Source organism: Streptomyces yangpuensis, assembly GCF_001005295.1.
In the GTDB taxonomy this organism is placed as follows: domain Bacteria; phylum Actinomycetota; class Actinomycetes; order Streptomycetales; family Streptomycetaceae; genus Streptomyces; species Streptomyces yangpuensis.
Genome location: NZ_LBMK01000005.1, coordinates 299,084 through 353,434 on the forward strand (window position 1 = coordinate 299,084; position 54,351 = coordinate 353,434).

Below are 54,351 nucleotides of genomic sequence, written 5' to 3' on the forward strand. Positions count from 1 at the left end.
GGCGGGGCTGGCCGGCCCGAAGCGTCGGGCCCGAAGCGTCGGGCCGGCCGCCCGCCGGAAGCCGCTCCGGCTGATCCCCGCCCGCGGCTCCGTCGGCTACGCCCCGTCGGTCTCCACCGACTCGAACCGCCAGCGGTGCACCGCCCGCGTGATCAGGTCGGCGGCCGGTTCGGGCAGTTCGGGCAGGTCGGCCGCGATGCCCTCGGCCGTCTCCCACCAGGTGATAACGAGGACCCGGTCCTGTGGAGCCCGCAGCACCTCGCGGCGCACCGGTTCCCGGGCCAGGATCTGGGCCCGGGCCCACTCCAGCAGTTCGTTGCCCCGGCCGTCGGCGGCCCGGGCCTCCCACATCAGCGCGACGGTGCTCACGAGTACAGGTTGTCCTTGCTCAGCTCGTGCACGTGGTCGTGGTCGTGACCGTGCGAGTGACCGTGACCGTGGCCGTGGCCGTGCGCGTGGCTATGGCCCTCACCCTGCTCGTGCGACGTGCCCGGCACGTGCGGGTCCGTGACCGGCAGCGAGGAGTCCGCCGACAGGTCCCAGTCGGAGGCCGGACGGTTCCGCCTGACCATCTCCGCGCCGAGGGCCGCCACCATCGCGCCGTTGTCCGTGCACAGCTTCGGCCGCGGCACGCGCAGGGTGATCCCCGCGGCGTCGCAGCGCTCCTGGGCGAGCGAACGCAGCCGGGAGTTGGCGGCGACACCGCCGCCGATCATCAGGTGGTCGACGCCCTCGTCCTTGCACGCGCGGATCGCCTTGCGCGTCAGCACGTCCACGACGGCCTCCTGGAAGGACGCCGCCACGTCGCGCACCGGCACCTCCTCGCCCGCGTTCCGCTTCGCCTCGATCCAGCGGGCGACGGCCGTCTTCAGCCCGGAGAAGGAGAAGTCGTACGCGGGGTCGCGCGAGCCCGTCAGGCCGCGCGGAAAGTTGATCGCCTTGGGGTCGCCCTCCTTCGCGAGCCGGTCGATGACCGGGCCGCCGGGGAAGCCCAGCTGCAGCACGCGCGCGATCTTGTCGAAGGCCTCGCCCGCGGCGTCGTCGATGGTCGCGCCGAGCGGCCGTACGTCGGAGGTGATGTCGGGGGCCAGCAGCAGCGAGGAGTGGCCGCCGGACACCAGGAGCGCCATGGTCGGCTCGGGCAGCGGCCCGTGCTCCAGCTGGTCCACGCAGATGTGCGAGGCCAGGTGGTTGACGCCGTAAAGGGGCTTGCCGAGGGCGTAGGCGTAGGCCTTGGCGGCGGAGGTTCCCACCAGCAGCGCCCCGGCGAGGCCGGGTCCGGCCGTGACGGCGATGCCGTCGAGGTCGCGGGCGCTGACGCCGGCCTCCTTCAGGGCGCGTTCGATGGTGGGGACCATCGCCTCCAGGTGAGCCCGCGAGGCCACCTCGGGCACGACGCCGCCGAAGCGGGCGTGCTCGTCGACGCTCGACGCGATGGCGTCCGCGAGGAGGGTGGTGCCGCGGACGACGCCGACGCCGGTCTCGTCGCAGGACGTCTCGATGCCGAGGACGAGCGGTTCGTCAGCCATTGCTCTCACTGCTCTCAGTTCGTGCTTGTGCGGGGTCGGTCAGGCGCATGACGAGCGCGTCGACGTTGCCCGGCTGGTAGTAGCCGCGCCGGAAGCCGATGGGCTCGAAGCCGAAGCGCTCGTAGAGCTTCTGGGCGCGGGTGTTGTCCACGCGCACCTCCAGCAGCACCTCGGCGCACTCGAACGCGGTGGCTGCGCGCAGCAGGTCGGTCAGGAGCCGGGCGCCGAGCCCGGTCCCCCACTGGTCGCGGGCGGCCGCGATGGTCTGTACGTCGGCCAGATCGCCGGCGGCGGCCAGCCCGGCGTAGCCGACGAGGCGGCCGTCGGCCGTCTCGGCGACGACGTAGCGGCGGGTGGCCTGCGGGCCGCGCGCGTGGGCCAGTTCGGACCAGAACATCCCGGCGGACCAGGCGTCCTCGGGGAAGAGGTCGTGTTCCAGTTCCAGCACGGGTGCGATGTCCCACCAGCGCATCTCGCGCAGAACCGTCTCGGCCGTGGTCACTGCGGGGTGACCACCTTGTAGTTCTTGGGGACCTGCGCGTCGGGGCGGCGCAGGTAGAGCGGGGTCGGCGGGAGGAACTCCGCGCCGGCGGCGAGTCGTTCCGCCGCGAGGGAGGCCAGTGCGGCGGCCGACTGGTGCTCGGGGGCCCGGGCGTCGGGGAACACCTCGGGGTAGAGGAGCGCGCCCTGGCCGACCGCGGGCAGGCCGGCGACCTGTTCGGCGATCTCCGCCGGGCGGTCCACGGCGGGCTCCCCGACACGGGTGCGCGGGTCCTCGTAGCGGGCCCAGTAGACCTCCTTGCGCCGCGCGTCGGTGGCGACGGTGAAGGGGCCCTCGATCCCGGCGGTTCCCGCGGCGTAGGCGAGGCCGTCGAGTGTGCACAGGCCGTGGACGGGCACGCCCAGCACGGCGGCGAAGGTGGAAGCGGTGACGAGGCCGACGCGCAGCCCGGTGTAGGGGCCGGGGCCGACGCCGACGACGATGCCGGTGACGGCGTCGAGCTTCAGTCCGGCCTCGGCGAGGACGCGGTCCACGGAGGGGATGAGCAGCTCCCCGTGGCGGCGGGCGTCGACCTGGCCGGACTCGGCGAGGACGGCCTCGCCGTCGTGCAGGGCGACGGTGACGGCGGGCGTGGCGGTATCTACAGCGAGCAAGAGCACGCGAACAGCCTACGACTCCGGCGGCCGCACCCCTTGCGCCCGGTCGTGGAGCGGGGCGGCTGCTACCTTTCGACGGAGAGATCACGAGGGATCACGTCAGCGCGGAGAGGTGGAGCAAGGTGGCACGCAGCAGCTCGGGAATCGTGGCCGGGCTCACCGCCGCGGCGATCGCCGCCGTCGGCTTCCTCGGCTACCAGGCATCCGCGACGGCGCCGACGCATCCCCCGAAGGCGGCCGCGCCGGAGCCGGCTCCGGCGGCGAGCCCGGCGGCCGCGGGCAAGCAGGACCCGGCGAAGCCGGTGCCCGTTCCGGAGGGTTCCGGCACGGGTGTGCGCGTCGTGTACTCGGTGGGCCAGAAGCGGGTGTGGCTGGTGGGGGACGCCGCGCAGCAGCAGCAGCCGAGGTCGTTCCCGGTGGTGCCGAGCACGGTGCACCCGAAGCCGGGCACCTACCTCGTCGGTTCGCGTTCGGGCTCGGTGACGGGCTCCGACGGGGTGCCGATCGAGCACGTGGTCCGGTTCGCCACCCAGGAGGGCGTGGCGGTCGGATTCAGTGCCCGGGTGGACGGCACGACCCCGGAGCCCGACCCGAGCAAGAAGACCGGCGGCATCCGTATGGCGCGCGCCGACGGCGATGCGATGTGGGCCTTCGCAACGATCAGTTCCAAGGTCGTCGTCATTCCCTGACGGGACGCCCTTGCTTCACCCGAACGGGCGACCGGCCGAGGCCGGACGTGTGCGACGGGTCCGTCAGGCCGCTTCGGACTCCGGAGCGGCCTGTTCGCGTACGCCCCCGTCGGGCTCGCCCTCGTGCGGTGTGCGCTGTTCGCGCGAGGGCGGCGTGGAGACGGCGTTGGCGGCGATACCGGCGGCCAGCAGGGCGTGCATGGAGACGGCGGACGGGCGGGGGTGGCGCTGTGCTCCTGCTGGTGCCGACATGGCTGCCTCCTGGACCCCGGGACGCCGTACTTAGGCATACCTAAGAAACTCTCGGTACCATGTCATCACGAGGGCTGCCGCCAACGCAATATCTTGCCGACGAGTTGTCGGTACGTTTACCGCGAGACCGCCCCGGCCAGGGCGTCCAGCCCCGCTCCGGCGTTCCAGCGCGCTCCCACACCGTGCACCGAAACCTCGCGTACGTCGTCCAGGACCTCCTCGTGGCCGACTGCCCGCGCGATCACCACGTGCAGCCTGTCGTCGGAAAGCTCCTCGACCTTGCCGTCGCCCCACTCGACGACGACCACGGACTCGGGCAGCGAAACATCGAGGTCGAGGTCCTCCATCTCCTCCAGCCCACCGCCCAGACGGTACGCGTCCACGTGCACCAGCGCCGGACCGCCGGTCAGCGAGGGGTGCACGCGGGCGATCACGAAGGTCGGCGAGGTCACGGCCCCGCGCACGCCCAGGCCCTCGCCGAGGCCGCGGGTCAGGGTGGTCTTGCCCGCGCCCAGTTCGCCGGTCAGCAGAACGAGGTCGCCGGGGCGGAGCAGGCCGGCGATCCGGCGGCCCAGCTGCTGCATCGCCTGGGGGGAGTCAACGGTGATCCGGGTCTGTGTGCCGTGCCCGGACTCAGCTGCCGGTGCCTGGCTGCGCTGTGCTTCCAGCGGTACTTCTTCCATGCACGCCAACGTTAGTCGCTACCGGGACCGCCACCGCCCCGGTGCGGGCCAGCAGCTCTGTGAGCAGCCGGGTCACGGTCTCGGGGCGCTCCAGCATCATCAGGTGCCCGGTGGACTCCAGGACGACGAGCTCGGCGGCGGGCAGCAGGTCCTTGATGGCCTCGCTGTGCCCGGGCGGGGTGATCATGTCCTTGTCCCCGGCGACGACGGTGACCGGGATGCCGGCGAACTGCTGGAGCGCGGCGCTCTTGTCGTGCGTCTGGAAGGCCGGATAGAACTCGGCGACGACGTCGATCGGGGTGGCCTCGATGAGCCGTTCCGCGAAGCGGGCGACGCCCGGGTCCACGTCGCGCGAGCCGAACGAGTACATCTTGATCATGCCGGCGAAGAGGTCGGCGGTGGCCCGGCGGCCCTTCTCGACCAGCTCCACCTGCGATCCGAGCGCCTTCAGCACGCCCGGCAGGATCCTGCGCACGGCGCCCATGCCCACTGCGGGGAGCCCGTAGGTCACCTCGTCGAGCCGGCCGCCGGAGGTACCGACCAGGGCGACGCCGACGACGCGGTCGCGCACGAGGTCGGGGTACTGCTCGGCGAATCCCATGATGGTCATTCCGCCCATCGAGTGACCCACGAGGATCAGCGGGCCCTCGGGGGCGGTCGCGTCGACGACGGCCTTCAGGTCCCGGCCGAGCTGCTCGATGGTCAGCGGTTCGCCGTCCGCCTGGGCCAGGCCGCGCGCGCTGCGCCCGTGGCTGCGCTGGTCCCAGTAGACGGCGCGGACCACGCCGCGCAGGGCCGCCCGCTGGAAGTGCCAGGAGTCCTGGGACAGGCAGTAGCCGTGGCAGAAGACGACGGTGGCCCGGGGCTCGGGCTTGCGCCGCAGCCGGCGCCGCTTGCCGTCCTCGACCAGCTCGTCGACCTCGTAGTGGAGCTCGGTGGCGTCCTCCGCCCGGCAGGTCCCCTCGGTGCCGCGCAGGGAGCCGTAGTCCCCGGCGGCGTCGAGGGCCAGGCGGGCCTTCCTGCGCATGCCGCGCCCGACGGTGATCCGCTCGACCGCGACACCGGCCGCCGCGCCTGCGGCTATCACGCCGATCGCGGCGCCGGCCCAGCCGGCCCTGCGCCAGTTCTCGCTCACGCCGCCGCCCTCACTCCGCTCAGCCGCCCAGGTACACCCGGGGCACACGTCCACCGATACGGGTGACGATCTCATACGCGATCGTGTGCGCGGCCTGTGCCCAGTCCTCGGCGGAGGGTTCACCGCGCTCCGGGTCCCCGAAGATGACGACCTCGTCGCCGACGCGGGCCGGGTCTCCCTCCAGGTCGACCACGAACTGGTCCATGGCGACGCGTCCGGCGACGTGGCGCATCCTGCCGCCGACGAGCACCGGGCCGGCGCCCGACGCGTGGCGGGGGATGCCGTCGGCGTAGCCGGCCGGGACCAGCGCGAGGGTGGTCTCTTCGCCGGTGACGTAGTGGTGGCCGTAGCTGACGCCGTGCCCGGCGGGGACGGTCTTGACCAGCGCGAGGGAGGCCCTGAGCGTCATGGCGGGCCGCAGGCCGAGCTGGGCGGGGGTGCCGAGCTCGGGGGCGGGCGAGACCCCGTAGACGGCGAGGCCGGGGCGCACCAGGTCGAAGTGCGACTCGGGGAGGGTGAGGGTGGCGGGCGAGTTGGCCATGTGCCGGACCTCGGGGTCGATCCCCTCCTTCTCCGCGTAGGCGAGCATCTCGCGGAAGGCGTCGAGCTGGAGCCGGATCGAGGGGTGGCCGGGTTCGTCGGCGCAGGCGAAGTGCGACCAGACGCCGGTGACCTTGACGGTGCCCTCGGCCTGGGCGGCGACGGCCGCGCCGACGAGGGCCTCCCAGTCGGCGGGCTGACAGCCGCCCCGGCCGAGACCGGTGTCGGCCTTGAGCTGGATGCGTGCGGTGCGGCCGGCCGCGCGGGCGGCCTCGCGCACCTCGTCCAGGGCCCACATCCCGCTGACGGAGACGTCCAGGTCGGCCTCGACGGCCTCCCGCCAGGGCCCACCGGGGGTCCAGAGCCAGCACAGGATGCGGCCTTCGATGCCGGCGGCGCGCAGCGCGAGGGCCTCGTCGGGGGTGGCGGTGCCGAGCCAGGCGGCGCCGGCCTCCTGGGCGGCCCTGGCGCACTCCACTGCCCCGTGCCCGTAGGCGTTCGCCTTGACGACGGCCATCAGCTCGGACCGGGGCGCCCGCTCGCGCAGTGCGCGCACGTTCTCCCGTACGGCGTCAAGATCGATCTCGGCGTACACGCGCGTCGGTGTCTCGTTCATCGCCCACAGTCTCTCAGAATCCCCCGCCGGTCCCTGGTGCGGGCGCCCGAAGAGGCGGACCTTTCTCCGTTTCCCGGGGTCCGCCCGGACCCGCAGGTCAGGGGTGGGTGGTGTCCTGCCAGGCGGCGGGCAGGGCCTCGGCGACCTGGTGGGCCAGCAGGGGGCCGCCGGTGCGGCGGGCCGCCAGGCCGTGCAGGTACGCGCCCACCGAGCCGGCGTCCGCCCCGGACAGCCCGCCCGCCAGGAGGGACCCGGCCAGCCCGGACAGCACGTCCCCGCTGCCCGCGGTCGCCAGCCACGGCGTGCCCGTCGGGTTCACGCGGACCGCGCGGACGCCGCCCGAGGCGACCAGCGTCGTCGACCCCTTCAGCAGGACCGCGGCCCCGTACCGCTCCGCCAGCCGCCGTACGGCCGCCAGCCGGCCCGCCTCCACCGACTCCCGCGACACCCCGAGCAGCGCCGCCGCCTCGCCCGCGTGCGGGGTCAGCAGGGTGGGGGAGGTGCGTGCGCGCAGCACCGCCGGGTCCAGGCCGCGCAGCCCGTCCGCGTCGACCAGCACCGCCGCGTCGCCCGCCAGGACGTCGGCGACCTCACCGGCGCGCCCCTCCCCCAGCCCCGGGCCGATCACCCACGCCTGGACCCGGCCGGGCCCGATCAGTGTCTCGGGGTAGCGCGCCAGGACGGAGTCCGCGGCCGGGCCGACGTAGCGGACCGCGCCCGCGCCGCCGCGAAGGGCCCCGGCGACGGCCAGCACGGCCGCTCCCGGGTACTGCGCCGATCCGGCGACGATCCCGACGACGCCGCGCCGGTACTTGTCGCTCGACGCCGTCGGCTCCGGCAGCAGCCCCGCCACGTCCGCGTGCTGGAGGGCCTCCACCTCGGGCTCCGGCAGTTCCAGCCCGATGTCCACGAGGTGCACCGCGCCCGCCCGGGAGGCCCCGGGGTCGATCAGCAGACCCGGCTTGTACGCGCCGAAGGTCACCGTCACATCGGCGGTGACGGCCGGGCCCGCCACCTCCCCGGTGTCGGCGTCCACACCGCTGGGCAGGTCCACGGCGACCACGGGGACCCCCGGCGGGATCCGCTCCGCGAGCGCGGCGCCCGCGGGCCGCAGCCCGCCCCGCCCGCCGATCCCGAGCAGGCCGTCCACCACCAGGTCCGCCCGCTGCGGTACGGCCTGCGCCACCCGCCCGCCGGCGGCCCGCAGCGCCACCAGCCCGCCCGCGTGCATCCGTCCGGGGTCCATCGGCACGGCCGTCACCGCGGCCCCGCGCCGGGCCAGCCGCGCGCCGGCGTACAGGGCGTCGCCGCCGTTGTCGCCGGGGCCGACGAGCAGCACGACCCGGGACCCGTAGGCCCGGCCGCGGCGCCGTGCCAGCAGGCCGGCGCACACGGCGGCCAGACCGGCCGCCGCCCGCAGCATCAGGGCGCCCTCCGGCAGGCGGGCCATCAGCTCCCGCTCGGCGGCCCGTACGGTCTCCACGCTGTAAGCAGTACGCATGGGTCAACCCTCCGCGATCACCACCGCGGAGGCCACACCGGCGTCGTGGCTCAGCGAGATGTGCCAGGACTTCACGCCCAGTTCCAGCGCCCGTGCCTGCACCGTCCCCGACACGCGCAGCCGCGGCTGCCCGGTGTCCTCCACGTAGACCTCGGCATCGGTCCACAGCAGACCGGCGGGCGCGCCGAGCGCCTTGGCCAGTGCCTCCTTGGCGGCGAACCGGGCGGCGAGCGAGGCGACACCGCGCCGCTCGCCGCTCGGCAGCGTCAGCTCGGCCTCGACGAACAGCCGTCCGGCGAGGTTCGGCGTGCGCTCCAGGGCCGCGCCGAACCGCTCGATCTCCGCCACATCGATCCCGACGCCGACAATCACAAGGACTTCCCCACTACCCGGCTACTCCACGGTCACGGACTTAGCGAGGTTACGCGGCTGGTCCACCTCGTTGCCGCGGGCCGTGGCCAGCTCGCAGGCGAACACCTGCAACGGCACCGTCGCCACCAGCGGCTGGAGCAGCGTCGGCGTCGCCGGGATGCGGATCAGGTGGTCGGCGTACGGTACGACCGCCTCGTCGCCCTCCTCCGCGATCACGATGGTCCGCGCCCCCCGGGCCCTGATCTCCTGGATGTTCGACACGATCTTGTCGTGGAGCACGGAGCGGCCGCGCGGCGAGGGGACGACCACGACCACCGGCAGGTCCTTCTCGATGAGGGCGATCGGCCCGTGCTTGAGCTCGCCCGCCGCGAAGCCCTCGGCGTGCATGTACGCCAGCTCCTTGAGCTTGAGCGCACCCTCCAGGGCCACCGGGTAGCCGACGTGCCGCCCGAGGAAGAGGACGGTGTTCTTGTCGGCGAGGGACCGGGCGAGTTCCCGTACCGGCTCCATGGTCTCCAGGACGGTGTCGACGGCGGCGGCGATGTCGGACAGCTCGCGGACCACCGCCTCGATCTCGTCGCCCCACTTGGTGCCGCGGACCTGTCCGAGGTACAGCGCGACCAGGTAGCAGGCCACCAGCTGGGTCAGGAAGGCCTTGGTCGAGGCGACGGCGACCTCGGGGCCGGCGTGCGTGTAGAGCACGGCGTCCGACTCGCGCGGGATCGTCGAGCCGTTCGTGTTGCAGATGGCCAGCACCCTGGCGCCCTGCTCGCGTGCGTGGCGCAGCGCCATCAGGGTGTCCATGGTCTCGCCGGACTGCGAGATCGCGACCACCAGCGTCCGCTGGTCCAGGATCGGGTCGCGGTAGCGGAACTCGCTCGCCAGCTCCGTCTCGCACGGGATGCGGGTCCAGTGTTCGATGGCCAGCTTCGCGATCATGCCGGCGTGGTAGGCCGTCCCGCACGCCACGATGACGACCTTGTCGACCTCCCTGAGCACCGAGGCGGGGATGCGCACCTCGTCCAGGGTCAGCGAGCCGCTCGCGTCGATCCTGCCCAGGAGGGTGTCGGCGACGGCCTTCGGCTGCTCGGCGATCTCCTTGAGCATGAAGTAGTCGTATCCCCCCTTCTCGGCCGCGGAGGCGTCCCAGTCCACGTGGTAGGCGCGGACGGAGGCGACCGAACCGTCGAAGTTGGTCACGGTGACGCCCTCGCGGCGGAGTTCGACGACCTGGTCCTGGCCCAGCTCGATCGCGGACCGCGTGTGGGCGATGAAGGCGGCCACGTCCGAGGCGAGGAAGTTCTCCCCCTCGCCGACGCCCACCACGAGGGGGGAGTTGCGGCGCGCGCCGACCACCACGTCCGGTTCGTCGGCGTGCGCGGCGACCAGGGTGAACGCGCCTTCGAGGCGCCGGCACACCTGCCGCATGGCCTCGGCGAGGTCGCCGGTGGCCGAGAACTGCTCCGCCAGCAGGTGCGCGACGACCTCGGTGTCGGTCTCGGAGTCCAGGCGGTGTCCACGCTCGGCGAGTTCGGTCCGGAGCGCGGCGAAGTTCTCGATGATGCCGTTGTGCACGACGGCCACGCGCCCCGCGTTGTCGAGGTGCGGGTGGGCGTTGGTGTCGGTGGGCCCGCCGTGGGTCGCCCACCGGGTGTGTCCGAGTCCCGTGGAACCGGCCGGCAGCGGGTGCGCGACCAGTTCCTTCTCCAGATTGACGAGCTTGCCGGCCTTCTTGGCCGCGGCCAGGCTGCCGTCCGCGAGTACGGCGACCCCTGCCGAGTCGTAGCCGCGGTACTCCAGTCGCTTGAGTCCGGCGATGACCACATCGAGCGCAGACTGCGCTCCCACGTAACCCACAATTCCGCACATAGGGCGCAGCGTACGCCGTAGTTGGCCGTCTGCCCCGTACCTGAACACGCCGAAAACCCCGCCCCGGCGCATGGGCCGGAGCGGGGTCGACGACGGGTGGGGCGGTGCCTCAGCCGAGCTTCTTGGCCTGCGCGTCGATGACGTCCTTCGGGAGCGCCGGCTTGCCGCCGAGGTTCTGCACCGAGAACGTGGCGAGGGTGTTGCCCTTGCGGACCACGATCAGCTGTACGGCCATCGCGGTCTCGCCGTCGCCGAAGTCCGCGACGAAGGAGACGGCCTCGTCGCCGGCCGTGACGGCGTCGCCCGCCACCACCTTGTTGATCTTCACGGCCTCGCCGTCCTGCTGCATCGTGTAGCCGCCGGCGCAGGCGGTGCCCGCCTTCTTGAACGCGCCGAACGCCTCCTCGGCCCCCTTGCCGTCGTAGGAGGTCAGCGTCACGCCGGTACCGGTGGCGCCGGTGAGCATCTCCAGGCCGGCCTTCAGCTTGTCGGCCTCCGAGGCCTTCGGGTCGGCGGCCTTGCCGGAGGTGCCGGCGACCTGGGTGCGCGCCACACCGGTGGAGGTTCCCTGCGGGTCCATCGAGGCGGCCTGGACGAGCGGCTTGCACTCCGCCTTGTCGGTGGTGGCGGCCAGCGCCTTGAGCTGGTCCGCGGTGGGCGCCTTGACGAGGGTGTCCTTGGGGGCCTCGGCCTGGGTCAGCAGGAGGGGCGCCAGCTCGGCGTCGGTCTTGCCCTTGGCGGCCGGGGCGGCGGACGTCGCGGCGGCCTCGGACGGCTTGGTGTCGGCCGTGGTGTCGGCCTTGTCGGAGCCGCACGCGGTGGCCAGCAGGGCCAGCGAGACGGCGGAGGCGGTCATGACGGAACGGCGGACCAGGGTGCTGCGCACGAAGAATCTCCCCCACAGGGTGACGCGGTGACGATCGGGACGGCTCGTACGGCGCCCCCTCCCCAGGGGCTCGCCGGAGCCTCGGTGATCAAAGGTACGTGCCGCCACTGACATGCACCCGCCCAAACACGCCGTTGCGGGCCGATCGTGACCGGGGCGAGACCGCGCGCCCCCCGAATCGAGACGGTTGCCGCCGCCCGTCCCTTTGGTCACGTGACCGACCCCACCACCCACAACCGTCCCCGAGCCCCGACAATGGCGGTGTGATCACTTCGCCGCCACGAAGCAACACGCCCGGGGGTGCAACGGAGCACTCCGGCCGGGAGGGGCAGCCCCCGCGCACCGCGCACCGCCGCGGCCCCGAGGTCTCGCCGTACGTCGACCTCACCCGCGCCGAATGGAGCGCCCTGCGCGAGCGGACGCCGCTGCCGCTGACCGCCGAGGAGGTGGAGCGCCTGCGCGGCCTCGGCGATGTCATCGACCTCGACGAGGTCCGCGACGTGTACCTGCCGCTCTCGCGCCTGCTGAACCTCTACGTCGGCGCCACCAGCCAGCTCCGCGGCACCCTCAACACCTTCCTCGGCGACGCCGGCAACGGCCACGGCGCCCAGGCCGGCACCCCCTTCGTCATAGGGGTCGCCGGATCGGTCGCCGTCGGCAAGTCCACCGTGGCCCGCCTGCTCCAGGCCCTGCTCGCCCGCTGGCCCGAGCACCCGCGCGTGGAGCTGGTGACCACCGACGGCTTCCTGTACCCGATGAAGGAGCTCCAGCGGCGCGGGCTCACCTCCCGCAAGGGCTTCCCCGAGTCCTACGACCGCCGGGCGCTGACCCGCTTCGTCGCCGACATCAAGGCCGGCAAGGACGAGGTGCGGGCCCCGGTCTACTCGCACCTGATCTACGACATCGTGCCGGGCGAGGAGCTCGTCGTCCGCCGCCCGGACATCCTCATCGTCGAGGGCCTCAACGTGCTCCAGCCGGCGCTCCCCGGCACCGACGGCCGCACCCGCGTCGCCCTCGCCGACTACTTCGACTTCAGCGTGTACGTGGACGCCCGCCCGGAGGACATCGAGCGCTGGTACCTCAGCCGCTTCCGCAAGCTGCGCGAGACCGCCTTCCAGAACCCCTTCTCGTACTTCCGCAAGTACACGCAGGTCTCCGAGGAGGAGGCCATGGAGTACGCGCAGACGATGTGGCGGACGATCAACCGGCCCAACCTGCTGGAGAACGTGGCGCCCACCCGGGGCCGGGCCACCCTCGTCGTGCGCAAGGGACCGGACCACAAGGTCCAGAAGCTGAGCCTGCGCAAGCTGTAGTCACCGCGGAAACTGCCGGGGCGCACCCGGCAGGACCGGATGGTCCTGCACACCGGGTGCGCCCCACAGGCCTGGCGGCGGCGCCCGCTAGCCGAGCGCCGCCTTCACGGCGTCCGCGAGCCGGCCGGCGACCGCGCGGGCCTGCTCGATGTCGGCGGCCTCGACCATCACCCGTACGAGCGGCTCCGTGCCGGAGGGACGCAGCAGGACCCGGCCGGTGGTGCCCAGCTCGCGCTCGGCGTCGGAAACGGCCGCCGCCAGCTCGGCGGAGGTGGCGACCCGGGACTTGTCCACGTCGGGGACGTTGATCAGGACCTGCGGCAGCCGCTGCATGACGCCCGCCAGCTCGGCGAGGGACGTGCCGGTGGCGGCGACGCGGGCCGCGAGCAGCAGGCCGGTCAGGGTACCGTCGCCGGTCGTCGCGTGGTCGAGGATGATCACGTGGCCGGACTGCTCGCCGCCGAGCGCGTAGCCGTGCTCCTTCATCGACTCCAGCACGTAGCGGTCGCCGACGCCGGTCTGCACGACCTGGATGCCCTCGGTCTCCATGGCCAGCTTGAAGCCCAGGTTCGACATCACGGTGCCGACCACGGTGTTCTCGCGCAGCTGGCCGGCCTCGCGCATGGCCAGCGCCAGCACCGCGAGGATCTGGTCGCCGTCGACCTCCGCGCCGTTGCCGTCCACGGCCAGGCAGCGGTCGGCGTCGCCGTCGTGCGCGATGCCGAAGTCGGCGCCGTGCTCGACCACGGCCGCCTTCAGCAGGCCGAGGTGGGTGGAGCCGCAGCCGTCGTTGATGTTCAGGCCGTCCGGCTCGGCGCCGATCGTGACGATCTCCGCGCCGGCCCGGGCGAACGCCTCGGGCGAGACGTAGGCGGCGGCGCCGTGCGCCTCGTCGAGGACGATCTTCAGGCCGTCGAGACGGTTGGGGAGGACACCGATGAGGTGGGAGACGTACTTCTCGAAGCCCTCGGTGTAGTCCGAGACGCGGCCGACACCGGCCCCGGTGGGCCGGTCCCAGGGGGCACCGGTGCGGTGCTCCTCGTAGACGGACTCGATGCGGTCCTCCAGCTCGTCGGCGAGCTTGTGGCCGCCGCGGGCGAAGAACTTGATGCCGTTGTCGGGCATGGCGTTGTGGCTGGCGGAGAGCATCACGCCGAGGTCGGCACCCAGCGCACCGGTGAGATACGCCACCGCCGGGGTGGGCAGCACACCGACGCGCAGGACGTCCACGCCCGCGCTCGCGAGGCCGGCCACGACCGCGGCCTCGAGGAATTCACCGGAGGCCCGGGGGTCCCTGCCGACCACGGCGGTCGCCCGGTGGCCCTCGAAGGTGCCTGCTTCGGCGAGTACGTGGGCAGCCGCCACGGAGAGGCCGAGCGCGAGCTCCGCCGTCAGATCCGCGTTGGCGACGCCGCGTACACCGTCCGTCCCGAAGAGTCGTCCCACTGTTGTCCTCCCGAGTTTGCGCTTCGCGTATGACCGCTTGTGTCAGGTATTTGCCGCTTGTGGCGGTAAACGAACCGCCCCGGCAGCACAGAGAGTGCTGCCGGGGCGGTTTCGTTGCAGAACAGCAGGCGCAGATTAACGCTTGCTGTACTGCGGAGCCTTACGGGCCTTCTTGAGACCGGCCTTCTTGCGCTCGACCGCACGGTCGTCGCGGGAGAGGAAGCCGGCCTTCTTCAGCGCCGGGCGGTTGTTGTCCACGTCCGCCTCGTTCAGCGCACGGGCCACGCCGAGGCGCAGGGCGCCGGCCTGGCCGGAGACGCCGCCACCCGAGATGCGGGCGATGACGTCGTAGCGGCCGTCGAGCTCAAGGAGCTTGAAGGGCTCGTTGACTTCCTGCTGGTGCACCTTGTTGGGGAAGTAGTCCTCAAGGGTGCGACCGTTGATCTTCCACTTGCCGGTGCCCGGAACGATCCGGACGCGGGCGATGGCGTTCTTGCGACGGCCCAGGCCGGCGGCCGGCTGGGGGTCACCGAAGCGACCGGCAAGGGACTCGGAGGTGTAGTCGCCCTCGACGACGACCTCGGACTCGGTGGTGTACTCCTCGACGCCCTCGAACTCGTCGACGGGGGTCTCGGCGGTGGTCTCGGCCACGATGCTCCTCAGAATTCTCTGTGTCTTAGGGGGTGGCCGGAACTACTGCGCGACCTGGGTGATCTCGAACGGCACCGGCTGCTGGGCAGCGTGCGGGTGCTGGTCGCCCGAGTAGACCTTCAGCTTCGACAGCATCTGACGGCCCAGGGAGTTCTTCGGGAGCATGCCCTTGACGGCCTTCTCGACGGCCTTCTCCGGGTTGTTCGCCAGCAGGTCGTCGTAACGCACGGAGCGCAGACCGCCCGGGAAACCGGAGTGGCGGTAGGCCATCTTCTGGGAGGCCTTGTTGCCGGACAGGTGCACCTTGTCGGCGTTGATGATGACGACGAAGTCACCCATGTCCATGTGGGGGGCGTAGGTCGGCTTGTGCTTGCCCTTCAGGAGGGCAGCGGCCTGGGTCGCCAGACGGCCGAGGACGACGTCCTGGGCGTCGATGACGAGCCACTGGCGCGAGATGTCGCCGGGCTTGGGGCTGAACGTACGCACGCGTATGCCTTCGCTTCTTCAGTGGTGGTATCCCACGGGCGCAAGCCCAGCGGGAAGGTCCTGACAGGGTCACCACGGACGATCACGACAGCACACGTTCACATCAGGGACGCAACCCGAGTGAACGGCCAGCTGCTGGTCATCGGTCCGGTGGACCGGCGTAAGGCCCTTTCACGTGAGAATGAGAAAGCCAATACGCATAACAAACCAGCAGGATACCCAAGCAGACCCGTAGGGGTCAAAACGCGGTCCGCGATGCCGATTCTGCTGGCGTCGCGGCGCACTCCGGTTCGGTCCTGGGTGGGGACCCCGCAGTTGTTACGGGCTCCAGAGTAACCCGATCCGGGCGCAGCGCACGACGCGCCAGCAGGAACGCCACCCCGCACAGGGTGGCGCAGTCCTTGAAGGCGCGCCTCTTGTGGGCCAGCTCCGAGGGCCACGGGACCAAGGCCATCTGAGGCGTCAACGCCAGCCAGAACCAGGGCGAGCGGGGCATCGAGCCCGGCCGTACGGCCGACGCCAGCAGCAGCGGCAGCACCACCAGCAGGTAGTGGTCGAAGGACGGCCGCGACACCAGAAACGCGGCGAGCATCACCATGCAGGCCGTCTCCACGAGACGCAGCTCACCCCGGTCGCCGTCCGCCCCGGTACGCCGCCATCGCGCCCAGGCCGCCCACAGCCCGGCCGCGGCACCCGCGAAGGCCACCGCCACCGCCACCGCCTGCGGCACCCCCAGCCGCGGCAGCACCGCTATCGGCGAGGCGTCCCAGGGCAGCGCGTACGCGTCCTGCCCCTGGAGCAGGAACGGCAGGGTCTTGGTGAAGAACAGCGTCGGGCTCGGCATCAGCAGCGCCCCGGCCAGCGAGATCGCCAGCGGCACCAGCACCGCCGCGGCCAGCCCCCGCCACCGGCGGGCGAACAGGAAGAGCAGCCCGATCGGCACCAGCATCGGCTTGCAGGCGATGGCCAGCCCGACCACCAGCCCGGCCCTCCCCCACGCCCCCCGGTGCGCGAGCAGCAGCGCCACGGGCAGCGCGGCCGCCGAGACGGCCGTCCAGTTGCCGATCAGCACCAGGTTCACCCACGGCTTGTAGGCGAGGGCGAACACGGTGAGGACGCCGACCGCGAAGCGCGAGCGCAGCGGCACGGAGAACAGCCGCAGCGCGGCCAGCCACCCGATGCCCAGCAGCCCGGACATCCCGACCGGCAGGATCCAGCGCAGCACCCCCCGCGGTACCAGGGCCTCCGGCACGGCCATGAGCACGGCGCTGGGCAGGTACAGGAAGCGCTTGTCCTCGTACGGCGACCCGCCCTCCAGCAGCGTCTGCGCGGCCTTGACGACGAAGGCGTTGTCCGAGCCCCAGTTCGCCCGCAGGCTCGTGGAGAGGCAGATCCCGAGGAGCACCGCCGCAGAGACCACCCGCCAGGACCGCGGGGCCGGCCGCAGCAGCCAGCCGACCAGCCGGTCCCCCGGGGCCATGGCCTCCCACCTCATGAGCCAGATGCCAGGCCTCAGGCCCACGACGCCCCTCCCTCACCGCCGAGCCACCGCTCAGCGCTTGCGTTCGACCCTGCGTTCGTCCCAGACGGGCTCCTGAGTCTCCCGCACAACACCGTCCGAACCGAAGACCAGGTAACGGTCAAATGTGCGCGCGAACCAGCGGTCGTGCGTCACGCACAGCACCGTCCCGTCGTAGGACTCCAGGCCGTCCTGGAGGGCCTCGGCGGACTCCAGGTCCAGGTTGTCCGTGGGCTCGTCCAGCAGCAGCGCCGTGGTGCCCGCGAGCTCCAGCAGCAGGATCTGGAAGCGCGCCTGCTGGCCGCCCGAGAGCTTCTCGAAGGGCTGCTCGGCCTGACGCTCCAGCTCGTAGCGGCGCAGGGCCCCCATCGCCTGCCCCAGGGGCTTGGCCGCCTCCGTCCACAGGATCTCGACGAGGGTGCGGCCGAACAGCTCCGGGTGGGCGTGGGTCTGCGCGAAATGGCCGGGAACCACCCGTGCGCCCAGCTTCCAGTCACCGGTGTGCCCCACGTCCTCGCCCGCCAGCAGCCGCAGGAAGTGCGACTTGCCGGAGCCGTTCGAGCCGAGCACCGCGACCCGCTCCCCGTAGAAGACCTCCAGGGAGAACGGCTTCATCAGCCCGGTGAGCTCCAGGTTCTCCACGGTCAGCGCGCGCACGCCGGTCCGGCCGCCCTTGAGCCGCATCTTGATGTCCTGCTCGCGCGGCGGCTCCGGCGGCGGGCCGGCCTCCTCGAACTTCTGGAAACGAGTCTGCATCGCCCGGTAGCGCGAGGCCATGTCGGGGCTGGACGCGGCCTGGTTGCGCAGCCGCAGCACGAGGGCCTTGAGGCGGGCGTGCTCCTCGTCCCAGCGCCGCTTGAGCTCCTCGAAGCGGGCGAAGCGCTCCTTGCGGGCCTCGTGGTACGTGCCGAAGCCCGCGCCGTGCACCCACACGTCGGAGCCCGTCGGGCTCGCCTCCAGGCTGATGATCTTCTCGGCCGCCTGGGTCAGCAGCTCCCGGTCGTGGGAGACGAACAGCACCGTCTTGCGGGTCGCCCGCAGCTGCTCCTCCAGCCACCGCTTGCCCGGGACGTCGAGGTAGTTGTCCGGCTCGTCGAGCAGCAGCACCTCGTCCGGTCCGCGCAGCAGCGCCTCCAGCACGAGCCGCTTCTGCTCACCGCCGGAGAGCGTGCGCACCTCGCGGAACTGGGCGGAGTCGTACGGGATGGCCAGCGCGGCCATCGTGCAGACGTCCCACAGCGTCTCCGCCTCGTAGCCCTGCACGTCGGCCCAGTCGCTGAGGGCCTGGGCGTAGGCCATCTGCGCGGCCTCGTCGTCCACCGTCATGATCAGGTGCTCGGCGCGGTCGACGGCCTTCGCGGCCTCGCGGATCCGCGGCTGGGCCACCGAGACCAGCAGGTCCCGTACGGTCGTCTCGTCGCGCACGGAACCCACGAACTGCGACATCACGCCGAGGCCGCCGCTGATCGAGACGCCGCCGCCGTGCGGCTGGAGCTCCCCGGAGATCAGCTTCAGCAGGGTGGTCTTGCCCGCGCCGTTCGCCCCGACCAGGGCGGCCACCGCACCCTCCCCCACGCGGAAGGAGACGTCGGGGAGCAGTACCCGCCCGTCGGGAAGGTAGTACTCCAGATGGCTGGCTTCGAGATGTCCCATGCCGGGCATTGTCCCGGTCGGCTCGCGATCCGCCCAAACGATTTGGCGGCGGCTCAGCAGCAGCCGGCGCCCGGCAGGGTCCGCATGTTGCGCGCCTCCCGGCTGCGGGCGGCCAGCAGCTCGTCTGCCGGGTAGCCGACCTCCTCCAGGGTCAGCCCGTGGGGCTTGACCACGTGCACCGAGGAGTCCCGTACGCCGGCGGCCAGCACCTTGCCGGGCCAGTCGGTGGGCCGGTGGCCGTCCCCGACGTGGAGCAGGGCGCCCACCAGGGAGCGGACCATGTTGTGGCAGAAGGCGTCGGCGCGGACGGTCGCGGTGATGATGCCGTCCTCGGCGCGCTCCCAGCCGAGCTGCTGGAGGGTACGGATCGTCGTGGCGCCCTCGCGCTTCTTGCAGTACGCGGCGAAGTCGTGCTCGCCCAGCAGCGCGGCGGAGGCCTCGTTCATGGCGTCCACGTCGAGGGGCCACTGGTGCCACAGGACGTGGCCGCGGCGCAGCGGGTCCACCCCGCCCTGGTGGTCGCCCACGCGGTAGGCGTAGCGGCGCCAGACGGCCGAGAAGCGCGCGTTGAAGCCCTCGGGGGCCTCGGCGACCTTCCACACCCGTACGTCGTGCGGCAGCCGGCCGGCGAGGCGCCGCAGCAGCTTGTCGTGGTGCTCGGCCCACACCTCCTCGGCCAGGTCGAACTGCGCGACCTGTCCACGGGCGTGCACGCCGGCGTCCGTCCGCCCGGCGACCGTCAGCTCGACCGGCTCCTTCAGCCGCATCACGGTCTGCAGGGCGCTCTCCAGCTCGCCCTGGACGGTCCGCAGCGTGCGCTGCTTCGCCCAGCCGGAGAAGTCCTTGCCGTCGTAGCTCAGGTCCAGCCGCACCCGGACGTGCCCGGGCTCCACCTCGTCACTCACGTGACCGATCCTCTCAGAAGCACCCATATGCAGAACGGGCCCGCCCCGGGAAGGGGCGGGCCCGTTCAGAGCCGGTCAAGCAAGCTCGATCCCGTAGCGGGATCAGGCCTCCTTGGTCTCCTCGGCGGGGGTCTCGACAGCCTCCGCCTCCTTGACCGCGCGCTTGGTGGCGGCCTCGGCCTCACCGGTGGCCTGCTGGGCGACCGTGAGGGCCTCGACCAGCTCGATCACGGCCATCGGGGCGTTGTCGCCACGACGGTTGCCGATCTTGGTGATGCGCGTGTAACCACCGGGGCGGTTCTCGTAGCGCGGGGCGATCTCGGTGAACAGCGTGTGCACGATGCTCTTGTCCGTGATCGTCTGCAGCACCAGGCGACGGTTGTGGATGTCGCCCTTCTTGGCCTTGGTGACCAGACGCTCGGCGTAGGGACGCAGGCGGCGGGCCTTGGCCTCGGTGGTGGTGATGCGGCCGTGCTCGAAGAGCGCCTTCGCGAGGTTCGCGAGCAGGTGCTTCTCGTGCGCGGCGGAGCCGCCCAGGCGGGCACCCTTTGCGGGACGCGGCATTGTTACTCCTTCAAATCTGCACCGGCCGTGTCAGGTACCGGAGTCAGTTCCCTCAAGCGGTCGCGAGAGGGTGGGTACGGGGGGCGCGAGCCCCCCGCAAGCTTTCTCAGTACTGCTCGGTCTCGACGAAACCGGCGTCCGCGTCGTCGTCGGCGCCGAAGGCGTCGGCGGCGGCGGTCGGGTCGAATCCGGGCGGGCTGTCCTTGAGGGCCAGGCCCATGCCGGCCAGCTTCGCCTTGACCTCGTCGATCGACTTCGCACCGAAGTTGCGGATGTCGAGCAGGTCGGCCTCGGAGCGGGCGACGAGCTCACCCACGGAGTGGATGCCCTCGCGCTTGAGGCAGTTGTACGACCGGACCGTGAGCTCGAGCTCCTCGATCGGCAGCGCCAGGTCGGCGGCCAGGGCGGCGTCCGTCGGGGACGGGCCCATGTCGATGCCCTCGGCGTCGATGTTGAGCTCGCGGGCCAGACCGAACAGCTCGACCAGGGTCTTGCCTGCGGACGCCATGGCGTCGCGCGGGCGCATGGCCTGCTTGGTCTCGACGTCGACGATCAGCTTGTCGAAGTCGGTGCGCTGCTCGACTCGGGTCGCCTCGACCTTGTAGGTGACCTTGAGGACCGGGCTGTAGATGGAGTCGACCGGGATGCGGCCGATCTCCTGGCCCAGCTGCTTGTTCTGGACGGCGGAGACGTAGCCGCGACCGCGCTCGACGGTCAGCTCCATCTCCAGCTTGCCCTTGCCGTTGAGCGTGGCGAGGACGAGGTCCGGGTTGTGCACCTCGACACCGGCCGGGGGCGCGATGTCGGCAGCGGTGACCAGGCCGGGACCCTGCTTGCGCAGGTACATCACGACCGGCTCGTCGTGCTCCGAGGAGACGACCAGCTGCTTGATGTTGAGGATGATGTCCGTGACGTCTTCCTTGACGCCCGGCACGGTGGTGAACTCGTGCAGGACGCCGTCCACGCGGATGCTGGTGACAGCGGCACCCGGGATGGAGGACAGGAGGGTACGGCGCAGGGAGTTGCCGAGGGTGTAACCGAAGCCCGGCTCCAGGGGCTCGATCACGAACCGCGAGCGGTACTCGTCAACGACCTCTTCGGTCAGCGACGGACGCTGAGCGATAAGCATGTCTGTGTTCCTTCATTCGTGGACGCCCACTATTTGACGCCCGACGGGATGCCGTACCGGGGGTACGGCTACTGCAAGGGTACGGGCGGCACGTCCCCAGAAGGGGTCGTACCGCCCGGACACTCAAAGACGCAACTGTGCGTCCGCTGCGTCAGACGCGGCGGCGCTTCGGCGGGCGGCAGCCGTTGTGCGGGGTGGGGGTGACGTCCTGGATCGAGCCGACCTCGAGGCCGGTGGCCTGGAGGGAGCGGATCGCGGTCTCACGGCCGGAGCCGGGACCCTTGACGAAAACGTCGACCTTGCGCATGCCGTGCTCCTGCGCGCGGCGGGCGGCCGACTCGGCGGCCATCTGCGCGGCGAAGGGGGTGGACTTGCGCGAGCCCTTGAAGCCGACGTGGCCGGCGGAGGCCCAGGAGATCACGTTGCCGGACGGGTCCGTGATCGAAACGATGGTGTTGTTGAACGTGCTCTTGATGTGGGCGTGCCCGTGAGCGACGTTCTTCTTTTCCTTGCGGCGCACCTTCTTGGCAGCGCCCTGACGACCCTTGGGGGGCATCTAAATCTCCTACGGGAGGTGGTCGGTCCTACAGCGCAAGACCGCTGAACAGGACTACTTCTTGCCCGGCTTCTTCTTACCGGCGATCGCGCGACGCGGGCCCTTGCGGGTACGCGCGTTCGTGCTGGTGCGCTGACCGTGCACCGGGAGGCCGCGACGGTGGCGGATACCCTGGTAGCACTGGATCTCGATCTTGCGGCGGATGTCGCCCTGGATCTCGCGGCGGAGGTCACCCTCGGTACGGAGGTTGGCGTCCACGTACTCGCGGATCTTGACGAGGTCCTCTTCGGCCAGGTCACGAACGCGGGTGTTCGGGTTCACGCCGGTGGAGGCGAGGATCTCCTTGGACCGGGTGCGCCCGATACCGAAGACGTAGGTGAGTGCGATCTCCACACGCTTTTCGCGCGGGATGTCAACACCGGAAACGCGTGCCATTCAATGGCTCCTGTGTGTTCGGGGGTCTTCCACAGAACCGATCCCGACCGCCGACCACCCGAGTGGGTGATGGTACGTCCGGGTCCCCGGCCCCCGCCGGAGGTGCCGCCGGCCCTTTGCGGGGGCTGGGCGGGTTCTGCGTATGTACGTTTTCTTACGTCGCGCGAAGAACTGCGTTAAGGCAGGTCGGTCGGCGTGCGTCAGCCCTGGCGCTGCTTGTGGCGCAGGTTGTCGCAGATGACCATGACCCGGCCGTGACGGCGGATCACCTTGCACTTGTCGCAGATCTTCTTGACGCTCGGCTTGACCTTCATGTTGGTGAGGTTCTCCGGGTCAGTGCCACCACCCGCACCGGGACGGACGCCCAGGCAGGAGTGAGAGCAAGATCTACTTGTATCGGTAGACGATCCGGCCACGCGTCAGGTCGTAGGGAGAGAGCTCCACGACGACCCGGTCATCAGGCAGGATGCGGATGTAGTGCATGCGCATCTTCCCGCTGATGTGCGCGAGGACCTTGTGACCGTTCTGGAGCTCCACCTTGAACATCGCGTTCGGGAGGGACTCGATCACGGTGCCCTCGATTTCGATGGCACCTTGCTTCTTGGCCACGCTTCGCCTTTCGAATCGGCTACCTTGATCGGCCTCGCGCGCCATGCGGACATGGAAGTGCACGAGAGCCGACGAGTCAGTCTACGTCAGGGCACCCAGAAAGACGAATCCGGAAAGTTTGCCCCAGAGTCTAGATCATTAACCGAGCGGGTCCGGGGCCGTGGTGACCCCGTACTCCGCCAGCTTCGCCTTGCCGCAGTCCGGGCTGGTCAGGACGATCGGACCGGCCTCCGTCAGCGCGATGGAGTGCTCCCAGTGCGAGGACCAGGTGCCGTCCGTGGTGATGACCGTCCAGTCGTCCGAAAGGACCTCCGTCTGGGCGGTGCCCAGGGAGACCATCGGCTCGATCGCCAGGCAGACGCCCGGGACCAGCTTGATCCCCTTGCCCCGCTTCCGCGAGACGTAGTTCAGCAGGTGGGGGTCCATGTGCATCTCGGACCCGATGCCGTGGCCGCCGTAGTCCTCGATGATGCCGAACTTGCCGCGGCTGTGCTCACCGGTGGCGGGGCGGGGCTGGCGCTTGATGTACGTCTCGATCGCCTTGGAGATGTCCACGAGGCGGTTGCCCAGCTTCATGGCGGCGATACCGGCCCACATCGACTCCTCCGTCACCCGGGAAAGCTCCACGAGCTCGGGCGCGTGGTTCGTGCCGACGAAGGCGGTGTACGCCGCGTCGCCGTGCCAGCCGTCGACGATGGCGCCGGCGTCGATCGAGATGATGTCGCCGTCCTTGAGGACGGTCTTGTCATCCGGGATGCCGTGGACGACGACCTCGTTCACCGAGGTGCAGATCGTCGCGGGGAAGCCGCCGTAGCCGAGGAAGTTCGACTTGGCCCCGGCGTCCGCGATGACCTTGCGGGCCACCATGTCCAGATCCCGCGTCGTGGCGCCCGGCACGGCCGCCTCACGGGTCGCCGCATGGATCGCGGCGACGACCAGCCCCGCCTCGCGCATCTTCGCGATCTGCTCGGGGGTCTTGATCTGGACCATAGGGGCGTGCCTTCCGTTCTTGCGGCTGAACCGCCGCCGCTCTCGCGGACGTGGTCGCTGTCCGCTGTGGTTGCTCAATTATCGGCTGATGTCGTGCCGCAGCGCGTCATGCAGACGGCCGCGGTGCCCCGAGGGGACACCGCGGCCGTACCTGTACCGCTCGGGGACTACTTCTTCAGAGCGTCCATGGCGCGCTGGGTGATCTCGTGCACCTCGCCGAGGGCGGAGATGGTGACCAGCAGGCCCTGCTCCTTGTAGTAGTCGATGATCGGCTCGGTCTGCGTGTGGTAGACCTCCAGCCGGTTGCGCACCGTGGCCTCGGAGTCGTCACCGCGCTGGTAGAGCTCGCCACCGCAGTGGTCGCAGACGCCCTCGGTCTTCGGGGCGGCGTACTCGACGTGGAAGACGTGCGCGGACTCGTTGCGGCAGACGCGGCGGCCGGCGATGCGCTTGACGACCTCGTCCTCCTCGACCTCCAGGTCGAGGACTGCGTCGAGCTTCATGCCCGACTCCTCCAGCATGACGTCGAGGGCCTCGGCCTGGGAGACGTTGCGCGGGAAGCCGTCGAGCAGGAAGCCGCCGGCGGCGTCGGGCTGCTCCATCCGGTCCTTGGCCATACCGATGGTGATCTCGTCCGGGACGAGGTCGCCGGCGTCCATGAACGCCTTGGCGCGCCGGCCCAGGTCGGTGCCCTGACTGATGTTGGCCCGGAACAGGTCGCCCGTGGAGATGTGCGGGATCGACAGGTTCTTGGCAAGGAACGCGGCCTGCGTTCCCTTGCCCGCACCGGGCGGTCCGACGAGGACGATTCGCATCAGCGGAGGAACCCTTCGTAGTTACGCTGCTGGAGCTGGCTCTCGATCTGCTTCACGGTTTCCAGACCCACACCCACGATGATGAGGATGCTCGTCCCGCCGAACGGGAAGTTCTGGTTCGCTCCGAAGCCGGCCAACGCCATCGTCGGCACAAGAGCGATGAGACCCAGGTACAGCGACCCCGGCCAGGTGATCCGGTTGAGCACGTAGCTCAGGTACTCGGCGGTGGGTCGACCGGCGCGGATACCCGGGATGAACCCACCATACTTCTTCATGTTGTCTGCAACTTCCTCGGGGTTGAACGAGATCGCCACGTAGAAGAACGCGAAGAAGACGATCAGGAGGAAGTAGACCGCGATGTAGTACGGGTGGTCGCCCTTGACGAAGTGCTTCTGGATCCAGGTGGCCCAGCCCGCGGTGGACCCGCTGAACTGCACGACCAGTGCCGGGATGTAGAGCAGCGACGAGGCGAAGATGACGGGGATGATGCCCGCCTGGTTCACCTTGAGCGGGATGTAGGTGGAGGTCCCGCCGTAGGCGCGGCGGCCGATCATGCGCTTCGCGTACTGGACCGGGATCCGGCGCTGCGCCTGCTCGACGAAGACCACCAGGCCGACCATCGCGAGGCCGACCAGCATGACGACGCCGAACTCGACCCAGCCGTCGGCGATCTTGCCCTGGAGCTTGATCTGCCACAGGGCGCCGATGAAGCCGGCGGCGATCGAGATGAACATGAGGATCGACATGCCGTTGCCGATGCCGCGGTCGGTGATGAGCTCACCGAGCCACATGACGACGCAGGTACCGGCGGTCATGGTGACCACCATGACGACCGTGGTGAAGATCGACCGGTCGGGAACGATCTGGCTGGCGACCTGGCACCCCTGGAAGAGGGCGCCGGTACGGGCGGTGGCGACGAGGCCGGTGCCCTGGAGGATCGCGAGCGCGACCGTCAGATAGCGCGTGTACTGAGTGATCTTCGCCGTGCCGGACTGGCCCTCTTTCTTGAGGGTCTCCAGCTTCGGGATGACCACGGTCAGCAGCTGCAGAATGATGCTCGCCGTGATGTACGGCATGATGCCGAGCGCAAAGATCGTGATCTGCAGCAGCGCGCCACCGCTGAACATGTTGACGAGGCCGAACAGACCATTGCTGCTTCCGGCCTGTTCCACGCAGATCTGTACGTTCTTGTAGCTCACGCCGGGGACCGGGACATGCGACCCGAGCCGGAACAGCACGATGATGCCGAGCGTGAAGAGCAGCTTCTTGCGCAGGTCGGGCGTCTTGAACGCCCGGGCGAACGCGGTGAGCACGGTGCCTCCTGCGACCCCCGCGCTACTGCGTCAGAGGTGACGGTCTGAGAGGGATCGACGTATACGACAAAGCAATGGTGCACGCCACCTTACCGGCGAGTGTGCCCCCCGTGGAACGACCAACCGGGGATGCCCCATATGTGAGGCATCCCCGGTCGGGTTTTGAGCTATTCAGCCACTGAAATCGTCTTAGACGAGCTCGGTGACGGTGCCGCCGGCAGCGGCAATCTTCTCCTTGGCGGAGGCGGAAACGGCGTCAACCGAAACCTGCAGCGCCACGGAGAGCTCGCCCTGGCCCAGGACCTTGACGAGGCTGTTCTTGCGAACCGCGCCCTTGGCGACCAGGTCGGCCACCGTGACTTCTCCACCCTCGGGGTAGAGAGCACCGAGCTTGTCCAGGTTGACGACCTGGAACTCGGTGCGGAACGGGTTCTTGAAGCCCTTGAGCTTCGGCAGGCGCATGTGGAGGGGCATCTGCCCACCCTCGAAGCGCTGCGGGATCTGGTAACGGGCCTTCTGGCCCTTCGTACCACGACCGGCCGTCTTACCCTTCGACGCCTCACCACGACCGACACGGGTCTTCGCGGTCTTGGCACCGGGGGCGGGACGGAGGTTGTGGGCCTTCAGCGGGCTGTTCTCAGCCATGATTAGTCAACCTCCTCAACCGTCACGAGGTGGCGGACGGTGTGCACCATTCCGCGGAACTCGGGGCGGTCCTCCTTGACGACGACGTCGTTCAGGCGCTTGAGCCCGAGCGAACGCAGCGTGTCGCGGTGGTTCTGCTTGCTGCCGATGTACGACTTCGTCTGCGTGATCTTGAGGCGGGCCATCAGACACCCGCCCCGGCACGTGCACGAAGGAGAGCCGCGGGGGCGACGTCCTCGAGCGGCAGACCACGGCGAGCCGCGATCTCCTCGGGACGCTGCAGGCCCTTGAGGGCCGCCACGGTCGCGTGCACGATGTTGATCGCGTTGTCGGAGCCGAGCGACTTCGACAGGATGTCGTGAACGCCGGCGCACTCCAGAACGGCGCGCACCGGGCCACCGGCGATAACACCGGTACCGGGGGAAGCAGGCTTCAGCAGGACAACGCCGGCCGCCTTCTCGCCCTGGATCGGGTGCGGGATGGTGCCCTGGATGCGGGGAACCTTGAAGAAGTTCTTCTTGGCTTCCTCGACGCCCTTGGCGATGGCCGCGGGAACTTCCTTGGCCTTGCCGTAACCGACACCTACGGTGCCGTCACCGTCACCCACCACGACGAGCGCGGTGAAGCTGAAGCGACGACCACCCTTGACAACCTTGGCGACACGGTTGATCGCGACAACGCGCTCAACGTAAGCGGTCTTCTCGGCGGCAGCGCCACCGTCGCGACCCTTCCGGTCCCGCCGCTCGCCGCCACCGGCACCGCTTCCGCGGCGCTGGGGTCCAGCCATTGGATTACCTCTCTCTGTTACGTCCGTGAGTCCCGGAACCGGGGCTTAGAACTTCAGCCCGGCTTCGCGGGCGGCGTCAGCCAGAGCGGCAATGCGCCCGGCGTATCGGTTGCCACCGCGGTCAAAGACGACGGTCTCGACACCCGCGGCCTTGGCACGCTCGGCGACGAGCGCGCCGACGGCCTGGGCCTGGGCGCTCTTGTCGCCTTCGCCACCGCGGATCGAAGCGTCCAGGGTCGACGCCGACGCCAGGGTGTGGCCCTGGAGGTCGTCGATGACCTGAGCAACGATGTTGCGGTTGGAACGCGTCACGACGAGGCGCGGACGCTCCGCCGTACCCGAGACGTTCTTGCGGATGCGGATGTGGCGGCGAGCCTTGGCAGCGCGCTTGTACGCGTCGCCCTTGGCGATCTTCACACCGTATGCCATGGCTACTTACCAGCCTTTCCGACCTTGCGGCGGATGACCTCGCCGGCGTACTTGACACCCTTGGCCTTGTACGGGTCGGGCTTCCGCAGCTTGCGGATGTTGGCGGCGACCTCGCCGACCTTCTGCTTGTCGATGCCCTCGACCGAGAACTTGGTCGGCGACTCGACCTTGAAGGAGATGCCCTCGGGCGCCTCCACCAGGATCGGGTGGCTGTAGCCGAGCTGGAACTCCAGGTCGGAGCCCTTCGCGGCCACGCGGTAACCGACACCGCTGATCTCGAGAGCCTTGACGTATCCCGTGGTCACACCGGTGATCATGTTCGCCACCAGCGTGCGGGACAGGCCGTGCAGGGCCTTGTTCTGACGCTCGTCGTTCGGACGGGTGACGTTCAGAACGCCGTCCTCGTCCTTGACAACTGCGATGGGCGCCTTAACGGTGTGCGCGAGGGAACCCTTGGGGCCCTTCACGTTGACCGTCTGGCCATCGATGGTGACGTCCACACCGGCGGGAACCTGGATGGGGAGCTTGCCGATTCGCGACATTGCTTTTCCTCCGTTCCCGACTACCAGACGTAGGCGAGGACTTCCCCACCTACGCCCTTCTTGCCTGCCTGCTGGCCGGTCAGGAGACCGTGGGACGTGGAGATGATCGCCACGCCCAGGCCGCCGAGGACCTTCGGCAGGTTGGTGGACTTCGCGTACACGCGCAGACCGGGCTTCGAGATCCGCTTGATGCCCGCGATGGAGCGCTCACGGTTCGGCCCGAACTTCAGCTCGAGGACGAGGTTCTTGCCGACCTCGGCGTCCTCGACCTTCCAGCCGGTGATGAAACCCTCCTGCTTGAGGATCTCCGCGATGTGCGACTTGATCTTGCTGTGCGGCATCACGACGGTGTCGTGGTACGCCGAGTTAGCGTTACGCAGACGCGTGAGCATGTCTGCGATGGGGTCAGTCATGGTCATGAAGTGGCCTTCGGCCTCTCTCGCCGGGGTTTCCTGTATGCGCCATCCCTCTCCCCACTCAGTGGCGGGACGGGTGCGGCACGGGGACCTACGGCGTAGTAAGTCGATAGGGCGGCGGACGCCCAACCACACAAGCCTAAGGCATGCGCGGCTGGGCACCCACCGTCCAGATGCTTACCGAGAGTGCCTGGAAACGCCCAAGTCCTTGCGGACGAGGGTGATTACCAGGAGCTCTTGGTCACGCCCGGCAGCTCGCCACGGTGAGCCATCTCACGGAGGCACACGCGGCAGAGGCCGAACTTGCGGTACACGGAGTGGGGGCGACCGCAGCGCTGGCAGCGGGTGTACGCACGCACACCGAACTTGGGCTTACGGGCAGCCTTCGCGATGAGAGCCTTCTTCGCCATCTCGCTTACGCCTCCTTGAAGGGGAAGCCGAGGTGACGAAGGAGCGCGCGGCCCTCAGCGTCGTTGGTCGCCGTGGTGACCACGGTGATGTCCATACCCCGGGTACGGTCGATCTTGTCCTGGTCGATCTCGTGGAACATGACCTGCTCCGTGAGACCGAAGGTGTAGTTGCCACGGCCGTCGAACTGCTTCGGCGACAGACCACGGAAGTCACGGATACGCGGCAGCGCGAGCGACAGCGTACGGTCCAGGAACTCCCACATACGGTCACCACGGAGGGTGACGTGGCAGCCGATCGGCTGACCCTCGCGCAGCTTGAACTGCGCGATGGACTTGCGGGCCTTCGTGACGGCCGGCTTCTGACCGGTGATCGTCGTCAGGTCGCGGATGGCACCGTCGATCAGCTTCGAGTCACGGGCGGCGTCGCCGACACCCATGTTCACGACGATCTTGACGAGGCCGGGGATCTGCATGACGTTCTCGTAGGAGAACTCCTCACGCAGCTTGCCCGCGATCTCCTCGCGGTACTTCGTCTTCAGACGCGGAGTGGTAGCCATCAGATGTCCTCACCCGTGCGCTTGGCAACGCGGATCTTGTTGCCCTCGTCGTCGAAGCGGTAACCGACGCGGGTGACGACCTTCTTGCCGTCCTTCTCCACGACCAGCTGGACGTTGGACACGTGGACCGGAGCCTCGGTGATCACGATGCCACCGGCCTGGTTCTGGCCGGCCTTGGTGTGCTTCTTGACCCGGTTGACACCCTCGACCAGGACGCGGTTCTCGGCGGGGAAGGCGACGATGACCTTGCCCTGCTTGCCCTTGTCCTTACCGGTGATGACCTGTACCAGGTCGCCCTTCTTGATCTTCATGCTTACAGCACCTCCGGCGCGAGCGAGATGATCTTCATGAACTTCTTCTCGCGCAGCTCACGGCCGACGGGGCCGAAGATACGGGTGCCGCGAGGGTCGCCGTCGTTCTTCAGAATGACGGCGGCGTTCTCGTCGAAGCGGATGTACGAGCCGTCCTGGCGGCGGCGCTCCTTGACGGTGCGAACGATGACCGCCTTGACGACGTCACCCTTCTTCACGTTGCCACCGGGGATCGCGTCCTTGACGGTGGCGACGATGACGTCACCGATGCCCGCGTAGCGGCGACCGGAGCCACCGAGAACACGGATGCAAAGGATCTCCTTGGCACCAGTGTTGTCGGCGACACGCAGTCGCGACTCCTGCTGGATCACGTCTATCTCCTGTTTGTCTGCCGGTTCCCGGCCGGGGCTGCACTACGACGAGCGAGCCCCGGCCGAGCCTGGCGGAACGAACCTGAGGGGCCCCTGAACTTTTTGCTCAGGGCCTCAGGTGCTTACTTGGCCTTCTCGAGGATCTCGACGATGCGCCAGCGCTTGCTCGCCGACAGCGGACGCGTCTCCATGATGAGGACGCGGTCGCCGACGCCGGCAGCGTTCTGCTCGTCGTGAGCCTTGAGCTTGTTCGTACGGCGGATGACCTTGCCGTACAGCGCGTGCTTGACGCGGTCCTCGACGGCGACGACGACGGTCTTGTCCATCTTGTCGCTGACGACCAGACCCTCACGGGTCTTGCGGAAGCCGCGCTCGGTCTTCTCAGTCACGTTGTTCTCGCTCATCAGGCGTTCTCCACCGTCTCGATACCGAGCTCACGCTCGTGCATCAGGGTGTAGATGCGAGCGATGTCCTTACGGACGGACTTGAGCCGGCCGTTGTTCTCCAGCTGGCCGGTGGCCGCCTGGAAACGGAGCTTGAACAGCTCCTCCTTGGCCTCGCGCAGCTTGGCAACGAGCTCCTCGTTGCCGAGCTCGCGGAGCTCGGACGCCTTGGTTCCCGTCGCCATCACGACTCACCTGCCTCGCGCTTGACGATCCGGCACTTCATCGGCAGCTTGTGGGCCGCACGAGTGAGGGCCTCACGCGCAATCTTTTCGTTCGGGTAGGACAGCTCGAACATGACCCGGCCCGGGTGCACGTTCGCGATCCACCACTCCGGGGAACCCTTACCGGAACCCATGCGGGTCTCGGCAGGCTTCTTCGTCAGCGGACGGTCCGGGTAGATGTTGATCCAGACCTTGCCGCCACGCTTGATGTGGCGGGTCATCGCGATACGAGCCGCCTCGATCTGGCGGTTCGTCACGTAGGCGGGGGTGAGCGCCTGGATGCCGTACTCGCCGAACGAGACCTCAGTACCGCCCTTGGCCATACCGCGGCGCTTCGGGTGGTGCTGCTTGCGGTGCTTGACCCTACGAGGGATCAGCATGTCGGTCAGGCCTCCGTTCCGGTGCTCTCGGCCGGAGCGGCGGCGGGAGCGTCGGCCTTGGGGGCCTCGGCACCAGCAGCCTGCTGCGGCTTGCGGCCACCACGGCCGCCGCGCTCGCCACCACGGCCACCACGGCCGGCGGGACGGTCGCCAGCGCCGGCACCACGGGCCGGGCGGTTACCCGCACGGGCCGCAGCGTTCTCGGCGCGAACCTCGGCGATGTTCTTGACGTCGCCCTTGTAGATCCAGACCTTCACGCCGATCCGGCCGAAGGTGGTCTTGGCCTCGAAGAAGCCGTAGTCCACGTTCGCGCGCAGCGTGTGCAGCGGCACACGACCCTCGCGGTAGAACTCGGAGCGGGACATCTCGGCGCCGCCGAGACGGCCGCCACACTGGATCTTGATGCCCTTGGCGCCGGCCTTCATCGTGCCCTGCATGCTCTTGCGCATGGCACGACGGAAGGAGACGCGGGAGGAGAGCTGCTCGGCAACGGCCTGGGCAACCAGCTGAGCGTCGAGCTCGGGGTTCTTGACCTCGAGGATGTTCAGCTGGACCTGCTTGCCCGTGAGCTTCTCGAGGTCACCGCGGATGCGGTCGGCCTCGGCGCCACGGCGGCCGATGACGATGCCCGGACGAGCGGTGTGGATGTCCACACGCACGCGGTCACGGGTGCGCTCGATCTCAACCTTCGAGATGCCGGCGCGCTCCATGCCGGACGTCATCATCCGACGGATGGCGACGTCTTCCTTGACGTAGTCCTTGTACAGCTTGTCGGCGTACCAACGGGACTTGAAGTCCGTGGTGATGCCGAGTCGGAACCCGTGCGGGTTTACCTTCTGGCCCATTACCGGGAACCTTCCTTGCTGCTGACGACCACGGTGATGTGGCTGGTCCGCTTGCGGATCCGGTAGGCACGGCCCTGGGCACGCGGACGGAACCGCTTCAGGGTCGGGCCCTCGTCCACGTACGCCTCGCTGATGACCAGCGTGGAGGCGTCCGGGTGGTTGTAGTTGTGCGCGGCGTTGGCGATGGCGCTGTCCAGCACCTTGCCGACCGGCACGCTCGCGGCCTGCGGGGCGAAACGCAGGACCGCCTGAGCCTCCGTGGCATCCATGCCACGGATAAGGTCCACCACGCGGCGGGCCTTCATGGGCGTGACGCGGATGTACCGCGCCTGGGCCCTGGCTTCCATGGTTGTCCCTTCGGTGTAAGTCATAGTCGTAACCACCCCGCCTTTAGCGGCGCTTCGACTTCCGGTCGTCCTTGACGTGGCCGCGGAAGGTGCGAGTCGGCGAGAACTCGCCGAGCTTGTGGCCGACCATCGACTCGGTGACGAACACCGGGACGTGGGTCTTGCCGTTGTGCACCGCGATGGTGTGACCCAGCATGCTGGGGATGATCATCGAGCGACGGGACCAGGTCTTGATGACGTTCTTGGTGCCGGCTTCGTTCTGGGCGTCCACCTTCTTTACGAGGTGGTCGTCGACGAAGGGCCCCTTCTTGAGACTGCGCGGCATCTAAACCCGCTCCTAGCGCTTCTTGTTCGTCTTGCGGCGGCGGACGATGTACTTGTTCGAAGCCTTCTTCGGCGAACGAGTACGACCCTCCTTCTGACCCCACGGGGAGACCGGGTGGCGACCACCACTGGTCTTGCCCTCACCACCACCGTGCGGGTGGTCAACCGGGTTCATCGCGACACCGCGGACGGACGGGCGGACGCCCTTCCAGCGCATGCGGCCGGCCTTGCCCCAGTTGATGTTCGACTGCTCGGCGTTGCCGACCTCGCCGACCGTGGCGCGGCAGCGCGCGTCGACGAGACGGATCTCACCGGACGGCATACGAAGGTGGGCCATCACGCCCTCCTTCGCCAGCAGCTGCACGGAGGCACCAGCGGAACGCGCGAACTTGGCGCCGCCACCGGGGCGGAGCTCGATCGCGTGGATCGTGGTACCGACCGGGATGTTGCGGAGCGCGAGGTTGTTGCCCGGCTTGATGTCGGCCGTGGGGCCGTTCTCGATCCGGTCACCCTGCTGCAGACCGCGCGGCGCGATGATGTAGCGCTTCTCGCCGTCGGCGTAGTGCAGCAGCGCGATGCGCGCGGTGCGGTTGGGGTCGTACTCGATGTGCGCGACCTTGGCCGGCACGCCGTCCTTGTCGTGACGACGGAAGTCGATCACGCGGTAGGCGCGCTTGTGTCCACCACCCTGGTGGCGAACGGTCACACGACCGGTGTTGTTACGGCCGCCCTTGCTGTGCAGCGGGCGGACCAGCGACTTCTCCGGCGTGGACCGCGTGATCTCGACAAAGTCGGCGACGCTGGAGCCACGACGGCCCGGGGTCGTCGGCTTGTACTTGCGGATACCCATTTCTCAGTCCTCGTCCGATTCCGGACGACTAGACCTCCGTTAGGAGGCCTGGCCGCCGAAGATGTCGATACGGTTGCCCTCGGCAAGGGTCACGATGGCGCGCTTGGTGTTGGCGCGCTTGCCGAAACCGGTCTTGGTGCGCTTGCGCTTACCCTGACGGTTGATCGTGTTGACCCCGGTGACCTTGACCGAGAAGACCGCCTCGACGGCCTGCTTGATCTGGGTCTTGTTGGCGCCGGGCGCGACGATGAACGTGTACTTGTTCTCGTCCAGCAGCGCGTAGCTCTTCTCCGAGACGACCGGCTTGATCAGCAGGTCGCGCGGGTCGGTGAAGGTCTTGCTGGTAACGGTCGCCTCAGACATCAGGCGTCGCTCCCTTCGGTCTCATCGGCCTTGGGGCCAGACACGAAGGACTCGAGCGCGGCCTGGGTGAAGACCACGTCGTCAGAGACGATCACGTCGTACGTGTTCAGCTGGCCCGGCTCCAGGATGTGAACCTGGGGCAGGTTGCGGGCGGACAGCCACGCGGCCTCGTCGGCACGCTCGACGACCAGGAGCAGGTTCTTGCGCTCCGAGATCTTGCCGAACAGCGTCTTGGCGGCCTTCGTGGAGACGGCACCCTCGACCACGCCGGTGACGACGTGGATGCGGGAGTGACGCGCACGGTCCGAGAGGGCACCGCGGAGGGCGGCGACCTTCATCTTCTTGGGGGTCCGCTGCGAGTAGTCACGCGGCTGCGGGCCGTGGACGACGCCACCGCCGGCGAACTGCGGAGCGCGGGTCGAACCCTGACGGGCGCGGCCGGTGCCCTTCTGGCGGTAAGGCTTCTTGCCACCACCACGGACTTCGCCGCGGGTCTTGGTCTTGTGCGTGCCCTGACGGGCAGCGGCCAGCTGCGCGACGACGACCTGGTGGATCAGCGGAACGCTGGTCTTCGCGTCGAAGATCTCCGCGGGGAGCTCGACGGTACCGGCCTTGTCGCCTGCCGGCGAAAGGATGTCAATGGTGCTCATTAACCTCAAGCCCCCTTGGCCGCGGTACGGACCAGGACGAGGCCGCCGTTCGGACCGGGGACTGCGCCCTTGATGAGGAGCAGACCCTTCTCCGCGTCTACCGCGTGGATGGTCAGGTTCTGGGTGGTGACGCGCTCGTTACCCATGCGACCGGCCATGCGCATGCCCTTGAAGACACGCCCAGGGGTGGCGCAGCCACCGATCGAACCGGGGGAGCGGTGCTTGCGCTGCACACCGTGACCGGCGCCGAGGCCCCGGAAGTTGTGCCGCTTCATGACACCGGCGAAGCCCTTGCCCTTGCTGTTGCCCGTGACGTCAACCTTGACGCCGGACTCGAACACCTCAGCAGTGATCTCCTGGCCGAGCGTGTACTCGCTGGCGTCGGAGGTGCGGAGCTCCACCAGGTGGCGGCGGGGGGTCACGTCGGCCTTGGCGAAGTGGCCCTTGAGGGGCTTGTTCACCTTGCGCGGGTCGATCTCGCCGAAGGCGATCTGGACCGACTCGTAGCCGTCGATGTCGTTCGTACGGACCTGGGTAACGACGCAGGGTCCGGCCTTGACCACGGTCACCGGGACGACACGGTTGTTCTCGTCCCAGACCTGGGTCATGCCGAGCTTCTCGCCCAGGACGCCCTTGATCTGCTTTGCCATCTTCTCGACGCCTCTCAGAGCTTGATCTCGATGTCGACGCCGGCCGGAAGGTCCAGGCGCATCAGCGAGTCAACGGTCTTGGGCGTCGGGTCGAGGATGTCGATCAGGCGCTTGTGCGTGCGCATCTCGAAGTGCTCGCGCGAGTCCTTGTACTTGTGCGGCGACTTGATGACGCAGTACACGTTCTTCTCAGTGGGCAGCGGCACCGGGCCCGCGACCGACGCACCAGTGCGGGTCACCGTCTCGACGATCTTCTTCGCCGAGGAGTCGATGACCTCGTGGTCGTAGGCCTTGAGCCGGATGCGGATCTTCTGTCCCGCCATGGCTACTCCGTAGTCCTGTCTCTGTGTGGAAACGCTCTGGCTCCCGGTCGGCTGCGGGACGGGGTCCCGCGGCCTCTCCTCCGACCCACGCGGTCGGGCGTGTCGCACTCCCTCCACAGAAAATTCCCATACGGAAATTCCCTCGTCCAAGGGGGTGCGGTCCCATGACCGCGATTCGGGGGAGAAACACCCACCGAGTGCCTGGTGGGCACCGTGCTGACACTTCCCAGAAGATTCCCGTACGTCCGTCCCCATTGCTGCCCCGAGAGGCAGATTAAGGACGACGAGTACTGTGGGACTCGCTTCCGGTCCTCCCGGCGGGAGGCGCGCAGCATCGGCACTCAGCCGAGCAACTTGAGTAGTCTGCCATACGAGACACGTACCTGGCCAATCGGGCCGAAGAGAATACCCCGCCACGCTGAGTGGTCAAACCGCGCCGCACCCTTCGCGGGGCGGGGCCTCCCCCGGTCAGGAGCGGGTCACCGTCCCGCACGCCTTCTCGCCCTTGATCTCCCTGCTGCGGTCGTACGGGTCCATCGCCGGCCCGGTGGGCTGCGGGCCCGCGGCCGGGTCCGCCGTGAACTGCGGGTGGAGGAATCCGTCGGCCGCCTCGCACTCCACGTTCGACCACTCCGAGTGGTACGCGCGCAGCTGGAGACGGCCCCGGGTGGTCTCCCAGCGGGCCGGGTCGAGCAGGGCGAAGGTGGTCTGCCGCCGGACGATGGTGCGCTGCACGTCCGAGCCCCCGGTCGCCGGCGTCACGGGGTGGACGAAGGTGTAGTCCGCCACCACGAGCAGCTCGCCGGGCTCCCCCTGCTCCGCGCGCATGCTGCCGCGCACCTTGACGACGTCGCCGACCGGCTTGACCCGGGCCGGGTCGAAGCGGGTGAAGAGCAGGACGGGCGTGTCCTCGGCGGTGGGCGCCTTCAGGTACTGCTCCACGTCCTTCATCAGGTCGGGCTGGCGGGGGTCGAGGAGGGCGATCGCGGAGGCGGGCCGCTCCCCCCGCAGGGTCGCCGGGTCCAGGTTGGACGCGACCAGGAACTGCCGGGCCTTCCCCAGCGCGTCCGCGACCGTCTCGGCGGACATCCCGGCCACGGGCGTCGCCGCGGGGAGCTCGATGCCGGCGGCGCCGTCCGCCCACTGCAGGGCCGGGGAGCCGCGGAAGGGCTCCTGCAGGGTGGGCCGGTCGGGCGGCAGCGACGGGGGCGCGGCGGTCGGGCGTACGGACTCCGCGGGCAGCGGGGCCGCCTTCGCGGCGTCCTCGCGGGCCTCGGTCCTGCCGGTGATCCGGTCGATCACCAGCTCGGGCCGCACGGCGATCAGCGCGAGCGCCGCGATGGCCACGACGGCCGCGGCGGCCTTCAGCCGGGTCGCCCGCCGGCGGTCGCGCGGCGCGGGTCCGGTGCGCCAGCCGGGCGGCTCCTGGCCCTGTGTGGAGCACAGTCGCGCGGTGACCATCCGCGCCCGTGCGGACGGCTCCCTCGGCGCGTCCCGCGCCCCCTGCGCGGCCTGCTCCGCGAACCGGGCCCACTCCTCGTCGGAGATGCCGGGTGTGCCGTTGTCGTTGTTCCCCATGTCTGTCCTCCCCTTGGTCCCCTGTGTTCCCCGCGTATGCGTGAGGGGCTCCGCACCGGGTGGTGCGGAGCCCCTCAGCTGCGCAAAGACGTTTCTTCCGTCAGCGGAAGTACCCGGTGATGTCCGCGATGAGGTCCACGGAGCCCGAGTTGTTGTAGAAGCTGACCTTGCCGTCCACCACGGGCACGACCACCAGGTTGGGGATGGTGAGGCCGGGGGTGAAGTTCAGGTTCGAGGCGCTCGTACGGGTCGTGCCGCTGGGGAAGACCGACACGAAGCTGGCCTCGGTCGGGTTCGTCGCGGTCACGTTCAGCACCACGGCCTTGATCCCGGTGGCCGGGACGCCGCCGACGCCCGCCACGGGCAGGGTGACGACGCCGCCGCCGGTGACCGGTCCCTTGCGGACGCCGGTGCCGGTGCGGGTGTCCATCAGGCGCTTCGGGCCGAAGTTGGCGTGCGTGGCACCCGTGTCGCTGTCCGAGAAGTAGCCGGTGATGTCCGCGATCAGGTCGACGGTCCCCTGGTTGTTGAAGAAGCTGACCTTGCCGTCCACGACGGGCACGACCACCAGGTTGGGGATGGTCTGGCCCGGGGTGAAGTTCAGGTTCGACGCGCTGGAGCGGGTCGTGCCGCTCGGGTACACCGACACGAAGCTCGGCTGCGTCGGGTTGGTCGCCGTCACGTTCAGCACGACGGCCTTGACGCCGGTGGCCGGGATCCCGTCGACGCCCGCCACGGGCAGGGTGACCACGCCGCCGGCGGCGACCGGGGCGGCCGGGACGCCGGTGCCGTTGCGGGTGTCCATCAGGCGCTTCGGGCCGAAGTTGGTCTGCGTGGCGCCGTCGGCGGTCGAGGTGAAGTAGCCGGTGATGTCCGCGATCAGGTCGACGGTCCCCTGGTTGTTGTAGAAGCTGACGCTCCCGTTGACGACCGGCACGACCACCAGGTTGGGGATCGTCTTCCCCGGCGTGAAGTTCAGGTTCGACGCGCTGGAGCGGGTCGTGCCGCTCGGGTACACCGACACGAAGCTCGGCTGCGTCGGGTTCGTCGCCGTCACGTTCAGCACCACCGCGGTGGGCGTGCCGCCGGTCGCGGCGGCCACCGGCAGGGTGACCACTTCGCCGCTGCCGACCGGGCCCTTGCGGACGCCGAGCCCCTCACGGGTGTCCATCAGGCGCTTCGGGGAGAGCGGGACGAACTTGGCGCCCTTGACCTCGGCCTCGACGGTGACCGGCAGGCTCGTGGAGACCTTGCCGTTCGCGGCGGTCGCCCGGACCCGGACCTCGTGCTTGCCGTCGGTCACGACCGCGGTCGCCTTGCGGGCGGCGCCGTCGGTGACCGCGGTGGCCTCGCCGTCCACGAGCAGTTCGAACTTGGCCAGTCGGCCGGTGGCCGTGCTGGTGGTCCAGTCGACCGTGAGGGCGGCGCCGCTCGGAAGGGTGGCGCCCGGCGTGGCCGTCGCCCCGTTCACGGAGGCGATCTTCAGCTGGGCGGCGGGGCCCGTCTGGCGGAGCGCTTCGAGCTGCGGGTAGAGCGAGTTGCCCGGGCACTGGGTGTTGAAGCCGTCGCGGTGACCCGAGAGCGACTTGAACTCGTACTGCTGGCCGGCGGTGAAGCTCTTGCCGGAGAAGTTCGTCTGGGTGGCGCCCGCGGTCAGCGTGGCGGTGCCGTTCATGTCGCCGTCGTACTGGCCCAGCTTGTACGCCGTGACCTTGGATATGCCGTCGAGCGCGGCGGCCGAGGCGCCGGCGCTCGTGTAGTCGCCGAGGACGGAGACGCTCGTCGACTCGGCGTTCCAGCCGTAGGTGTGGGCGCCCTGGACGGGCTGGTCCACACCACCCTGGCGGCCCTCGAAGACCGTTCCGCACTTGTCGACGAGGAAGTTGTAGCCGAGGTCGCGCCAGCCGTTGCCCTTGACGTGGTAGACGTGCAGGCTGCGGACGATCGCCGCGGACTCGGAGCACTCGTACGGCGTGGTGGCCGCGGTGTGGTGGACGAAGACCGCCTTGATCTTCCCGCCGGGCAGGTAGACCGGGCCCTCGTTGTTCAGGGACTCGTCGGCGCCCCACTGCACGCGCGAGACCACGTCCGGCCGCGGGGCGGTCGATTCCGGTCCCGGCGTCGTCGGCGAGGGGTCCACGGCGGGGAGGGCGAAGGCGGCCGGGGCCAGGCCCAGGTCGCTCTTCTTCTTCGCCTTCGCGGCGCCGGCACCCGGGTCCACCAGGTTCAGCTCCATGCCGGCGGGCAGCGTGCCGTTGCCGGTCACCCGTACCTCGGCGCCGTCGGACGGGCCGACCCAGACGGGTTCGGTGGCACCGCGCAGGCCCGGGCGCTTGCCGTCGAGGCCGGACTCGGCCTGCTCCAGCACGACCCACTTCGACCACTTGCCGCTGTCGGCGTCGCGGGTGCGGGCCTCGATCCTGCCCTTCACCTCGGCCTCGGGGTCGGCCCAGGAGACGCCGAGGAGCCCGAACGGCTCGGTGTCCTGCTGGGAGAGGACGGCCTCTCCCCTGCCCTTGGGCTTGAGGGCGAGCTTGTGCAGCTCTCCCGTGACCGGGCCCTTCTCGCGGGCACGGGCGCTGTAGGGCGACACCTCGCCCTCGCCGGAATCGCCCGTGCCGCTTGCGACGCCCTGGATGCCCAGGACCGCGACGACGCCGAGCGCGGCGGCCAGAGCCGTTCCGCGCGCACGACCTATCTTCAAGTTGTCCCCAACCCCTGTAAGGATCCTGCCAGGTTGACAGCACTGGCCGACCGGATCCTACTGGCCGCCGTGACGGCCGATCAGAGCGGGACGGGGGCTACGCACGTGATGCGCGTCGCAGTCGGGTCGTACGCGAGTGCTATTCCACCGACTTGTCCTTGAATGGCGCCTTCCGGCCGCAGATCGCGGGCCAGTCCTTCGCCACGATGTTCGCGCACCAGATCTCGCCGTCGTCCTCGAACTGCTTCCACAGCTTGACCTGAAGGTCCTCGCAGTCCTTGTTCGGCGCGAAGCGCGGGCACGTGCCGTTCGGCAGCTTGATGTTGTGCGCGCGCCAGGCGTCGAGGCCCATCAGGTCGGTGTCCTCGTGCGTCGGCATGTACCGGTTGACCGACCAGGAGGCGCCCATGGTGGCGAACAGCGCGACCGCGCACACCATGCCCGCCGAGAGCTGACGGATCGTCCGCCGCGGGATGACCCGCGCCGAGGGCGCGGCGGAGGCCGGCCGCAGGGTCCGCTCCGTCCAGCCCGAGCCGCGCTGGACCGCCGCCATCACCCCGAGGACGGCCAGGATCATCAGCGCGTACATGATGATCCAGGTGGTCCGCGGGAAGAGCTGGACCGCCTTGTCCTGCGCCATGTGCGAGGCGAACCAGAAGCGGGCCAGCCAGGCACCCGCGAGGACCGCCGCGGCGGTACGGACCATGACGTTGCGCAGGCCCAGGCCCACGCCCAGGCCCACGCCCAGGATCAGCAGCAGCGCGAAGCCGGTCTGGCCCGCCATCTCGCCCGAGACCGGCCACTGGTTGTACTTGATGTAGCCCGTCCGGTCCGAGATCCAGCCCAGGACGTAGCCGGGGTCCGCGTACACACCGAGGTAGGCGTACCGGTCCGGGGTCTGCGAGCCCAGCCGTGCCATCTGGTAGAGCAGCGGGGCGCCGATGACGCCGGCCGTGACCAGCACGGACCCGACGTACAGCGCCGCCCGCTTCACCGCGGGGGCGCCGGCCCGCCACGGGAAGAGGAAGAAGAAGAGCACGAAGGCGCCGGGCGCGGCCCAGACGAACCAGCCCGAGTACCAGAGGAAGAGCCCGCCGAAGACCGCGCCGAGGCCCGCGCCCCGCAGCACCAGGGACTTCGGGGTGCGGCCGGCCGACCGGCGCAGCTCGCGGAAGAGGTACCCGAGAAGCGGCAGCAGCACGATCATCACGACGTGGCTGTACGGGCGGACCGGGTCGAGGAAGAGCACGGCCGCCGGGACCGCGATCAGCAGCGCCCAGAAAGGACGGAGCAGCAGGCGCCACGACAGGTACGCCATCGGACCGACCAGGGCGCTGCAGACGATCTGGAGGTCGTGCAGGGCGAAGCCCGAGCTGCCGAGTCCGTCGTAGCGGACCTTGGCCCACAGCGCGATCACAGCCGGGAACGCGGGCGGGTAGATGCCGGACATGCCCTCGCCCGACAGGAACGAGTTGGCCATCTCCACCAGGACGCTCGGGTCGCCCTCCTGGCCGCCGAGCGGGTGCGGGGTGCCGCGCAGCGCGACGACGATCCCGCCGGCCACCACGCCGGTGGCCAGCCCGGCCAGGGCCCCGCAGACCAGCCGCTTGACGAGCGCGTGCCGCCGGACCGAGCCTCGGTAGGCCGTGTAGAGCAGCAGTCCGAGCAGCGGGAGTCCGAGTACGGCCACGTACAGCTGGAGCCTGGCGAGCCCGCTGACCTGGCCGATACGGTTCATCGGGTTGACGCCGATGTGCCGGCTCAGCAGCGTGAAGCCGAGGGCCGCCACCACGCTGACGACCACCTCGGCCAGGATCTGCACCCACCGACGCGACAGCCACCCCCCGCTCCGCGAAGGGGAGGGGCGGCTCTCGCTCTGCGCCGGTTCGCCAGGACGCTGGGCCGGGGCGCCGGCGTCGCCGACCGCCTCGGGGGCCAGGTGTGTCATCTCGGTCCGTTTCGTGGTGGGCGGAGTCTGATCAGTTCTGGCCGGAGGTGAAGGCGTGCTTCGCCAGGGTGCGGGCGCCCTCCTTGTTGCCGCTGCGCAGGGCTCCGGGGAGCATCGTCAGCGCGTGCAGCCGGGAGGCGCTGTGGAAGCGCGCCGCGCGCGCCGCCTTCGGCCAGCCTCGGGCGTCCATACGGGCGGCCACCGCGGAGAAGTAGCGTTCGGCCTCGGCGAAGCGGGTGCCGGAGAAGGCCTGTACCGACGACTCGCTGACGGCGTGCCGGCGGTACTGGAAGACGGTCGTCGAGTTGTCGATGACCATCTGCTCGCCGCCTTCGAGCAGGTCGACCACGAGCGCGAGGTCCTGGATGACGGAGTAGTCGTCCCGGAAGTTCACCTTGCGCAGCACCTCGCCGCGCCAGGTGATCGAGGGGAAGTAGAGCCAGTTGCCGCGCAGCACGCTGGCGGCCAGCTCCTCCCCGCCCATCAGGCGGCGGCCCTTGACCTGCGGGGCGTACAGCCGCTTCTTGGTGTTGTCGGCGAGGCCGCCCTGGGTGACCTGGCCGGTGCCGTCGATGACCTCGACACCCGGCTGGACCATGCCGATGCCCGGGTGGGCCTCGACGATCGCGCGGACGGTCTCCAGGTAGTGCGGGTGCAGCACGTCGTCGCAGCCCATGATGACCACGTGGTCGGCCTCGGACAGCTGAACGCACTTCTGGAAGTTCTTGGTGATGCCGAGGTTCTGCTCGTTGCGCGTGTAGTGCACGCGGTCGTCGCCGAGCGCGGCGAACCAGCCCGGTACCTCGGGCTCCTTGCCGTCGTCGATGACGACGAGGCGGAAGTCCCGGTCCGTCTGCGCGAGGACGCTGCGGACGGCGTCCTGCATCAGCTGCACGTCCCCGTAGTAGGGGAGCATGAAGTCGAAGGTCACCATGGAGCTTCAGGCCTTCACGGAGTCGGAGTCGGCGTCCGCCGTGACGGCCGCCTCGGCACCGGGCTCGGTGCTCAGACGCTCGTCGTTGTGCCGCATGCCCTCGTTGATGGCCACGGTCCGGGCGAGGTCGGTGATCTTCTTCTCCAGCGAACGGAACCGCAGGAAGGTGTTGAGCGTGAGGAAGCCCATCGCGAGGACCATCACGTAGAGCACCAGGTCGGTGCCGCGGCCGACGCCGAGCTGGTGCGCGAGCCAGGTGACGTCCGTCGGGCGGAGCACCGCGTACACGTTGACGACGACGAACAGCGAGAAGGCGATGCGCTTCCAGGCCCGGTTCTTCGCCTGGCTCCACGTACGGATGAACACCAGGGCCATCGACACGGAGCCGACGATCAGGACGAGCTGGATCCAGAAGTACTTCATCGACGCCCACGCTCCCGCAGCGAAATGTCAAAGATGATGTTCACGCCGTTGATGAGGGACTGGCCCTTGGAGCGCGAGTATTCGGTGTAGAGGATGTCCACCGGGACCTCGGTGACCCGCAGGTCGGAGCCCGCCAGGAAACCGACGAGCTCGGACGCGTGCGCCATGCCGTTCATGGTGATGTTCAGCTGCTCGGCGGCCTTGCGGCTCAGGACGCGCAGACCGTTGTGCGCGTCGGTGAGCTTGAGCTTGCGGGCGGTCGGGCTGACGGCGGCGGCCGTGCGCAGCACGACCTGCTTGATCCACGGCACCTGGCCGTTCTGCTCGATGAAGCGGGAACCGAGCACGACGTCGGCCTCGTCGCGCCGCAGCACGCCGACCATCGTCTCGACGTCCTTGGTCTGGTGCTGGCCGTCGGCGTCGAAGGTCGCGAAGTAGCGGGCGCCGGGCTGGGCGAGCGCGTACTTGAGACCGGTCTGGAGGGCCGCACCCTGGCCGAGGTTGACCGGGTGGCGGACCAGGTGGGCGCCCGTGGTGGCTATGTGCTCGGCCGAGTCGTCGGTGCTGCCGTCGTCGACGACGACGATGTTGGGGAACGTCTTGCGGGCCCCCTCGACCACGTCGGCGATCACCTGGCCCTCGTTATAGGCCGGTATGACCAGCCAGACATCGTCGTATTGGGACACGGTAGCTCCAGCGGAAAGTGGCACGTACGAGTGCTCGGTGATCGGTGTGACGTCTTGGGCCGGCATGGTCATCTCCCGACCGCGCCCACGCCCGGGGCGTCGGTCTCGGCCGTCTGCCGGGGGGCTTCACCGGCTGCGGCCGCGGCTCCGGAGAAGCTCAGCCTGAGAGCTGTCAGCATAGCGAGCACGGTGGCCGTCGAGCCCAGGGCATAGGCGACGATCACGCGCATCGACACCTCGCCGGGGATCAGGGTGATGCCCGCCAGGACCGCGGTGCCGACGGCCCAGGAGAGCAACTGCAGGTTGTGCCGCTTGAATACCATGAGTGCCTGTCCCAGAACCATCGCGAACATGTACGCGGCGGTGCCTGCGGACAGCAGGAAGAAGTCGAAGCGTCCCAGCACCGGGTCCTGGATGCCGAACAGCACCTCGATGAGCCAGGGGCCGAGGATCGTGGCGGGCACTCCGCCGAGCAGACCGAGCGCCGCGACGACCAGGGCGATCCGGCGCAGCATCGCCCAGAAGGCCACGCGGTCGCCGGCGGTGAAGGCGGCGGTCAGGCCACTGAGCAGCGAGGCCTGGAGCGAGCCGAAGACGAAGAGCGGCACCCGCGCGAGGACGGTCGCGCTCATCAGCGCCGCGATCAGCGCACTGTCGGAGGGCGCCAGCAGCTTGGTGCTCATCACGGCCGCGTTCACGACGAGTTGGGACAGCAGGGTCGCGCAGACGAGCAGGCCGAGGCCGGCCGTCAGGTCGCGCCAGGCGATCTGCTCGCCCGGGCCGACGGCGCGCAGCAGCGCGGGCAGCGTCACGAGCGTGGCGACGACGGGCGCGACGGCCAGGATGAGGCTGAAGGCCAGTGCCGAGTGCAGCCCGAGGAGGGCGCAGCCGAGGGCGAGCACGATCCGCAGGCCGCCGTCGACGGCGAGCTGGGTGCCGTACGCGCCGAAGCGGCCGAGCCCGGCCAGCACACCGCGGGTGAGGTAGCAGACGGCCATGCCGGCGAAGGCCCCGCCGAGCGCCGCCACCAGGGCGCGGTCCCCGTGGAACAGCAGGTCGGCGAGGGGCCCGGCGCCGAGGCCGAGGACGAGCAGGGTCGCGCCGAGGATGCCCGCGGTGAGCAGGCCGGCGCGGCGCAGCACCGGGGCCGCGCCCTGGCCGAGGACCACACGGGCGGAGACGATCCGGGTGAGTTCCTGCTCCAGGGGGAAGAAGACGCCGATGCCCAGGGACATCACGATCGTCCACAGCACCGAGACGTCGGCGTAGCCCGCGTCGGACAGGCTGTGTCCGGCCACGCCGAGGTGGGCGTAGGACGCGGCGCCGAGCACGACGGTGCCGCCGGCCACCGCGACGGTGCCCGGCGGCAGCGCCGCGCTCAACTTGTTCAGCAGGGTTCTCATCCCGTGCGGCCGTCCCGGGCCGCCTTCGCGAGTGCGGCGAAGCCGGGGGTGGCGAGCGCCTGGGTCAGCTGTTCGCGCCAGTCGGGGAGCGGCTCCAGGCCGGCCTCCTCCTTCCAGGCGCCGTGCGCGAGCACGCTGAAGGCGGGGCGGACGGCGGGGCGGACGAACGCCTCGGAGGTGGTCGGCCGGATCCGCTCGGGGTCCAGACCGCTCAGCCGGTAGGTCTCGCGGGCGAGCCCCATCCAGGTGGTCCGGCCGCTCGCGGTGCCGTGGTAGATCCCGCCCATGGCCCAGCCCTTGAGGGCGGCCAGGCCGAGCTCGACCAGGTGGCGGGCCAGCGCGTAGGACCACGTGGGCTGGCCGTGCTGGTCGTCGACCACGTCGAGGGTGTCGCGCTGGGCGGCCAGCTTCAGCATGGTGGCGACGAAGTTCGGGCCGTGCTCGCCGTACAGCCAGGCCGTCCGTACGACGTATCCGTCCTGCGGCAGCAGTTCGGTGACGGCCTGCTCGCCGACCAGCTTGGAACGCCCGTAGGCGTTGACCGGGCCGGTCTCGGCGTCCTCGCGGTACGGCTCCGAGGCGTCGCCGGGCAGCACGTAGTCGGTGGAGACGTGGATCAGGCGCACGTGGGCGTCGGCGCAGGCCTCGGCGAGGACACGCACGGCGGTGCCGTTGACGGCGGTCGCGGCCTCCTCGGCGGTCTCGGCACCGTCGACGTCGGTCCAGGCGGCGCAGTTGACGACCACGGTGACGTCCTCGACCGCGGCCCGGACCGCGGCCGGGTCGGTGATGTCGAGGTCGGCGCGACGCAGGCCCACGGCCTCGATCCCGGCCCGCTTCAGGACGGTCAGGACGTCCTGGCCGAGCATCCCGCCGGCGCCGGTGACGAGCCAGCGGCCGGCCAGTGAGTTGGTGCTCACTTCTGCAGGGCCGCCTTCGCCTTCAGCGGCTCCCACCAGGCGCGGTTCTCGCGGTACCAGTCGATGGTGGCCTTGATGCCGTCCTCGAAGGTGACCTGCGGGGCGTAGCCCAGCTCGGCGCCGATCTTGCTGATGTCGATGGAGTAGCGCAGGTCGTGGCCCTTGCGGTCCTCGACGTGCTCGACCATGTCCCAGCCCAGGCCCGCGGCCTCCAGCAGGACGCCGGTGAGCTCCTTGTTGGTGAGCTCGGTGCCGCCGCCGATGTTGTAGACCTCGCCGGCCCGGCCCTTGCGCATGGCCAGGTCGATGCCGCGGCAGTGGTCGGAGACGTGCAGCCAGTCGCGGACGTTGCCGCCGTTGCCGTACAGCGGGACCTTCTTGCCGTCCATCAGGTTCGAGACGAACAGCGGGATGACCTTCTCCGGGAACTGGTAGTGCCCGTAGTTGTTGGAGCAGCGGGTCACCACCACGTCCATGCCGTGCGTGCGCGCGTAGGCCAGCGCCAGCAGGTCGGAGGAGGCCTTGGAGGCGGAGTACGGGGAGTTGGGCACCAGCGGCCACTCCTCGGTCCAGGAACCCTCGGTGATGGAGCCGTAGACCTCGTCGGTGGAGATGTGGACGAAGCGGCCGACGCCGTGCTTGCGGGCGGCGTCCAGCAGCACCTGGGTGCCGACGACGTTCGTCATGACGAAGGGGCCCGCACCGGCGATCGAACGGTCCACGTGGGACTCTGCGGCGAAGTGCACGACCACGTCGTGGCCGGCCATCACCTGGTCGACGGCCTCGGCGTCGCAGATGTCGCCCTGGACGAAGCGGTATCCGGAGTGGTCCGCGACCGGGGCGAGGTTGGCCTCGACGCCCGAGTAGGTCAGCTTGTCGAAGACGGTGATCTGCGCCGTGGCGTCTGCACCGAGCTGCTGGCGGACGAATTCTGAACCGATGAAGCCGGCGCCGCCGGTCACGAGGATGCGCATAATACGAAGAGTCTAGCCGCCTGCCGAACGTCACACGCCGGACGGTCGGAGCGCCCCGGCCCTCTCGCATAGGGTTCACCCATGCGTGGAATCCTTTTGGCCGGTGGCACCGGATCGCGACTCTGGCCGCTGACTCGGGCCGTCTCGAAGCAGCTGCTGCCCGTCTTCGACAAGCCGATGATCTACTACCCGCTCTCCACCCTGGTGATGGCGGGCATCAGCGAGATCCTGATCATCACCACCCCTGAAGACCGTGACCAGTTCGAGCGGCTGCTCGGCGACGGTTCGCAGTTCGGACTGCGGCTGGAGTACGCCGTCCAGGAGCGCCCGGAGGGCATCGCCCAGGCGTTCGTGCTCGGCGCCGACTTCATCGGCGACGAGTCCGTCGCGCTGATCCTCGGCGACAACATCTTCCACGGCAGTGGCCTCGGCACCCGCCTCGCCCAGCACACCGACGCCAAGGGCGGCCGCGTGTTCGCGTACCCGGTGGCGGACCCGACCGCCTACGGCGTCGTGGAGTTCGACGAGAAGGGCCAGGCCATCTCCATCGAGGAGAAGCCGGCCAAGCCCAAGTCCCGCTACGCGGTGCCGGGTCTGTACTTCTACGACAACCAGGTCGTGGAGATAGCCAAGGGCCTCAAGCCCAGCGCCCGCGGCGAGCTGGAGATCACCGCCGTCAACGACGCGTACCTCCAGGCCGGCGAACTGAACGTCACCATCCTGGACCGCGGCACCGCCTGGCTCGACACCGGCACCTTCGTCTCGATGGTCCAGGCCTCCGAGTTCGTCCGCGTGATCGAGGAGCGTCAGGGCTTCAAGATCGGCTGCATCGAGGAGGCGGCCTGGCGGGCCGGCCTCATCGACTCCGCCCAGCTGCGCGCGCTCGCCGAACCGCTGACCAAGAGCGGCTACGGCACCTACCTCCTGGCCCTGCTCGACGAGGAGGAAGCCAAGTGAAGTTCCGCGAACTCTCCATCGCGGGCGCCTTCGAGGTGACCCCGCAGCTGCACGGCGACCCGCGCGGCCTGTTCACCGAGTGGTACCGCTTCGACCGCCTGGCGGAGGTCGTCGGCCACCCGCTGAACCTGGCACAGGCGAACCTCTCCGTCTCCGCCGCCGGTGTGGTCCGCGGCATCCACTTCGCCGACGTGCCGCGCGGCCAGGCCAAGTACGTGACCTGCGTGCGCGGCGCCGTGCTCGACGTCATCGTCGACCTCCGGGTGGGCTCCCCCACCTTCGGTCAGTGGGAGGGCGTCCGCCTCGACGACGTCGACCGCCGCGCCGTCTACATCCCCGAGGGCCTCGGCCACGGCTTCTGCGCCCTGACCGACGACGCGACCCTGTCGTACCTCTGCTCGGAGACCTACAACCCGACCGGCGAGCACTCGGTGCACCCGCTCGACCCGGACCTGGGCATCGAGTGGCCGGCCGAGGTCCCGCAGCTGTCCGCACGCGACGAGGCCGCCCCGTCGCTGGCCGAGGCCATCTCGACCGGGCTGCTGCCCGACCACGCCGCCTGCGTCGAGTTCACCGAGTCCCTGCGCGTGAACTGACGCACCGCGCCTGCACGGAATAAGGGCCGCACCCCGCGACGGGGTGCGGCCCTTCTTGCGTGTGGCGCGGCGGCGGCCGGGCCGGCAACGCCGAAGGGCCCCGCCCCACCGCCGAGGCGGTGGGCCGGGGCCCTCCGGTGCAACTTGGTGCCCGGTCAACGGGCTACCAGGTCAGAACACGAATTACTTCGTGATCTTGGTGACCTGGCCGGCGCCCACGGTACGACCACCCTCACGGATGGCGAACTTCAGGCCCTCCTCCATGGCGACCGGCTGGATCAGCGCGACCGACATCTCGGTGTTGTCGCCCGGCATGACCATCTCCGTGCCGGCCGGCAGGGTGACGACACCCGTGACGTCCGTGGTACGGAAGTAGAACTGCGGACGGTAGTTGTTGAAGAACGGGGTGTGACGGCCACCCTCGTCCTTCGACAGGATGTAGGCCTGGGCCTCGAACTCGGTGTGCGGGGTGACCGAACCCGGCTTGATGATGACCTGGCCGCGCTCGACGTCCTCGCGCTTGATGCCACGGAGGAGCAGACCGACGTTCTCACCGGCCTGGCCCTCGTCGAGCAGCTTGCGGAACATCTCGATACCGGTGACCGTGGTGGTGGTCTTCTCTTCCTTGATACCGATGATGTCGACGGTCTCGTTGACCTTCAGGACACCACGCTCGATACGGCCGGTGACGACCGTCCCGCGACCGGTGATCGTGAAGACGTCCTCGACGGGCATGAGGAACGGCTTCTCGGTGTCACGCGGCGGGGTCGGGATGGCCTCGTCGACGGCGGACATGAGGCCGAGAAGCTTCTCGCCCCACTCCTTGTCGCCCTCGAGCGCCTTCAGCGCGGAGACGCGGACGACCGGCAGGTCGTCGCCCGGGAACTCGTACTCGGAGAGGAGCTCACGGACCTCGAGCTCGACGAGCTCCAGGATCTCCTCGTCGTCCACCATGTCGGCCTTGTTCAGGGCGACGACGATGTACGGAACGCCGACCTGGCGGGCCAGGAGCACGTGCTCCTTGGTCTGCGGCATCGGGCCGTCGGTGGCGGCGACCACGAGGATCGCGCCGTCCATCTGCGCGGCACCGGTGATCATGTTCTTGATGTAGTCCGCGTGACCCGGGCAGTCGACGTGGGCGTAGTGACGCGCCTCGGTCTGGTACTCGACGTGCGCGATGGAGATGGTGATACCGCGCTGGCGCTCCTCAGGAGCCTTGTCGATCTGGTCGAAGGCCGAGGCCTCGTTCAGGTCCGGGTACGCGTCGTGCAGCACCTTGGTAATGGCGGCCGTGAGGGTCGTCTTACCGTGGTCAATGTGACCGATGGTGCCGATGTTGACGTGCGGCTTAGTCCGCTCGAACTTCGCCTTCGCCACGGGGGTCCTCCTGGAGAGTGGTTCTGTACGCCTTACAGATCGGCGCCAGGTGATCTTTGCTGGAAAGCCGGCCGGTCCCCGGGGCAACGGGAGTGGTTCCTGTTGCCCCAGAGGCTGCCGGTGACAAGCCTAAAGCGTGTACTCCGAAGAGTTACTCGCCCTTGGCCTTCGCGATGATCTCCTCGGCGACGTTCCGGGGAACCTCGGCGTAGGAGTCGAACTGCATCGAGTAGCTGGCGCGACCCGAGGTCTTGCTGCGGAGGTCGCCGACGTAGCCGAACATCTCCGACAGGGGCACGAGGCCCTTGACGATCTTGGCTCCGTGACGGTCCTCCATGGCCTGGATCTGGCCACGGCGGGAGTTGATGTCACCGATGACATCACCCATGGACTCCTCGGGCGTGGTGACCTCAACGGCCATCATCGGCTCGAGCAGAACGGGCGACGCCTTGCGCGCGGCCTCCTTGAAGGCCTGCGAACCGGCGATCTTGAAGGCGAGCTCGGAGGAGTCGACCTCGTGGTAGCCACCGTCGAGAAGCGTGACGCGGACGCCCGTCATCTCGTAGCCGGCCAGGATGCCGAACTGCATGGCCTCCTGCGCACCCGCGTCCACCGAAGGGATGTACTCCTTCGGCACACGACCGCCGGTGACCTTGTTCACGAACTCGTACGCCGGGCCGTCAGCCTCGGTGATGGGCTCGATCGCGATCTGCACCTTGGCGAACTGACCGGTACCACCGGTCTGCTTCTTGTGGGTGTAGTCGTGACGCTCGACGGCCTTGCGGATCGTCTCGCGGTACGCGACCTGCGGCTTGCCGACGTTGGCCTCGACCTTGAACTCGCGCTTCATACGGTCGACCAGCACCTCGAGGTGCAGCTCGCCCATACCGCCGAGGATGGTCTGGCCCGTCTCCTCGTCCGAGTGAACGTGGAAGGAGGGGTCCTCCTCCGCGAGACGCTGGATGGCGACACCCAGCTTCTCCTGGTCACCCTTGGACTTGGGCTCGATGGCGACCTGGATGACCGGAGCCGGGAAGTCCATGGACTCCAGGATCACGGGCTGCTTGTCGTCGCACAGCGTCTCACCGGTGGTGGTCTGCTTCAGGCCCATGACGGCGACGATGTCGCCGGCGCCCACCGAGTCGATCTCCTCACGCTTGTTCGCGTGCATGCGGTAGATCTTGCCGATGCGCTCCTTCTTGCCCTTGACGGAGTTCAGCACCGCGGTGCCGGCCTCCAGGCGGCCCGAGTAAACCCGGACGAAGGTGAGCTTACCGAGGTGCGGGTCGCTCATGATCTTGAACGCGAGCGCGGCGAGGGGCTCCTCGTCGGACGGCTTGCGCTTCACGACCGTCTCGGCGTCGCGGACGTCGTGGCCCTCGATGGCCTCGATGTCCAGCGGCGACGGCAGGTAGCGGACGACGGCGTCGAGCAGGGGCTGAACACCCTTGTTCTTGAACGCCGTGCCACAGAACACCGCGGTGATCGTGGGCTCGCCCTTGCCCTTGCCGGAGCCGAGGATGATGCGACGGACAGCGGCGTGCAGCTGCTCCTCGGTCGGCTCGTCGCCGTTGAGGAAGAGCTCCATGATCTCGTCGTCGTTCTCGGCGACGGTCTCGACCAGCTTGCCGCGCCACTCTTCAGCGGTCTCGGTGTGGCTGGCCGGGATGTCGACGACGTCGTACATCTCGCCCTTGGTCGCCTCGGCGGACCAGACGAGCGCCTTCATGCGGACGAGGTCGACGACACCCTGGAAGTCGGCCTCGGCACCGATGGGGAGCTGCATGACGATCGGAACCGCACCGAGGCGGTCCTTGATCATGTCGACACAGCGGTGGAACTCGGCGCCGGTGCGGTCGAGCTTGTTGACGAAGCAGATACGCGGGACGCCGTAGCGGTCCGCCTGACGCCAAACGGTCTCGGACTGCGGCTCGACGCCCGCCACACCGTCGAAGACGGTGACGGCGCCGTCGAGGACGCGGAGCGAACGCTCCACCTCGACGGTGAAGTCGACGTGACCCGGGGTGTCGATGATGTTGATGGTGTGGTCAACATCTTCGAGCGGCCAGTGGCAGGTGGTGGCGGCAGACGTGATGGTGATACCACGCTCCTGCTCCTGCTCCATCCAGTCCATCGTGGCGGCGCCGTCGTGGACCTCACCGATCTTGTACGACACACCGGTGTAGAACAGGATGCGCTCGGTGGTGGTCGTCTTGCCCGCGTCGATGTGGGCCATGATCCCGATGTTGCGGACCTTGGCCAGGTCAAGCGAAGTGGTAGCCATAAGGCTTCGGTCTTCTCTCGGTCTCGATGTGGGGTGGGACTACCAGCGGTAGTGCGCGAAGGCCTTGTTGGACTCGGCCATCTTGTGCGTGTCCTCGCGCTTCTTGACGGCAGCGCCAAGACCGTTGGAGGCGTCGAGCAGCTCATTCATGAGGCGCTCGGTCATGGTCTTCTCACGGCGGGCGCGGGAGTAACCCACGAGCCAGCGGAGGGCCAGGGTCGACTGGCGACCCGGCTTGACCTCGACGGGGACCTGGTAGGTCGCGCCACCGACACGGCGGGACTTGACCTCGAGGGACGGCTTGACGTTCTCCAGCGCGCGCTTCAGCGTGATGACCGGGTCGTTGCCGGTCTTCTCGCGGAGGCCTTCCATGGCGCCGTAGACGATGCGCTCGGCGGTGGAGCGCTTGCCGTTCAGGAGGATCTTGTTGATGAGCGACGTCACCAGAGGAGATGCGTAGACCGGGTCGATGATGACCGGGCGCTTCGGGGCGGGGCCCTTACGAGGCATTCTTACTTCTCCTTCTTGGCGCCGTAGCGGCTGCGGGCCTGCTTGCGGTTCTTGACAGCCTGGGTGTCAAGCGCACCGCGGATGATCTTGTAACGAACACCCGGCAGGTCCTTCACACGGCCACCACGCACGAGCACGATCGAGTGCTCCTGCAGGTTGTGTCCCTCACCCGGAATGTAAGCGGTGACCTCGATGCCGGAGGTCAGACGCACACGCGCGACCTTACGGAGCGCCGAGTTCGGCTTCTTCGGGGTGGTCGTGAACACACGCGTGCAGACGCCGCGACGCTGGGGCGAGGCCTCGAGCGCGGGAGTCTTTGTCTTCTCGACCTTGTCCTGCCGGCCCTTACGGACCAGCTGCTGGATCGTAGGCACTACTTCTCCGGTTTCTGTGTGCCGTGTAGTGAAGCTAACCTGGAACTTTGCCGACCCACGCGGTCGGGTGTGTCGGACCCTGCCCACTTCCACCGAGGTGAGAGAGGCGCGGATCGCGGTGTGGTCTTCTCGGCTCACCGCGGGTCTTAAGCGCACGCGGGAGCCCAGGGCACACCCCAGGCACAAGGTCAGAGCGTACCTACCTCACAGAGGTAGGTCAAAACAAATGCCCAGCACGAAAACCCGCCGCGCGCAAGCGGGACGGGGGCCGTTCGGCCCGGCAGCCCGCCCCTGCGCCCTAAACTGACAGCTTGCCCGGGCGCTGGGCGCCCGCGAGTCGATCAGCAGGGAGCAGCACATTGGGGACCGTGGCACCCGAGCCGACCGCAGTCGACACCCGGCTCCCCGCCCCGGACCGCCCCTCGGCCGTCCGCCGGTCCCTCGGCCGGTCCGTCCGCCGCTCGGCCCGCCTGCGCGGTCCCCTGCTGGCCTTCCTGCTGACCGCGACCGCCTTCTGCGCGGCCTGGGCAGCGCGCGGCACCTTCCCCTTCGGCAACACCGGGCGGGCCGTCAACGACCAGGCCAACCAGTACGTGCCCTTCCACCGGGCGCTGTGGGACCTGGTCCACGGGCAGGCCGCCGGCGACCTGCTCTTCACCTGGCGCGGCGGATTCGGACAGCAGTTCCTGTCCGACTACCACACCTACCTCGGCAACCCGTTCTCCTGGCTGGCCGTCCTCGTCCCGCGGGACCACGTCGACCTCGCCGTCTTCGCGGTCACCCCGCTCACGATGGGCACCGCCGCCGCGGTGATGACCGTGTACCTCGGCAAGCTGCACGCCGGCCCGTGGTGGCAGCGGGGCGTGCTCGGGGCGACGTACGGCCTGTGCGGCTGGGCGCTCAGCGACGCCTCGTACATCCCGATGTGGCTCTGGGGCCTGGTCGCCCTCCCGATGCTCGGCATCGCCGTCGAGTGGTGCCTTGAGGGGCGCCGCTGGCCGGGTGCGGCCCTGCTGGTCGCACTCGCCTGGTGCGGGAACTTCTACACCGCGATGATGGCTACGATGGCCGCCTGCGTCCTGCTGGCGGTCCGCCTGGCCACCCGCGACACCTCGGGCCGCGAGCGGCTGCTCGCCCTGTGGCGGGCCGCGACGGCCGCCGGGACCGGCATCCTGCTCACGTTCCCGCTGTTACTGCCGTCG

66 protein-coding genes (1 of these 66 running past the window's edge) are annotated in these 54,351 nt (G+C 69.5%); 5 read left to right on the forward strand and 61 right to left on the reverse strand.

The features are described 5' to 3' along the window. Positions 1-96 precede the first annotated feature (96 nt). The 4 genes from AAT21_RS25135 to tsaB are packed head-to-tail and all read right to left on the reverse strand — an operon-like array spanning position 97 to position 2,690. A complete protein-coding gene (locus AAT21_RS25135; protein WP_235439217.1) occupies positions 97-369 on the reverse strand; it encodes a hypothetical protein in 273 nt (90 codons plus the stop codon). Beyond that, on the reverse strand, positions 366-1,529 hold the full coding sequence (tsaD, locus tag AAT21_RS25140) for a tRNA (adenosine(37)-N6)-threonylcarbamoyltransferase complex transferase subunit TsaD (protein WP_046779230.1): 1,164 nt from the start codon (positions 1,527-1,529) through the stop codon (positions 366-368). The genes AAT21_RS25135 and tsaD overlap by 4 nt, the downstream gene beginning before the upstream one ends. Continuing rightward, positions 1,522-2,001, reverse strand: coding sequence for a ribosomal protein S18-alanine N-acetyltransferase (gene rimI, locus AAT21_RS25145; protein ID WP_030653711.1), 480 nt, complete (start codon positions 1,999-2,001; stop codon positions 1,522-1,524). Before rimI ends, tsaD begins: the two co-directional genes overlap by 8 nt. Before the next feature lie 26 nt (positions 2,002-2,027). After that, complete coding sequence (tsaB, locus tag AAT21_RS25150; protein WP_046779231.1) at positions 2,028-2,690, reverse strand: tRNA (adenosine(37)-N6)-threonylcarbamoyltransferase complex dimerization subunit type 1 TsaB; 663 nt, start codon at positions 2,688-2,690, stop codon at positions 2,028-2,030. A 119-nt stretch (positions 2,691-2,809) separates the two neighbouring features. On the opposite strand from tsaB, the gene AAT21_RS25155 reads away from it, so the two are divergent. Beyond that, positions 2,810-3,376, forward strand: coding sequence for a hypothetical protein (locus tag AAT21_RS25155; protein WP_046779232.1), 567 nt, complete (start codon positions 2,810-2,812; stop codon positions 3,374-3,376). Between the two features lie 63 nt (positions 3,377-3,439). On the opposite strand, the gene AAT21_RS37045 is transcribed toward AAT21_RS25155, so the two are convergent. The 8 genes from AAT21_RS37045 to AAT21_RS25190 all read right to left on the reverse strand — a co-directional run bounded on the left by AAT21_RS37045 (position 3,440) and on the right by AAT21_RS25190 (position 11,230). After that, positions 3,440-3,628 carry a hypothetical protein gene (locus tag AAT21_RS37045; RefSeq protein WP_107081378.1) on the reverse strand — a complete coding sequence of 63 codons (189 nt, stop codon included), beginning with the start codon at positions 3,626-3,628 and terminating at the stop codon, positions 3,440-3,442. Between the two features lie 116 nt (positions 3,629-3,744). After that, positions 3,745-4,311, reverse strand: coding sequence for a tRNA (adenosine(37)-N6)-threonylcarbamoyltransferase complex ATPase subunit type 1 TsaE (gene tsaE, locus AAT21_RS25160; protein ID WP_268768202.1), 567 nt, complete (start codon positions 4,309-4,311; stop codon positions 3,745-3,747). Continuing rightward, positions 4,262-5,521, reverse strand: a complete 1,260-nt coding sequence (locus AAT21_RS25165; RefSeq protein ID WP_079025951.1) for an alpha/beta fold hydrolase — start codon at positions 5,519-5,521, stop codon at positions 4,262-4,264. Before AAT21_RS25165 ends, tsaE begins: the two co-directional genes overlap by 50 nt. Beyond that, complete coding sequence (alr, locus tag AAT21_RS25170) at positions 5,466-6,602, reverse strand: alanine racemase (protein ID WP_046779233.1); 1,137 nt, start codon at positions 6,600-6,602, stop codon at positions 5,466-5,468. Before alr ends, AAT21_RS25165 begins: the two co-directional genes overlap by 56 nt. A 97-nt stretch (positions 6,603-6,699) precedes the next feature. Then, entirely contained in the window at positions 6,700-8,103 is a 1,404-nt protein-coding gene (locus tag AAT21_RS25175; protein WP_046779234.1) for an NAD(P)H-hydrate epimerase, read from the reverse strand. 3 nt (positions 8,104-8,106) lie between these two features. After that, positions 8,107-8,475 carry a holo-ACP synthase gene (locus AAT21_RS25180; protein WP_030959046.1) on the reverse strand — a complete coding sequence of 123 codons (369 nt, stop codon included), beginning with the start codon at positions 8,473-8,475 and terminating at the stop codon, positions 8,107-8,109. Positions 8,476-8,496: 21 nt separating this feature from the next. Continuing rightward, on the reverse strand, positions 8,497-10,344 hold the full coding sequence (gene glmS, locus AAT21_RS25185) for a glutamine--fructose-6-phosphate transaminase (isomerizing) (RefSeq protein ID WP_046779235.1): 1,848 nt from the start codon (positions 10,342-10,344) through the stop codon (positions 8,497-8,499). 109 nt (positions 10,345-10,453) lie between these two features. Beyond that, positions 10,454-11,230, reverse strand: a complete 777-nt coding sequence (locus AAT21_RS25190; protein WP_052757983.1) for a hypothetical protein — start codon at positions 11,228-11,230, stop codon at positions 10,454-10,456. A 263-nt stretch (positions 11,231-11,493) separates the two neighbouring features. On the opposite strand from AAT21_RS25190, the gene coaA reads away from it, so the two are divergent. Beyond that, the gene (gene coaA, locus AAT21_RS25195) at positions 11,494-12,543 is read left to right on the forward strand and encodes a type I pantothenate kinase (protein WP_046779236.1); all 1,050 of its coding nucleotides are present in this window, start codon (positions 11,494-11,496) and stop codon (positions 12,541-12,543) included. 87 nt (positions 12,544-12,630) lie between these two features. On the opposite strand, the gene glmM is transcribed toward coaA, so the two are convergent. The 45 genes from glmM to rfbB all read right to left on the reverse strand — a co-directional run bounded on the left by glmM (position 12,631) and on the right by rfbB (position 47,051). Beyond that, on the reverse strand, positions 12,631-13,989 hold the full coding sequence (gene glmM, locus AAT21_RS25200) for a phosphoglucosamine mutase (RefSeq protein WP_046779237.1): 1,359 nt from the start codon (positions 13,987-13,989) through the stop codon (positions 12,631-12,633). Between the two features lie 135 nt (positions 13,990-14,124). Next, the gene (gene rpsI, locus AAT21_RS25205; protein WP_030773858.1) at positions 14,125-14,640 is read right to left on the reverse strand and encodes a 30S ribosomal protein S9; all 516 of its coding nucleotides are present in this window, start codon (positions 14,638-14,640) and stop codon (positions 14,125-14,127) included. Positions 14,641-14,682: 42 nt separating this feature from the next. Then, complete coding sequence (gene rplM / locus AAT21_RS25210) at positions 14,683-15,126, reverse strand: 50S ribosomal protein L13 (RefSeq protein ID WP_030959034.1); 444 nt, start codon at positions 15,124-15,126, stop codon at positions 14,683-14,685. Positions 15,127-15,364: 238 nt separating this feature from the next. After that, a complete protein-coding gene (locus tag AAT21_RS25215) occupies positions 15,365-16,648 on the reverse strand; it encodes a glycosyltransferase family 87 protein (RefSeq protein WP_235439219.1) in 1,284 nt (427 codons plus the stop codon). A gap of 30 nt (positions 16,649-16,678) precedes the next feature. Further along, positions 16,679-18,307 carry an ABC-F family ATP-binding cassette domain-containing protein gene (locus tag AAT21_RS25220; RefSeq protein WP_046779239.1) on the reverse strand — a complete coding sequence of 543 codons (1,629 nt, stop codon included), beginning with the start codon at positions 18,305-18,307 and terminating at the stop codon, positions 16,679-16,681. Between the two features lie 44 nt (positions 18,308-18,351). Beyond that, entirely contained in the window at positions 18,352-19,203 is an 852-nt protein-coding gene (truA, locus tag AAT21_RS25225; RefSeq protein ID WP_046779240.1) for a tRNA pseudouridine(38-40) synthase TruA, read from the reverse strand. A gap of 102 nt (positions 19,204-19,305) precedes the next feature. Next, positions 19,306-19,767 (reverse strand): 50S ribosomal protein L17, encoded by a 462-nt coding sequence (gene rplQ / locus AAT21_RS25230; RefSeq protein WP_030154710.1) that lies wholly within the window; start codon positions 19,765-19,767, stop codon positions 19,306-19,308. Positions 19,768-19,873: 106 nt separating this feature from the next. Next, entirely contained in the window at positions 19,874-20,896 is a 1,023-nt protein-coding gene (locus AAT21_RS25235) for a DNA-directed RNA polymerase subunit alpha (protein WP_007265920.1), read from the reverse strand. Between the two features lie 151 nt (positions 20,897-21,047). Then, entirely contained in the window at positions 21,048-21,452 is a 405-nt protein-coding gene (gene rpsK / locus AAT21_RS25240; protein ID WP_003956432.1) for a 30S ribosomal protein S11, read from the reverse strand. Between the two features lie 54 nt (positions 21,453-21,506). Then, entirely contained in the window at positions 21,507-21,887 is a 381-nt protein-coding gene (rpsM, locus tag AAT21_RS25245; protein ID WP_007265919.1) for a 30S ribosomal protein S13, read from the reverse strand. Positions 21,888-22,087: 200 nt separating this feature from the next. Then, complete coding sequence (rpmJ, locus tag AAT21_RS25250; protein ID WP_003956441.1) at positions 22,088-22,201, reverse strand: 50S ribosomal protein L36; 114 nt, start codon at positions 22,199-22,201, stop codon at positions 22,088-22,090. Between the two features lie 73 nt (positions 22,202-22,274). Further along, a complete protein-coding gene (infA, locus tag AAT21_RS25255) occupies positions 22,275-22,496 on the reverse strand; it encodes a translation initiation factor IF-1 (protein ID WP_003956442.1) in 222 nt (73 codons plus the stop codon). A 138-nt stretch (positions 22,497-22,634) separates the two neighbouring features. Further along, complete coding sequence (gene map / locus AAT21_RS25260; RefSeq protein ID WP_046779241.1) at positions 22,635-23,486, reverse strand: type I methionyl aminopeptidase; 852 nt, start codon at positions 23,484-23,486, stop codon at positions 22,635-22,637. Between the two features lie 167 nt (positions 23,487-23,653). Then, positions 23,654-24,301, reverse strand: coding sequence for an adenylate kinase (locus AAT21_RS25265; protein WP_046779242.1), 648 nt, complete (start codon positions 24,299-24,301; stop codon positions 23,654-23,656). After that, a complete protein-coding gene (secY, locus tag AAT21_RS25270; protein ID WP_030026339.1) occupies positions 24,301-25,614 on the reverse strand; it encodes a preprotein translocase subunit SecY in 1,314 nt (437 codons plus the stop codon). Before secY ends, AAT21_RS25265 begins: the two co-directional genes overlap by 1 nt. A gap of 189 nt (positions 25,615-25,803) precedes the next feature. After that, positions 25,804-26,259, reverse strand: coding sequence for a 50S ribosomal protein L15 (gene rplO, locus AAT21_RS25275; RefSeq protein WP_008739693.1), 456 nt, complete (start codon positions 26,257-26,259; stop codon positions 25,804-25,806). A 2-nt stretch (positions 26,260-26,261) separates the two neighbouring features. After that, positions 26,262-26,444, reverse strand: a complete 183-nt coding sequence (gene rpmD / locus AAT21_RS25280) for a 50S ribosomal protein L30 (protein ID WP_005313525.1) — start codon at positions 26,442-26,444, stop codon at positions 26,262-26,264. Beyond that, a complete protein-coding gene (gene rpsE / locus AAT21_RS25285) occupies positions 26,444-27,046 on the reverse strand; it encodes a 30S ribosomal protein S5 (protein ID WP_046779243.1) in 603 nt (200 codons plus the stop codon). The genes rpmD and rpsE overlap by 1 nt, the downstream gene beginning before the upstream one ends. 45 nt (positions 27,047-27,091) lie before the next feature. Beyond that, entirely contained in the window at positions 27,092-27,475 is a 384-nt protein-coding gene (rplR, locus tag AAT21_RS25290) for a 50S ribosomal protein L18 (RefSeq protein WP_030026334.1), read from the reverse strand. A 2-nt stretch (positions 27,476-27,477) separates the two neighbouring features. Next, entirely contained in the window at positions 27,478-28,017 is a 540-nt protein-coding gene (rplF, locus tag AAT21_RS25295; RefSeq protein ID WP_030773832.1) for a 50S ribosomal protein L6, read from the reverse strand. A 20-nt stretch (positions 28,018-28,037) separates the two neighbouring features. Next, positions 28,038-28,436, reverse strand: a complete 399-nt coding sequence (rpsH, locus tag AAT21_RS25300) for a 30S ribosomal protein S8 (protein ID WP_007265911.1) — start codon at positions 28,434-28,436, stop codon at positions 28,038-28,040. A 221-nt stretch (positions 28,437-28,657) separates the two neighbouring features. Beyond that, positions 28,658-28,843 carry a type Z 30S ribosomal protein S14 gene (locus tag AAT21_RS25305; RefSeq protein WP_003956452.1) on the reverse strand — a complete coding sequence of 62 codons (186 nt, stop codon included), beginning with the start codon at positions 28,841-28,843 and terminating at the stop codon, positions 28,658-28,660. A 5-nt stretch (positions 28,844-28,848) separates the two neighbouring features. Continuing rightward, complete coding sequence (gene rplE / locus AAT21_RS25310) at positions 28,849-29,400, reverse strand: 50S ribosomal protein L5 (RefSeq protein WP_030026331.1); 552 nt, start codon at positions 29,398-29,400, stop codon at positions 28,849-28,851. Continuing rightward, positions 29,400-29,711 carry a 50S ribosomal protein L24 gene (gene rplX, locus AAT21_RS25315; protein WP_030026329.1) on the reverse strand — a complete coding sequence of 104 codons (312 nt, stop codon included), beginning with the start codon at positions 29,709-29,711 and terminating at the stop codon, positions 29,400-29,402. The genes rplE and rplX overlap by 1 nt, the downstream gene beginning before the upstream one ends. A 2-nt stretch (positions 29,712-29,713) precedes the next feature. Further along, the gene (rplN, locus tag AAT21_RS25320; RefSeq protein WP_003956455.1) at positions 29,714-30,082 is read right to left on the reverse strand and encodes a 50S ribosomal protein L14; all 369 of its coding nucleotides are present in this window, start codon (positions 30,080-30,082) and stop codon (positions 29,714-29,716) included. 122 nt (positions 30,083-30,204) lie between these two features. Beyond that, on the reverse strand, positions 30,205-30,486 hold the full coding sequence (gene rpsQ / locus AAT21_RS25325) for a 30S ribosomal protein S17 (protein WP_030008467.1): 282 nt from the start codon (positions 30,484-30,486) through the stop codon (positions 30,205-30,207). Further along, positions 30,486-30,710 (reverse strand): 50S ribosomal protein L29, encoded by a 225-nt coding sequence (rpmC, locus tag AAT21_RS25330; RefSeq protein WP_007265907.1) that lies wholly within the window; start codon positions 30,708-30,710, stop codon positions 30,486-30,488. Before rpmC ends, rpsQ begins: the two co-directional genes overlap by 1 nt. Then, positions 30,710-31,129, reverse strand: a complete 420-nt coding sequence (gene rplP / locus AAT21_RS25335; RefSeq protein ID WP_030653642.1) for a 50S ribosomal protein L16 — start codon at positions 31,127-31,129, stop codon at positions 30,710-30,712. The genes rpmC and rplP overlap by 1 nt, the downstream gene beginning before the upstream one ends. A 5-nt stretch (positions 31,130-31,134) precedes the next feature. Continuing rightward, positions 31,135-31,974, reverse strand: coding sequence for a 30S ribosomal protein S3 (rpsC, locus tag AAT21_RS25340; RefSeq protein WP_007265905.1), 840 nt, complete (start codon positions 31,972-31,974; stop codon positions 31,135-31,137). After that, positions 31,974-32,321 (reverse strand): 50S ribosomal protein L22, encoded by a 348-nt coding sequence (gene rplV, locus AAT21_RS25345; protein ID WP_007265904.1) that lies wholly within the window; start codon positions 32,319-32,321, stop codon positions 31,974-31,976. Before rplV ends, rpsC begins: the two co-directional genes overlap by 1 nt. 43 nt (positions 32,322-32,364) lie before the next feature. Next, a complete protein-coding gene (gene rpsS / locus AAT21_RS25350) occupies positions 32,365-32,646 on the reverse strand; it encodes a 30S ribosomal protein S19 (protein WP_007265903.1) in 282 nt (93 codons plus the stop codon). Positions 32,647-32,658: 12 nt separating this feature from the next. Then, a complete protein-coding gene (gene rplB, locus AAT21_RS25355; RefSeq protein ID WP_030026325.1) occupies positions 32,659-33,495 on the reverse strand; it encodes a 50S ribosomal protein L2 in 837 nt (278 codons plus the stop codon). Positions 33,496-33,534: 39 nt separating this feature from the next. Continuing rightward, complete coding sequence (rplW, locus tag AAT21_RS25360) at positions 33,535-33,858, reverse strand: 50S ribosomal protein L23 (protein ID WP_007265901.1); 324 nt, start codon at positions 33,856-33,858, stop codon at positions 33,535-33,537. Continuing rightward, positions 33,858-34,508: a 50S ribosomal protein L4 gene (rplD, locus tag AAT21_RS25365; protein ID WP_030653638.1), complete on the reverse strand. Its 651-nt coding sequence runs from the start codon at positions 34,506-34,508 to the stop codon at positions 33,858-33,860. The genes rplW and rplD overlap by 1 nt, the downstream gene beginning before the upstream one ends. Before the next feature lie 5 nt (positions 34,509-34,513). Continuing rightward, entirely contained in the window at positions 34,514-35,158 is a 645-nt protein-coding gene (gene rplC / locus AAT21_RS25370) for a 50S ribosomal protein L3 (RefSeq protein ID WP_007265899.1), read from the reverse strand. A 14-nt stretch (positions 35,159-35,172) separates the two neighbouring features. Continuing rightward, positions 35,173-35,481, reverse strand: coding sequence for a 30S ribosomal protein S10 (rpsJ, locus tag AAT21_RS25375; RefSeq protein ID WP_003948644.1), 309 nt, complete (start codon positions 35,479-35,481; stop codon positions 35,173-35,175). Between the two features lie 468 nt (positions 35,482-35,949). Next, positions 35,950-37,059 (reverse strand): hypothetical protein, encoded by a 1,110-nt coding sequence (locus AAT21_RS25380; RefSeq protein ID WP_046779244.1) that lies wholly within the window; start codon positions 37,057-37,059, stop codon positions 35,950-35,952. 100 nt (positions 37,060-37,159) lie between these two features. Then, complete coding sequence (locus AAT21_RS34710; RefSeq protein ID WP_052757984.1) at positions 37,160-39,763, reverse strand: peptidoglycan recognition protein family protein; 2,604 nt, start codon at positions 39,761-39,763, stop codon at positions 37,160-37,162. A gap of 139 nt (positions 39,764-39,902) precedes the next feature. After that, positions 39,903-41,711: a chromate transporter gene (locus AAT21_RS25390; protein ID WP_157879782.1), complete on the reverse strand. Its 1,809-nt coding sequence runs from the start codon at positions 41,709-41,711 to the stop codon at positions 39,903-39,905. Positions 41,712-41,742: 31 nt separating this feature from the next. Continuing rightward, positions 41,743-42,645: a glycosyltransferase family 2 protein gene (locus tag AAT21_RS25395; RefSeq protein WP_046779246.1), complete on the reverse strand. Its 903-nt coding sequence runs from the start codon at positions 42,643-42,645 to the stop codon at positions 41,743-41,745. A 6-nt stretch (positions 42,646-42,651) separates the two neighbouring features. Continuing rightward, positions 42,652-43,068, reverse strand: coding sequence for a DUF2304 domain-containing protein (locus AAT21_RS25400; RefSeq protein WP_046779247.1), 417 nt, complete (start codon positions 43,066-43,068; stop codon positions 42,652-42,654). Next, positions 43,065-43,754, reverse strand: a complete 690-nt coding sequence (locus tag AAT21_RS25405; RefSeq protein WP_052757985.1) for a glycosyltransferase family 2 protein — start codon at positions 43,752-43,754, stop codon at positions 43,065-43,067. The genes AAT21_RS25400 and AAT21_RS25405 overlap by 4 nt, the downstream gene beginning before the upstream one ends. A 68-nt stretch (positions 43,755-43,822) precedes the next feature. Continuing rightward, positions 43,823-45,157, reverse strand: a complete 1,335-nt coding sequence (locus tag AAT21_RS25410; protein ID WP_200904459.1) for a lipopolysaccharide biosynthesis protein — start codon at positions 45,155-45,157, stop codon at positions 43,823-43,825. Next, positions 45,154-46,026 carry a dTDP-4-dehydrorhamnose reductase gene (gene rfbD, locus AAT21_RS25415; RefSeq protein WP_046779451.1) on the reverse strand — a complete coding sequence of 291 codons (873 nt, stop codon included), beginning with the start codon at positions 46,024-46,026 and terminating at the stop codon, positions 45,154-45,156. Before rfbD ends, AAT21_RS25410 begins: the two co-directional genes overlap by 4 nt. 47 nt (positions 46,027-46,073) lie before the next feature. Beyond that, a complete protein-coding gene (gene rfbB, locus AAT21_RS25420) occupies positions 46,074-47,051 on the reverse strand; it encodes a dTDP-glucose 4,6-dehydratase (protein ID WP_030842661.1) in 978 nt (325 codons plus the stop codon). Positions 47,052-47,132: 81 nt separating this feature from the next. Here rfbB and rfbA point away from each other — a divergent pair, with 81 nt between their 5' ends. Further along, positions 47,133-48,008: a glucose-1-phosphate thymidylyltransferase RfbA gene (rfbA, locus tag AAT21_RS25425; protein WP_046779249.1), complete on the forward strand. Its 876-nt coding sequence runs from the start codon at positions 47,133-47,135 to the stop codon at positions 48,006-48,008. Then, positions 48,005-48,604, forward strand: coding sequence for a dTDP-4-dehydrorhamnose 3,5-epimerase (rfbC, locus tag AAT21_RS25430; RefSeq protein ID WP_046779250.1), 600 nt, complete (start codon positions 48,005-48,007; stop codon positions 48,602-48,604). The genes rfbA and rfbC overlap by 4 nt, the downstream gene beginning before the upstream one ends. 183 nt (positions 48,605-48,787) lie before the next feature. On the opposite strand, the gene tuf is transcribed toward rfbC, so the two are convergent. The 4 genes from tuf to rpsL all read right to left on the reverse strand — a co-directional run bounded on the left by tuf (position 48,788) and on the right by rpsL (position 53,149). After that, complete coding sequence (tuf, locus tag AAT21_RS25435) at positions 48,788-49,981, reverse strand: elongation factor Tu (protein ID WP_030653602.1); 1,194 nt, start codon at positions 49,979-49,981, stop codon at positions 48,788-48,790. 151 nt (positions 49,982-50,132) lie between these two features. Continuing rightward, complete coding sequence (fusA, locus tag AAT21_RS25440; RefSeq protein WP_030842654.1) at positions 50,133-52,265, reverse strand: elongation factor G; 2,133 nt, start codon at positions 52,263-52,265, stop codon at positions 50,133-50,135. Positions 52,266-52,304: 39 nt separating this feature from the next. After that, positions 52,305-52,775 (reverse strand): 30S ribosomal protein S7, encoded by a 471-nt coding sequence (gene rpsG / locus AAT21_RS25445; RefSeq protein ID WP_007265894.1) that lies wholly within the window; start codon positions 52,773-52,775, stop codon positions 52,305-52,307. Positions 52,776-52,777: 2 nt separating this feature from the next. Continuing rightward, positions 52,778-53,149 (reverse strand): 30S ribosomal protein S12, encoded by a 372-nt coding sequence (gene rpsL / locus AAT21_RS25450; protein WP_007265893.1) that lies wholly within the window; start codon positions 53,147-53,149, stop codon positions 52,778-52,780. Positions 53,150-53,517: 368 nt separating this feature from the next. Between rpsL and AAT21_RS25455 the strand changes: the two genes are divergently transcribed. Next, positions 53,518-54,351, forward strand: partial view of a YfhO family protein gene (locus AAT21_RS25455; protein ID WP_235439220.1) — the beginning only. 1,647 nt of this gene lie beyond the right edge of the window; 834 of the gene's 2,481 nt are visible here — the first part of the coding sequence; the start codon lies at positions 53,518-53,520; its stop codon lies off the right edge, out of view.

Coding starts and splice junctions, on each gene's coding strand:
- tsaD (WP_046779230.1), bottom strand. CDS start 1,529: ATGGCTGACGAACCGCTCGTCCTCGGCATCGAGACGTCCTGCGACGAG.
- rimI (WP_030653711.1), bottom strand. CDS start 2,001: ATGCGCTGGTGGGACATCGCACCCGTGCTGGAACTGGAACACGACCTC.
- AAT21_RS37045 (WP_107081378.1), bottom strand. CDS start 3,628: ATGTCGGCACCAGCAGGAGCACAGCGCCACCCCCGCCCGTCCGCCGTC.
- tsaE (WP_268768202.1), bottom strand. CDS start 4,311: ATGGAAGAAGTACCGCTGGAAGCACAGCGCAGCCAGGCACCGGCAGCT.
- AAT21_RS25165 (WP_079025951.1), bottom strand. CDS start 5,521: ATGAGATCGTCACCCGTATCGGTGGACGTGTGCCCCGGGTGTACCTGG.
- alr (WP_046779233.1), bottom strand. CDS start 6,602: ATGAACGAGACACCGACGCGCGTGTACGCCGAGATCGATCTTGACGCC.
- AAT21_RS25175 (WP_046779234.1), bottom strand. CDS start 8,103: ATGCGTACTGCTTACAGCGTGGAGACCGTACGGGCCGCCGAGCGGGAG.
- glmS (WP_046779235.1), bottom strand. CDS start 10,344: ATGTGCGGAATTGTGGGTTACGTGGGAGCGCAGTCTGCGCTCGATGTG.
- AAT21_RS25220 (WP_046779239.1), bottom strand. CDS start 18,307: ATGCCCGGCATGGGACATCTCGAAGCCAGCCATCTGGAGTACTACCTT.
- rplQ (WP_030154710.1), bottom strand. CDS start 19,767: ATGCCGCGTCCCGCAAAGGGTGCCCGCCTGGGCGGCTCCGCCGCGCAC.
- AAT21_RS25235 (WP_007265920.1), bottom strand. CDS start 20,896: ATGCTTATCGCTCAGCGTCCGTCGCTGACCGAAGAGGTCGTTGACGAG.
- rpsK (WP_003956432.1), bottom strand. CDS start 21,452: ATGCCCCCCAAGGGTCGTCAGGGCGCTGCCAAGAAGGTGCGCCGCAAG.
- rpsM (WP_007265919.1), bottom strand. CDS start 21,887: ATGGCACGCGTTTCCGGTGTTGACATCCCGCGCGAAAAGCGTGTGGAG.
- rpmJ (WP_003956441.1), bottom strand. CDS start 22,201: ATGAAGGTCAAGCCGAGCGTCAAGAAGATCTGCGACAAGTGCAAGGTG.
- map (WP_046779241.1), bottom strand. CDS start 23,486: ATGGTCCAGATCAAGACCCCCGAGCAGATCGCGAAGATGCGCGAGGCG.
- AAT21_RS25265 (WP_046779242.1), bottom strand. CDS start 24,301: ATGCGAATCGTCCTCGTCGGACCGCCCGGTGCGGGCAAGGGAACGCAG.
- rplO (WP_008739693.1), bottom strand. CDS start 26,259: ATGGCTGAGAACAGCCCGCTGAAGGCCCACAACCTCCGTCCCGCCCCC.
- rpmD (WP_005313525.1), bottom strand. CDS start 26,444: ATGGCCCGCCTCAAGATCACGCAGACGAAGTCGTACATCGGCAGCAAG.
- rpsE (WP_046779243.1), bottom strand. CDS start 27,046: ATGGCTGGACCCCAGCGCCGCGGAAGCGGTGCCGGTGGCGGCGAGCGG.
- rplR (WP_030026334.1), bottom strand. CDS start 27,475: ATGGCATACGGTGTGAAGATCGCCAAGGGCGACGCGTACAAGCGCGCT.
- rplF (WP_030773832.1), bottom strand. CDS start 28,017: ATGTCGCGAATCGGCAAGCTCCCCATCCAGGTTCCCGCCGGTGTGGAC.
- rpsH (WP_007265911.1), bottom strand. CDS start 28,436: ATGACCATGACTGACCCCATCGCAGACATGCTCACGCGTCTGCGTAAC.
- AAT21_RS25305 (WP_003956452.1), bottom strand. CDS start 28,843: ATGGCGAAGAAGGCTCTCATCGCGAAGGCTGCCCGTAAGCCCAAGTTC.
- rplE (WP_030026331.1), bottom strand. CDS start 29,400: ATGGCTACCACTCCGCGTCTGAAGACGAAGTACCGCGAGGAGATCGCG.
- rplX (WP_030026329.1), bottom strand. CDS start 29,711: ATGAAGATCAAGAAGGGCGACCTGGTACAGGTCATCACCGGTAAGGAC.
- rpsQ (WP_030008467.1), bottom strand. CDS start 30,486: ATGAGCGAGAACAACGTGACTGAGAAGACCGAGCGCGGCTTCCGCAAG.
- rpmC (WP_007265907.1), bottom strand. CDS start 30,710: ATGGCGACGGGAACCAAGGCGTCCGAGCTCCGCGAGCTCGGCAACGAG.
- rplP (WP_030653642.1), bottom strand. CDS start 31,129: ATGCTGATCCCTCGTAGGGTCAAGCACCGCAAGCAGCACCACCCGAAG.
- rpsC (WP_007265905.1), bottom strand. CDS start 31,974: ATGGGCCAGAAGGTAAACCCGCACGGGTTCCGACTCGGCATCACCACG.
- rplV (WP_007265904.1), bottom strand. CDS start 32,321: ATGGAAGCCAGGGCCCAGGCGCGGTACATCCGCGTCACGCCCATGAAG.
- rpsS (WP_007265903.1), bottom strand. CDS start 32,646: ATGCCGCGCAGTCTCAAGAAGGGGCCCTTCGTCGACGACCACCTCGTA.
- rplB (WP_030026325.1), bottom strand. CDS start 33,495: ATGGGTATCCGCAAGTACAAGCCGACGACCCCGGGCCGTCGTGGCTCC.
- rplW (WP_007265901.1), bottom strand. CDS start 33,858: ATGTCTGAGGCGACCGTTACCAGCAAGACCTTCACCGACCCGCGCGAC.
- rplD (WP_030653638.1), bottom strand. CDS start 34,508: ATGAGCACCATTGACATCCTTTCGCCGGCAGGCGACAAGGCCGGTACC.
- rplC (WP_007265899.1), bottom strand. CDS start 35,158: ATGGCAAAGCAGATCAAGGGCGTCCTGGGCGAGAAGCTCGGCATGACC.
- rpsJ (WP_003948644.1), bottom strand. CDS start 35,481: ATGGCGGGACAGAAGATCCGCATCCGGCTCAAGGCCTACGACCACGAG.
- AAT21_RS25380 (WP_046779244.1), bottom strand. CDS start 37,059: ATGGGGAACAACGACAACGGCACACCCGGCATCTCCGACGAGGAGTGG.
- AAT21_RS25390 (WP_157879782.1), bottom strand. CDS start 41,711: ATGACACACCTGGCCCCCGAGGCGGTCGGCGACGCCGGCGCCCCGGCC.
- AAT21_RS25395 (WP_046779246.1), bottom strand. CDS start 42,645: ATGGTGACCTTCGACTTCATGCTCCCCTACTACGGGGACGTGCAGCTG.
- AAT21_RS25400 (WP_046779247.1), bottom strand. CDS start 43,068: ATGAAGTACTTCTGGATCCAGCTCGTCCTGATCGTCGGCTCCGTGTCG.
- AAT21_RS25410 (WP_200904459.1), bottom strand. CDS start 45,157: ATGAGAACCCTGCTGAACAAGTTGAGCGCGGCGCTGCCGCCGGGCACC.
- rfbD (WP_046779451.1), bottom strand. CDS start 46,026: ATGCTCGGCCAGGACGTCCTGACCGTCCTGAAGCGGGCCGGGATCGAG.
- rfbB (WP_030842661.1), bottom strand. CDS start 47,051: ATGCGCATCCTCGTGACCGGCGGCGCCGGCTTCATCGGTTCAGAATTC.
- rfbA (WP_046779249.1), top strand. CDS start 47,133: ATGCGTGGAATCCTTTTGGCCGGTGGCACCGGATCGCGACTCTGGCCG.
- fusA (WP_030842654.1), bottom strand. CDS start 52,265: ATGGCTACCACTTCGCTTGACCTGGCCAAGGTCCGCAACATCGGGATC.
- rpsG (WP_007265894.1), bottom strand. CDS start 52,775: ATGCCTCGTAAGGGCCCCGCCCCGAAGCGCCCGGTCATCATCGACCCG.